Annotated in this window: 71 protein-coding genes, 1 tRNA gene and 1 pseudogene (1 of these 73 running past the window's edge); 39 read left to right on the top strand and 34 right to left on the bottom strand. The window is 57.2% G+C overall.

From position 1 onward, the window contains the following. From KKQ10_RS27170 to KKQ10_RS27145, 6 genes are all read right to left on the bottom strand, one after another. Window positions 1–155 carry the beginning of a hypothetical protein gene (locus tag KKQ10_RS27170; protein WP_215502858.1) on the bottom strand. The gene continues 316 nt to the left of window position 1, outside the view, so the window shows 155 of its 471 coding nt (coding positions 1–155); its start codon is at window positions 153–155; the stop codon falls past the left edge of the window. After that, entirely contained in the window at window positions 148–375 is a 228-nt protein-coding gene (locus KKQ10_RS27165) for a hypothetical protein (RefSeq protein WP_215502857.1), read from the bottom strand. Before KKQ10_RS27165 ends, KKQ10_RS27170 begins: the two co-directional genes overlap by 8 nt. Further along, the gene (locus KKQ10_RS27160) at window positions 372–1,169 is read right to left on the bottom strand and encodes a hypothetical protein (protein ID WP_215502856.1); all 798 of its coding nucleotides are present in this window, start codon (window positions 1,167–1,169) and stop codon (window positions 372–374) included. The genes KKQ10_RS27165 and KKQ10_RS27160 overlap by 4 nt, the downstream gene beginning before the upstream one ends. Continuing rightward, complete coding sequence (locus tag KKQ10_RS27155; protein WP_215502855.1) at window positions 1,156–2,130, bottom strand: SIR2 family protein; 975 nt, start codon at window positions 2,128–2,130, stop codon at window positions 1,156–1,158. Before KKQ10_RS27155 ends, KKQ10_RS27160 begins: the two co-directional genes overlap by 14 nt. Window position 2,131: 1 nt before the next feature. Continuing rightward, window positions 2,132–2,878 carry a phage antirepressor KilAC domain-containing protein gene (locus tag KKQ10_RS27150; RefSeq protein WP_215502854.1) on the bottom strand — a complete coding sequence of 249 codons (747 nt, stop codon included), beginning with the start codon at window positions 2,876–2,878 and terminating at the stop codon, window positions 2,132–2,134. 70 nt (window positions 2,879–2,948) lie between these two features. Next, entirely contained in the window at window positions 2,949–3,374 is a 426-nt protein-coding gene (locus KKQ10_RS27145) for a phage regulatory CII family protein (protein WP_034152712.1), read from the bottom strand. Window positions 3,375–3,455: 81 nt separating this feature from the next. Between KKQ10_RS27145 and KKQ10_RS27140 the strand changes: the two genes are divergently transcribed. Further along, window positions 3,456–3,662 carry a hypothetical protein gene (locus KKQ10_RS27140; RefSeq protein ID WP_215502853.1) on the top strand — a complete coding sequence of 69 codons (207 nt, stop codon included), beginning with the start codon at window positions 3,456–3,458 and terminating at the stop codon, window positions 3,660–3,662. Here KKQ10_RS27140 and KKQ10_RS27135 read toward each other — a convergent pair. Beyond that, window positions 3,659–3,898, bottom strand: a complete 240-nt coding sequence (locus tag KKQ10_RS27135; RefSeq protein ID WP_215502852.1) for a hypothetical protein — start codon at window positions 3,896–3,898, stop codon at window positions 3,659–3,661. The two genes, KKQ10_RS27140 and KKQ10_RS27135, sit on opposite strands and share 4 nt — an antisense overlap. An 80-nt stretch (window positions 3,899–3,978) precedes the next feature. Between KKQ10_RS27135 and KKQ10_RS27130 the strand changes: the two genes are divergently transcribed. The 22 genes from KKQ10_RS27130 (at window position 3,979) to KKQ10_RS27025 (ending at window position 18,222) form a co-directional block, all read left to right on the top strand. Continuing rightward, window positions 3,979–4,458 (top strand): hypothetical protein, encoded by a 480-nt coding sequence (locus tag KKQ10_RS27130; RefSeq protein WP_157115980.1) that lies wholly within the window; start codon window positions 3,979–3,981, stop codon window positions 4,456–4,458. Then, window positions 4,421–5,263 (top strand): HipA family kinase, encoded by an 843-nt coding sequence (locus tag KKQ10_RS27125; protein ID WP_215502851.1) that lies wholly within the window; start codon window positions 4,421–4,423, stop codon window positions 5,261–5,263. The genes KKQ10_RS27130 and KKQ10_RS27125 overlap by 38 nt, the downstream gene beginning before the upstream one ends. Beyond that, entirely contained in the window at window positions 5,209–6,129 is a 921-nt protein-coding gene (locus KKQ10_RS27120) for a hypothetical protein (protein WP_172834022.1), read from the top strand. The genes KKQ10_RS27125 and KKQ10_RS27120 overlap by 55 nt, the downstream gene beginning before the upstream one ends. A gap of 446 nt (window positions 6,130–6,575) precedes the next feature. Continuing rightward, complete coding sequence (locus KKQ10_RS27115) at window positions 6,576–6,761, top strand: hypothetical protein (protein ID WP_215502850.1); 186 nt, start codon at window positions 6,576–6,578, stop codon at window positions 6,759–6,761. Between the two features lie 81 nt (window positions 6,762–6,842). Continuing rightward, entirely contained in the window at window positions 6,843–7,106 is a 264-nt protein-coding gene (locus KKQ10_RS27110) for a hypothetical protein (RefSeq protein ID WP_215502849.1), read from the top strand. 673 nt (window positions 7,107–7,779) lie between these two features. Continuing rightward, on the top strand, window positions 7,780–8,208 hold the full coding sequence (locus KKQ10_RS27105) for a hypothetical protein (RefSeq protein WP_252191780.1): 429 nt from the start codon (window positions 7,780–7,782) through the stop codon (window positions 8,206–8,208). Between the two features lie 192 nt (window positions 8,209–8,400). Then, on the top strand, window positions 8,401–8,805 hold the full coding sequence (locus tag KKQ10_RS27100; RefSeq protein ID WP_215502848.1) for a hypothetical protein: 405 nt from the start codon (window positions 8,401–8,403) through the stop codon (window positions 8,803–8,805). Further along, the gene (locus KKQ10_RS27095; RefSeq protein ID WP_353844759.1) at window positions 8,793–8,996 is read left to right on the top strand and encodes a hypothetical protein; all 204 of its coding nucleotides are present in this window, start codon (window positions 8,793–8,795) and stop codon (window positions 8,994–8,996) included. The genes KKQ10_RS27100 and KKQ10_RS27095 overlap by 13 nt, the downstream gene beginning before the upstream one ends. Further along, complete coding sequence (locus tag KKQ10_RS27090; RefSeq protein ID WP_215502846.1) at window positions 8,993–9,187, top strand: hypothetical protein; 195 nt, start codon at window positions 8,993–8,995, stop codon at window positions 9,185–9,187. The genes KKQ10_RS27095 and KKQ10_RS27090 overlap by 4 nt, the downstream gene beginning before the upstream one ends. After that, window positions 9,184–9,549, top strand: coding sequence for a hypothetical protein (locus KKQ10_RS28525; protein ID WP_252191779.1), 366 nt, complete (start codon window positions 9,184–9,186; stop codon window positions 9,547–9,549). Before KKQ10_RS27090 ends, KKQ10_RS28525 begins: the two co-directional genes overlap by 4 nt. A gap of 284 nt (window positions 9,550–9,833) precedes the next feature. Continuing rightward, window positions 9,834–10,928 (top strand): hypothetical protein, encoded by a 1,095-nt coding sequence (locus KKQ10_RS27080; RefSeq protein ID WP_215502845.1) that lies wholly within the window; start codon window positions 9,834–9,836, stop codon window positions 10,926–10,928. After that, on the top strand, window positions 10,928–11,662 hold the full coding sequence (locus KKQ10_RS27075) for a hypothetical protein (RefSeq protein WP_215502844.1): 735 nt from the start codon (window positions 10,928–10,930) through the stop codon (window positions 11,660–11,662). The genes KKQ10_RS27080 and KKQ10_RS27075 overlap by 1 nt, the downstream gene beginning before the upstream one ends. Then, on the top strand, window positions 11,659–12,222 hold the full coding sequence (locus KKQ10_RS27070) for a siphovirus Gp157 family protein (protein ID WP_215502843.1): 564 nt from the start codon (window positions 11,659–11,661) through the stop codon (window positions 12,220–12,222). The genes KKQ10_RS27075 and KKQ10_RS27070 overlap by 4 nt, the downstream gene beginning before the upstream one ends. Before the next feature lie 7 nt (window positions 12,223–12,229). After that, window positions 12,230–12,472, top strand: a complete 243-nt coding sequence (locus KKQ10_RS27065) for a hypothetical protein (RefSeq protein ID WP_215502842.1) — start codon at window positions 12,230–12,232, stop codon at window positions 12,470–12,472. Continuing rightward, window positions 12,469–12,930 carry a hypothetical protein gene (locus KKQ10_RS27060; protein WP_215502841.1) on the top strand — a complete coding sequence of 154 codons (462 nt, stop codon included), beginning with the start codon at window positions 12,469–12,471 and terminating at the stop codon, window positions 12,928–12,930. Before KKQ10_RS27065 ends, KKQ10_RS27060 begins: the two co-directional genes overlap by 4 nt. A 75-nt stretch (window positions 12,931–13,005) precedes the next feature. Beyond that, the gene (locus KKQ10_RS27055; RefSeq protein WP_215502840.1) at window positions 13,006–13,320 is read left to right on the top strand and encodes a hypothetical protein; all 315 of its coding nucleotides are present in this window, start codon (window positions 13,006–13,008) and stop codon (window positions 13,318–13,320) included. A gap of 58 nt (window positions 13,321–13,378) precedes the next feature. After that, window positions 13,379–13,855 carry an Lcl C-terminal domain-containing protein gene (locus tag KKQ10_RS27050; protein WP_215502839.1) on the top strand — a complete coding sequence of 159 codons (477 nt, stop codon included), beginning with the start codon at window positions 13,379–13,381 and terminating at the stop codon, window positions 13,853–13,855. Window positions 13,856–13,975: 120 nt separating this feature from the next. Then, a complete protein-coding gene (locus tag KKQ10_RS27045; protein WP_215502838.1) occupies window positions 13,976–14,569 on the top strand; it encodes an Lcl C-terminal domain-containing protein in 594 nt (197 codons plus the stop codon). Between the two features lie 57 nt (window positions 14,570–14,626). Continuing rightward, on the top strand, window positions 14,627–14,980 hold the full coding sequence (locus KKQ10_RS27040) for a four helix bundle protein (protein WP_215502837.1): 354 nt from the start codon (window positions 14,627–14,629) through the stop codon (window positions 14,978–14,980). Window positions 14,981–15,191: 211 nt separating this feature from the next. Further along, window positions 15,192–16,349 (top strand): RNA-directed DNA polymerase, encoded by a 1,158-nt coding sequence (locus KKQ10_RS27035; protein WP_252191778.1) that lies wholly within the window; start codon window positions 15,192–15,194, stop codon window positions 16,347–16,349. A 43-nt stretch (window positions 16,350–16,392) separates the two neighbouring features. Continuing rightward, window positions 16,393–17,316 (top strand): DNA cytosine methyltransferase, encoded by a 924-nt coding sequence (locus KKQ10_RS27030; RefSeq protein ID WP_215502836.1) that lies wholly within the window; start codon window positions 16,393–16,395, stop codon window positions 17,314–17,316. 267 nt (window positions 17,317–17,583) lie between these two features. Then, window positions 17,584–18,222 carry a DUF4406 domain-containing protein gene (locus KKQ10_RS27025; RefSeq protein ID WP_215502835.1) on the top strand — a complete coding sequence of 213 codons (639 nt, stop codon included), beginning with the start codon at window positions 17,584–17,586 and terminating at the stop codon, window positions 18,220–18,222. 10 nt (window positions 18,223–18,232) lie between these two features. Here the strand turns inward: KKQ10_RS27025 and KKQ10_RS27020 are convergent, their stop codons facing one another. Further along, window positions 18,233–18,862, bottom strand: coding sequence for a hypothetical protein (locus KKQ10_RS27020; RefSeq protein ID WP_215502834.1), 630 nt, complete (start codon window positions 18,860–18,862; stop codon window positions 18,233–18,235). Window positions 18,863–19,005: 143 nt separating this feature from the next. Here KKQ10_RS27020 and KKQ10_RS27015 point away from each other — a divergent pair, with 143 nt between their 5' ends. From KKQ10_RS27015 to KKQ10_RS26990, 7 genes are all read left to right on the top strand, one after another. Continuing rightward, entirely contained in the window at window positions 19,006–19,428 is a 423-nt protein-coding gene (locus tag KKQ10_RS27015) for a hypothetical protein (protein ID WP_215502833.1), read from the top strand. Beyond that, complete coding sequence (locus tag KKQ10_RS27010; protein WP_215502832.1) at window positions 19,428–20,051, top strand: ASCH domain-containing protein; 624 nt, start codon at window positions 19,428–19,430, stop codon at window positions 20,049–20,051. Before KKQ10_RS27015 ends, KKQ10_RS27010 begins: the two co-directional genes overlap by 1 nt. Next, window positions 20,048–20,416 (top strand): hypothetical protein, encoded by a 369-nt coding sequence (locus KKQ10_RS27005; protein ID WP_215502831.1) that lies wholly within the window; start codon window positions 20,048–20,050, stop codon window positions 20,414–20,416. Before KKQ10_RS27010 ends, KKQ10_RS27005 begins: the two co-directional genes overlap by 4 nt. Window positions 20,417–20,477: 61 nt before the next feature. Next, on the top strand, window positions 20,478–20,933 hold the full coding sequence (locus KKQ10_RS27000; protein ID WP_215502830.1) for a hypothetical protein: 456 nt from the start codon (window positions 20,478–20,480) through the stop codon (window positions 20,931–20,933). 51 nt (window positions 20,934–20,984) lie between these two features. Continuing rightward, a complete protein-coding gene (locus KKQ10_RS26995; protein WP_215502829.1) occupies window positions 20,985–21,233 on the top strand; it encodes a hypothetical protein in 249 nt (82 codons plus the stop codon). 44 nt (window positions 21,234–21,277) lie between these two features. Next, window positions 21,278–21,694: a hypothetical protein gene (locus KKQ10_RS28520; protein WP_252191777.1), complete on the top strand. Its 417-nt coding sequence runs from the start codon at window positions 21,278–21,280 to the stop codon at window positions 21,692–21,694. Next, the gene (locus tag KKQ10_RS26990; RefSeq protein ID WP_215731552.1) at window positions 21,595–22,746 is read left to right on the top strand and encodes a tyrosine-type recombinase/integrase; all 1,152 of its coding nucleotides are present in this window, start codon (window positions 21,595–21,597) and stop codon (window positions 22,744–22,746) included. The genes KKQ10_RS28520 and KKQ10_RS26990 overlap by 100 nt, the downstream gene beginning before the upstream one ends. 82 nt (window positions 22,747–22,828) lie before the next feature. Here the strand turns inward: KKQ10_RS26990 and KKQ10_RS26985 are convergent. The 9 genes from KKQ10_RS26985 to thrS all read right to left on the bottom strand — a co-directional run bounded on the left by KKQ10_RS26985 (window position 22,829) and on the right by thrS (window position 30,284). Further along, window positions 22,829–22,905 (bottom strand) — tRNA-Pro (locus tag KKQ10_RS26985). Between the two features lie 89 nt (window positions 22,906–22,994). Then, window positions 22,995–23,351 carry a MerR family transcriptional regulator gene (locus KKQ10_RS26980; RefSeq protein ID WP_003179985.1) on the bottom strand — a complete coding sequence of 119 codons (357 nt, stop codon included), beginning with the start codon at window positions 23,349–23,351 and terminating at the stop codon, window positions 22,995–22,997. Further along, window positions 23,332–23,634, bottom strand: coding sequence for an integration host factor subunit alpha (gene ihfA / locus KKQ10_RS26975; RefSeq protein ID WP_002553164.1), 303 nt, complete (start codon window positions 23,632–23,634; stop codon window positions 23,332–23,334). Before ihfA ends, KKQ10_RS26980 begins: the two co-directional genes overlap by 20 nt. Before the next feature lie 3 nt (window positions 23,635–23,637). Then, window positions 23,638–26,016: a phenylalanine--tRNA ligase subunit beta gene (pheT, locus tag KKQ10_RS26970; RefSeq protein WP_215502828.1), complete on the bottom strand. Its 2,379-nt coding sequence runs from the start codon at window positions 26,014–26,016 to the stop codon at window positions 23,638–23,640. A 26-nt stretch (window positions 26,017–26,042) separates the two neighbouring features. Then, window positions 26,043–27,059 carry a phenylalanine--tRNA ligase subunit alpha gene (gene pheS / locus KKQ10_RS26965; RefSeq protein WP_127926600.1) on the bottom strand — a complete coding sequence of 339 codons (1,017 nt, stop codon included), beginning with the start codon at window positions 27,057–27,059 and terminating at the stop codon, window positions 26,043–26,045. 109 nt (window positions 27,060–27,168) lie between these two features. Continuing rightward, window positions 27,169–27,525, bottom strand: a complete 357-nt coding sequence (rplT, locus tag KKQ10_RS26960) for a 50S ribosomal protein L20 (protein ID WP_002553161.1) — start codon at window positions 27,523–27,525, stop codon at window positions 27,169–27,171. A gap of 30 nt (window positions 27,526–27,555) precedes the next feature. After that, window positions 27,556–27,750, bottom strand: coding sequence for a 50S ribosomal protein L35 (gene rpmI, locus KKQ10_RS26955; protein ID WP_002553160.1), 195 nt, complete (start codon window positions 27,748–27,750; stop codon window positions 27,556–27,558). 60 nt (window positions 27,751–27,810) lie between these two features. Further along, on the bottom strand, window positions 27,811–28,362 hold the full coding sequence (gene infC, locus KKQ10_RS26950) for a translation initiation factor IF-3 (RefSeq protein ID WP_170929410.1): 552 nt from the start codon (window positions 28,360–28,362) through the stop codon (window positions 27,811–27,813). Continuing rightward, window positions 28,362–30,284, bottom strand: coding sequence for a threonine--tRNA ligase (thrS, locus tag KKQ10_RS26945; RefSeq protein ID WP_007961251.1), 1,923 nt, complete (start codon window positions 30,282–30,284; stop codon window positions 28,362–28,364). The genes infC and thrS overlap by 1 nt, the downstream gene beginning before the upstream one ends. 381 nt (window positions 30,285–30,665) lie before the next feature. On the opposite strand from thrS, the gene KKQ10_RS26940 reads away from it, so the two are divergent. Together KKQ10_RS26940 and KKQ10_RS26935 are read left to right on the top strand one after the other, a co-directional pair. Further along, the gene (locus tag KKQ10_RS26940) at window positions 30,666–30,965 is read left to right on the top strand and encodes a hypothetical protein (RefSeq protein ID WP_127650466.1); all 300 of its coding nucleotides are present in this window, start codon (window positions 30,666–30,668) and stop codon (window positions 30,963–30,965) included. A 292-nt stretch (window positions 30,966–31,257) separates the two neighbouring features. Then, entirely contained in the window at window positions 31,258–31,470 is a 213-nt protein-coding gene (locus tag KKQ10_RS26935) for a cold-shock protein (RefSeq protein WP_003179963.1), read from the top strand. Window positions 31,471–31,542: 72 nt separating this feature from the next. On the opposite strand, the gene KKQ10_RS26930 is transcribed toward KKQ10_RS26935, so the two are convergent. Both KKQ10_RS26930 and KKQ10_RS26925 read right to left on the bottom strand, forming a co-directional pair. Beyond that, window positions 31,543–31,860, bottom strand: a complete 318-nt coding sequence (locus KKQ10_RS26930; protein WP_102356741.1) for an I78 family peptidase inhibitor — start codon at window positions 31,858–31,860, stop codon at window positions 31,543–31,545. A gap of 168 nt (window positions 31,861–32,028) precedes the next feature. Further along, window positions 32,029–32,334: a hypothetical protein gene (locus KKQ10_RS26925; RefSeq protein ID WP_127650464.1), complete on the bottom strand. Its 306-nt coding sequence runs from the start codon at window positions 32,332–32,334 to the stop codon at window positions 32,029–32,031. Window positions 32,335–32,466: 132 nt separating this feature from the next. On the opposite strand from KKQ10_RS26925, the gene KKQ10_RS26920 reads away from it, so the two are divergent. Continuing rightward, window positions 32,467–32,679: a hypothetical protein gene (locus KKQ10_RS26920; RefSeq protein WP_127650462.1), complete on the top strand. Its 213-nt coding sequence runs from the start codon at window positions 32,467–32,469 to the stop codon at window positions 32,677–32,679. Between the two features lie 32 nt (window positions 32,680–32,711). On the opposite strand, the gene KKQ10_RS26915 is transcribed toward KKQ10_RS26920, so the two are convergent. The 8 genes from KKQ10_RS26915 to KKQ10_RS26880 form a co-directional block, all read right to left on the bottom strand. Continuing rightward, window positions 32,712–33,740, bottom strand: coding sequence for a nucleoside hydrolase (locus KKQ10_RS26915; RefSeq protein ID WP_127650460.1), 1,029 nt, complete (start codon window positions 33,738–33,740; stop codon window positions 32,712–32,714). A gap of 45 nt (window positions 33,741–33,785) precedes the next feature. Further along, complete coding sequence (gene rbsD / locus KKQ10_RS26910; RefSeq protein ID WP_215502827.1) at window positions 33,786–34,190, bottom strand: D-ribose pyranase; 405 nt, start codon at window positions 34,188–34,190, stop codon at window positions 33,786–33,788. After that, the gene (rbsK, locus tag KKQ10_RS26905; RefSeq protein WP_215502826.1) at window positions 34,187–35,104 is read right to left on the bottom strand and encodes a ribokinase; all 918 of its coding nucleotides are present in this window, start codon (window positions 35,102–35,104) and stop codon (window positions 34,187–34,189) included. The genes rbsD and rbsK overlap by 4 nt, the downstream gene beginning before the upstream one ends. A gap of 24 nt (window positions 35,105–35,128) precedes the next feature. After that, window positions 35,129–36,148: a LacI family DNA-binding transcriptional regulator gene (locus KKQ10_RS26900; RefSeq protein WP_127650455.1), complete on the bottom strand. Its 1,020-nt coding sequence runs from the start codon at window positions 36,146–36,148 to the stop codon at window positions 35,129–35,131. 3 nt (window positions 36,149–36,151) lie between these two features. Further along, entirely contained in the window at window positions 36,152–37,129 is a 978-nt protein-coding gene (locus tag KKQ10_RS26895) for an ABC transporter permease (RefSeq protein WP_025111208.1), read from the bottom strand. Next, window positions 37,126–38,679, bottom strand: coding sequence for a sugar ABC transporter ATP-binding protein (locus tag KKQ10_RS26890; protein WP_127650453.1), 1,554 nt, complete (start codon window positions 38,677–38,679; stop codon window positions 37,126–37,128). The genes KKQ10_RS26895 and KKQ10_RS26890 overlap by 4 nt, the downstream gene beginning before the upstream one ends. Before the next feature lie 57 nt (window positions 38,680–38,736). Then, entirely contained in the window at window positions 38,737–39,693 is a 957-nt protein-coding gene (locus KKQ10_RS26885; protein ID WP_127650451.1) for a sugar ABC transporter substrate-binding protein, read from the bottom strand. A gap of 201 nt (window positions 39,694–39,894) precedes the next feature. Beyond that, window positions 39,895–40,350 carry a hypothetical protein gene (locus tag KKQ10_RS26880; RefSeq protein ID WP_215502825.1) on the bottom strand — a complete coding sequence of 152 codons (456 nt, stop codon included), beginning with the start codon at window positions 40,348–40,350 and terminating at the stop codon, window positions 39,895–39,897. Window positions 40,351–40,699: 349 nt separating this feature from the next. Between KKQ10_RS26880 and KKQ10_RS26875 the strand changes: the two genes are divergently transcribed. The 3 genes from KKQ10_RS26875 to KKQ10_RS26865 all read left to right on the top strand — a co-directional run bounded on the left by KKQ10_RS26875 (window position 40,700) and on the right by KKQ10_RS26865 (window position 42,951). Next, on the top strand, window positions 40,700–41,788 hold the full coding sequence (locus KKQ10_RS26875; protein ID WP_127650448.1) for an asparaginase: 1,089 nt from the start codon (window positions 40,700–40,702) through the stop codon (window positions 41,786–41,788). A 178-nt stretch (window positions 41,789–41,966) separates the two neighbouring features. Continuing rightward, window positions 41,967–42,257, top strand: a complete 291-nt coding sequence (locus KKQ10_RS26870; protein ID WP_215502824.1) for a DUF1654 domain-containing protein — start codon at window positions 41,967–41,969, stop codon at window positions 42,255–42,257. 4 nt (window positions 42,258–42,261) lie between these two features. After that, complete coding sequence (locus KKQ10_RS26865; protein WP_127650446.1) at window positions 42,262–42,951, top strand: endonuclease; 690 nt, start codon at window positions 42,262–42,264, stop codon at window positions 42,949–42,951. 54 nt (window positions 42,952–43,005) lie between these two features. Here the strand turns inward: KKQ10_RS26865 and KKQ10_RS26860 are convergent, their stop codons facing one another. After that, window positions 43,006–43,917 carry a siderophore-interacting protein gene (locus KKQ10_RS26860; protein ID WP_215502823.1) on the bottom strand — a complete coding sequence of 304 codons (912 nt, stop codon included), beginning with the start codon at window positions 43,915–43,917 and terminating at the stop codon, window positions 43,006–43,008. An 86-nt stretch (window positions 43,918–44,003) separates the two neighbouring features. Beyond that, window positions 44,004–44,372 (bottom strand): SPOR domain-containing protein, encoded by a 369-nt coding sequence (locus KKQ10_RS26855; RefSeq protein ID WP_215502822.1) that lies wholly within the window; start codon window positions 44,370–44,372, stop codon window positions 44,004–44,006. 250 nt (window positions 44,373–44,622) lie between these two features. Between KKQ10_RS26855 and csrA the strand changes: the two genes are divergently transcribed. Continuing rightward, a complete protein-coding gene (csrA, locus tag KKQ10_RS26850; protein ID WP_003179932.1) occupies window positions 44,623–44,817 on the top strand; it encodes a carbon storage regulator CsrA in 195 nt (64 codons plus the stop codon). Between the two features lie 224 nt (window positions 44,818–45,041). Here csrA and KKQ10_RS26845 read toward each other — a convergent pair whose 3' ends face one another. After that, window positions 45,042–45,497: a DUF2214 family protein gene (locus tag KKQ10_RS26845; RefSeq protein ID WP_215502821.1), complete on the bottom strand. Its 456-nt coding sequence runs from the start codon at window positions 45,495–45,497 to the stop codon at window positions 45,042–45,044. A gap of 803 nt (window positions 45,498–46,300) precedes the next feature. Here KKQ10_RS26845 and KKQ10_RS26840 point away from each other — a divergent pair. Next, on the top strand, window positions 46,301–46,657 hold the full coding sequence (locus KKQ10_RS26840; RefSeq protein ID WP_353844757.1) for a hypothetical protein: 357 nt from the start codon (window positions 46,301–46,303) through the stop codon (window positions 46,655–46,657). Here the strand turns inward: KKQ10_RS26840 and KKQ10_RS26835 are convergent. Beyond that, entirely contained in the window at window positions 46,629–47,153 is a 525-nt protein-coding gene (locus tag KKQ10_RS26835; RefSeq protein WP_215502820.1) for a lysis system i-spanin subunit Rz, read from the bottom strand. The genes KKQ10_RS26840 and KKQ10_RS26835 overlap by 29 nt on opposite strands. After that, on the bottom strand, window positions 47,153–47,575 hold the full coding sequence (locus tag KKQ10_RS26830) for a cell wall hydrolase (RefSeq protein ID WP_215502819.1): 423 nt from the start codon (window positions 47,573–47,575) through the stop codon (window positions 47,153–47,155). Before KKQ10_RS26830 ends, KKQ10_RS26835 begins: the two co-directional genes overlap by 1 nt. Before the next feature lie 89 nt (window positions 47,576–47,664). On the opposite strand from KKQ10_RS26830, the gene KKQ10_RS26825 reads away from it, so the two are divergent. After that, window positions 47,665–48,855 carry an acyltransferase family protein gene (locus KKQ10_RS26825; protein WP_215502818.1) on the top strand — a complete coding sequence of 397 codons (1,191 nt, stop codon included), beginning with the start codon at window positions 47,665–47,667 and terminating at the stop codon, window positions 48,853–48,855. 5 nt (window positions 48,856–48,860) lie between these two features. On the opposite strand, the gene KKQ10_RS26820 is transcribed toward KKQ10_RS26825, so the two are convergent. Both KKQ10_RS26820 and KKQ10_RS26815 read right to left on the bottom strand, forming a co-directional pair. After that, on the bottom strand, window positions 48,861–49,202 hold the full coding sequence (locus KKQ10_RS26820) for a tail fiber assembly protein (protein WP_215502817.1): 342 nt from the start codon (window positions 49,200–49,202) through the stop codon (window positions 48,861–48,863). 4 nt (window positions 49,203–49,206) lie between these two features. Continuing rightward, a pseudogene (locus KKQ10_RS26815) lies at window positions 49,207–50,051 on the bottom strand (hypothetical protein); the annotation flags it as partial.

Raw genomic sequence — 50,051 nt, 5'->3', positions numbered from 1 at the left:
TACATCGCGAACCACAGCCGGTTTTGATCCAGACTGCGATCTTTACCCGGGCGCAGAGAGACCACGACGAACTTCTTGTCGCGGTACATGGCGCTCAACTTGGTAATGGCTTCGGAGAGCCGGGCTTGGCAGTTCACGGAGATTCTGTCAGCCATGGGCGGCCACCTTGTTAGGCAATCCGTCGATCAACTCACCGAGTTGCTGCGTCAGTCGTTCGTTCTCGGCCAGCAGCTCCAGCGCCACCTCCTCTACAGTCTTCTCGCCAAGGAAGTCCTGAAGAGCCTCAGTGTTCCGTTTCCAGTTCGCGCAATCGGCGCGGTATGACGCGGCTTCAGCCCAGAGCAATTTCTGGAGTTTTTGTTTATCGATATTCATTGAGCAGCGCTCCTTGCTTTCAATTGTTCGGCCTGCTGAATAAGCAGCGCCCGGCGATCCGCCAGCTCGTTGGCTGCCAAAATTCGCAGTTCTGTTTTTTCCTCGTCCGTGGCTTTGCGCATGGCTAACATCGAGTCCTTCACCGCAGCGAGTTTCTCGCGCAGTTTTGGCGAAGGCCGTGCTACGTCGCCGGTGAGCAGCGCAACGACGGCCCGGCCGTCCTCAGTGACCGGCGCGACACTCAAGTCGGCCAGGTACTGCTGAGCGCGTTCCTGTGGGATGCGCTGCATCTGCACGGCCTTGGTGATCGCCTGTGTGCGTCGGTTAGCGTCGAAGCCGACAGAGACGTGCCAGTTCACCTCTTTGCTGTCCTCCCGAGCCTGCCCCACCAGACGCTCGTAAGCGCTGTTGAACGCCATGCGCGCACCAACCTTGTCGCCGGCATCGAGGACAGGTTTTGCGGCAGCCAGGGCTAGCTGGATTTCGTCGGTCAACACCACGGTTTCGAATTCATCGTTGGTGGTCATGGCGATCGCCCAGGCCTCGTCCTTGCCCGGGCGGCCGTCAGCGGCTTGCACTCGCTGGAGGATGTCGGCCATCGCCAGCTTGCCTTTCACCTCGAAGCGGCAGGCCTTCAGCGCGGCCTTCACGGCGGGCACCGAGTAAGCGCAGAGGTCTTCGGCCATCATCGCCGCGGTGCCTGGGTTCATTTCCTGACCCATGGCCTCGGCGGTGGCGCAGATCGCTGCAGCGAGCCCGGCAACCTGCTGGTCATTCATTTCAAAGGTACTCATTGCGCTCCCCTGCTTGGCGCTTCGCCAAGACAATTTGCGCGGCTTGCTCAGCGGCGGAGACGTTCGCCTCGGTGCGTTCCATCTGGCGGGCAGTCGTCCCATTGACGCGCTGACCGGTCACCCACTGGGTGTGGTAGCTCTCGGCGTTGGCCAATAGCTCGTTGAGGCTGTGGCATTTGCGCAGGACAGCGGCATCGCTGGTTTTCAGGTAATGCGCAGCGACGTGGTGTGCGACATCGGCGCCAAGGCGGTCGACCAGTTGGCCGAGCTGGCCACCGACCTTGGCGTTCCACACCGGCCAAGCACCGTGGTAACGCTTGCGGTAGGCCATGGCGTAGTTCGCCCAGACCTTGAAGGTTTTGCAGGATTGGTCTTTGGGGCCAGGCATATCGGCGGGGATCTCGACCCGGGGCGCTTCGGTGCGATCAACCACCAGCACCAGGTTGCGGGCCGGCTTGTCCCGGCCGCCTTGCAAGTCCTGACTGGTATCCTGATTGGTACCCTGATGATTGGTATCCTGATTTGTCGGAGATTTTTCCGACCCTTCCTCGGATTTTTCTCCGACCTTGATCGGATTTTTTTCCGAGGTAGATCGGATTTTTTTCCGACCTTCGTTCTTCGGTGGGGTCGGATATTTTTCCGACCCATCCAGCTTCTGGTTCCACTCGATAGCCTTCTCGGTCAGGCGGAACAGCGTGATATTCGAAGTGCTGGAAAGCTCAATAAGACCAGCCTCTTCCAGGGCCTTCAGCATGCGGTAAGCAGTGTCTGGTTTGTCAGTGAGCAGCGGCAGCTCCTCGATGATCTTGGCCTTGCTCAGCGCGAAGAAGAACCCGTCGTCAGTCTTGATTGGCTTGGTCCAGCTCGGGCAGCCGTAGACGAAGGCGAACAGCAGGGCCTGCTGAGAATTCAACCCCCACTCCAACGCCTTCACCTGATTGATCGTGACGGTGAATTGCATATCAGGCCTCGGCCAGCTTGAATTGAGCCCAAAGGCCGGCAATCCAGTTGACGCCCTTGGGGGTAAATTTGGATTGGTTGTAGGCATGACCGCTGTCAGTGGTGCCTGCCTTGACCTCAAAGCGGCCAGCGTCGATGTGCGGCTGGTAGGCCTGCCACTCGCCGCCCATGCGGTACATGATTTTTTTGTCGAGCAGGAACTCGCGGAAACGCGCTTCATTGGCCTTGAGCAGCTTGGCGACCTGGCGGAAGCCTTTCAGACCGGTACACTCAACATATTTTTCGACAAAGGCGATCTTCGGCGCAGCTTCAATAAGCGCCTGATTGGCAGCCTGCTGAAGCTCGAACTGCTCAGCCCAAGCGCGAGCGGCGGCGGCAGGATTGGAGAAGTCAGGAAGCGTTGCCAGGACGCGTGGGCGAACCTGCTCTTCGAGTTCGGTCCAGCGGCGAACCACCGCCCTTCTCATTTTGGCGCTGTAACCAGTCAGAAGGGTCTCGGTCAGCTCTTTATCCAGCAAATACTCGGTCTGCTCACGATTCATGCTGTCTAAATAGATGTGAGCAAAATCGCTCACATCTTCTTCGAGCTCAGACGCCATCGCTTGGATGTCGCGCTTTACATCGGGATGACGCTTCCCCGTGAGTTCAGCAATTTCGCGAGACGACATGGTGGTACGCGACACATTTTCAAAATTCGAAAAACGTGTCGCGACCTTTCCGGTATTGTCCAGTTGTGGTTGTGCGTGCATAATCGGCTCCACTTGTTTTACCGCTGTTGAAAAAGCCGACCTCGTACGTCGGCTTTTTTGTGTCTGAAATTCAGGCTGCCTTCACGGATTGCTTGAACACTTCCAGGCTGACGATCACTTCCTCAGCCTCCTTAAGCAGGCTCGTTTTCTCGACCGAGCAGACTCGCCCATCAGCCTGTGCGTCGAACGCAAGCCGGGTAACGTCGGCAAGATCGGCGTGCAGCCGCAAAAGTGCGGCATTGAGATTGATGCCTTCCGGCTTTTCCTTCGGAACCAGGTCGAAACCGAACGCCTCCGCCCATGCTTTCAGCGGACGGAAGTCCTGGGTGAACTTCATGATCCGGTGCAGCTCTTCCACGTTCATGCGGTGGGTGTCGTAGTCCGGGTTCGCCTTCTGCGAAAGAAGCGTCCGTGACTTGAAGTCCGCGCCTTCGGCGATTTTCTTGGTGCCATGGTCGTCAACCACGTCGTAGATCGCCTTCATCAACTCCTGCATGTCACACCTCGAAAACTGTTACGTGGCTTTGCGCCACCAGCGGCGCGATCATTTGCTTATCGATTGATCAAGGACGTATCCGTGACCGAATCATCAGAACTGCAAGGCGAGATGGCCGCCCTTTGTCGTTTTGCAGGTGCTCTTGCTTCCACCCTGCCCTTGTCTTCTCAGCTCAGGCTTTGGCCTGCGTTTGAATCAAAAGCTGATCAGTTTCGAAATCTGCAGAACCGCGATGCCTTGAGGGGCTTTGAACAGGCGACGATCTCGCTCAGTTCTATGCGCGGTTAGGCGGCGGACTTCTTGGGGTGCGCTTCGGCAAGCAGCCACGCAGGCTCGAATGGCTTACCGTTTGCGCTTGCTAGCGCTGCAATACTCTCTGCATAGCTCGTCTCGCCGGTGTATTCGGTACGCGGCAGAGAGCCTTTTGCTAGCCACTTATCAATTGACTGACGGCTGATGCTGCAAGCTATTGCGGCGGCAATCGGGCCGCCTGCCGATTCAATTGCGATGGAGATTGCGTTCATTGGGTAGACTCCGACATCAACTTGCGGTTGATATTACAGATCAACTGACTGTTGATGCAAGCGTGTGCGAGCATCAACCTATGGTTGCCAAAGAAAACGTCAGGAAAGAATTCTCAAAACGCCTTCATAAGGCGTGTGACGAAGCGCGCGTAAGAGAAAGGGGGCGCGCTGTTGATATCCAGTCAGCGCTTGCCAGTGCCGGCTTAAAGGCAACCACTACCGCAATTGGTAAGTGGCTCAACTCTGAGGCTATGCCAGAGTCTGAAAAGCTACGACCTGTAGCGGCCTGGCTTAAGGTCCGCGCCGAGTGGCTGGAGTACGGAATAGAGCCAATGAGGCAGGGCGAACCAAGCGCCGATTCCATTTCCGCTGATGACCTGCAGGTCCTGCAGAGCTTGTTCGCCCTCAAGGGGAAAGTTACGCCAAGATCAAAGAAGGCGCTCGACAGCATTGAGCGAGCAGCCCTAGACGGTCGCCTCACCGAGGACGATCTCGTGTTACTGGAAAGGATTGCCAAGCGCTTTGAAGACGCCCCAGAACTCAATTCAGCCCGTCCGTGAAGCTGAAGTTATTACTTTCTTAGGCCGGGAAGCTGAAGGCCGGGATAGTGAGACTTATAAAGCCCAGGTGCTGGACGATCAAGACCGGACCATCACTGCATATGTGAAGCTGACGGTCGACCCTCGAAAAATCATCGCAGAGCTTGCCGCCTCTCAGGTGGGCAGAGCTCTAGGTTTGAATATCCCGAGACCTTACCTGGTCCTCGTCAACACCGACGAAATTCCAGATCAGTTCGAATCGGCTTTTGCTAAGCGTGGTTACATGCTGTGCTTTGCGAGCAAGCAGGTGAGCGACAGAGGCTATAGCCTTGAACGGGCCTTTACGTCAGAACCTGCTATGACCAACCTGGCCATTTCCAGGCTGTTCGATATGAACTCAACTGTTGTTTTTGACGAGCTGATCGCAAATACGGACAGGAATTTGGGCAATCTCATCTATTCGCCAGAGAAGAAAGGTGTTTGGATGATTGATCACGGTCGAGCGTTGACTGGCGAGTATTGGGATCTCTGGGACCTGGTGCCTGACCAATATGTTACGAACAGTCTCGCAGACACAAATAGCCATTCATGGGATGAGGCTCGGCGTCGCGCCGTACTCAAGGAAGCCCAAAAAATGGTTGTCGCATGCGCTGAACTCTCGCTCGACGAGCTAGACAAAGAGGGGCACTATTCTCGCATTGACAAAGGGACAGATCGCTCGCAAATTGCGGCGTTTCTCAAGGAGCGAATTCAGCACACGGTGCCACTGCTATGCAAACGTCTACAGATAGAGCAACTGCATTTACAGCCGCAGCCTCGTACATAAGCGAGAGAACTAGAAAGCCGCTCATTCCTGCGAGCTGGATGCCAGTCTACGTCGAGCCTATCACTCACTCAGGCGAGCGGATAACTGTGGCCGTTGCGATAACAACTGGCATTCCAGGAGATGTGCCGAGAGTCGTGAATACGCTTGACGTCGACTCACTCAAAACTGTTTTTGGAAAATTCGGCGATCATTTATATGCCATCGCCGACAGCGTCTCTACTGATCTGCAGGCATGGCTATCTCTCGGCGGCGAGCTGGAAGGATGGCAGCCAGCATTCAGTGGCGTCTTCCCGGGCCGAATCACTGGCACTCGTAACGTTAGCATTGAAGCGATCATTGGCTCGGCCAAGACACATACGTCTCTTTTCAGTGCAAAGACCAATGACTCTTCACAAGAGGATTCATCAGAGAGGTCGCTAAACAGATTTCAGGCGGAGATACGGAAGCTAGTTGAGGCAAGCCGTGAAGGTTACTCTAAGCGATTCAACTGCCCCCTCAATCTGTATGGTTCGAAGGGCAGAGCCGTTATCAGCTATGTAGGAACCAACCTTGCAATAAATTTCAGCACCATCGACCCATCGCAAAAAAACTCAAGCTATCAGTGCGCGACCGCCCAAAGAAAGATCAACCAGTTATTGAGGTTGCGCGACATCAACATCGGCCATGATCACGACGACTTACTGCTTGGAATCTGGGTTCCTAAAAAGGACTTAAATCCAGGTCAGGAGGATCAGTTGGACTCGTACACATCGGAGCTAGAGTACGCAGCCAAGAAGGCCGAGATCGATTTTGAGGTCGTATATGGAAACGGCGACCTTCGGCAGGTAGCCCTACCCTTCGCCCAGAGAATACTGGCTGACGCATAGCCTGAATATACGTCCACCAAAAATCAAAGCCCGCCCATAGCGGGTTTTTTTTTGCCTACGATTTAAATATCAACTTTTGGTTGTTGACACGCGATCAACTTTTGGTTGATATTAGCCCCATCGCAGCGACACACAGCCACTGCGAAGGGCCTCAAGAGACCCGCCGCTCTTTAACAGTCAGGAATCTTCGCGGATCGATCCCCGGAAACGGGCATAGCGCGAAACACAAACTTCGATCTCCATGCAGGCTCTGGAACCTGCCGGACTCCCCATATGGGAGGACGCCAAACCATGCAAGCCAGCCAGCGAAGAACACCGAACACGAAATGTGTGACGCCGGCCAGGTGGGGAAACCGCGGCGCCGAGCATGGGGCGGACAGAAACACGGAATTTTTCACTGATGCACCTGGTGACGGGTGCATTGGGAAAACAACCGGAGCAAGACCATGAACAAAGTCATTCATATAACCGGGCGCGGCGAGCTGCAGGTCTTCGCCGATTACGACCTGAATGCCTTTATCCGCGAGGCAAACAGGCTCAACGCTGAGCGCGGATTCACCAGTGGCGTGCGCGTCGTTGAGTGCGAAGACGGCAGCCGAATGACGGCAGCCGACTGCAAGGCTGCTGCATGAAGATTTCACTGGCTGGCCTTGGCGACAGGGCCAGCATCAAAACCTCTTCAGTGAGGCGGATTTGATGCACAGGAGATCAACATGGCAAGAGGATTGGTTCTCGGGGTCGGCATCAACGACCTACCAAGATTTCACAACTGCCCGTTCTACAGCAGATGGAAAGGGATTCTCAGGCGCTGCTTCGGTGATCGCGATGACCGCCACTACGAAGGATGTCAGGTTGCCGAGCAATGGCTTCGGTTCAGCGCCTTCAAAGCTTGGATGGAGCAACAGCCATGGCTTGGCAATCACTTGGACAAGGACATCTTGAGCCCTGACACGATGATCTACCAACCTGAAACCTAGGTTTTCGTGCCAAGCATCCTAAACAACCTGGCAATCGACCGGCCATCACAGCGAGGCGATCTGCCTGTAGGGGTATCCCGCACGAAACGCGGCAAGCCGTTCATGGCAAGAGTTCATTGGCTTGATGGCAGCCGTACCAGTGTTGGCAGTTTTGAATGCCCAGATGAAGCGCATAAGGCCTGGGCCATCGCCAAAGCTGGTGTCATCCGACAAGCAGTCGACCAGTACCGCATGACTGACAGATTCGACGAGCGCGTCTGCATTGCTCTCTTGGATAGGGCGAACAGGCTCGCAACCATCTGAACAACCAGCGCCACGACAGCCTGTCGTTAACTGCCCGATCCTCTCTATGAGAGCGCATCGGGGTGTGATCTACAGCGGAGCAAGGCACCTGACTCGTAATCAGACCAGCCACTGAGCACCGTCGACAAAGCGCGGCGGCAGGCAAAGCCAGAGGTGACGACCTCGCGTAGATCATACCCCGATGCGGACGGAACTGCGGCCTATAACCGCCCACCTGCATCAATCCCAGAATCGGTTGTCATCGAGCGCTGGTGAACTGAACACGGCCGTGGAACTCGGCGCCGGAGACGTAACCGGCAGCTCTGGTAACTTGAGATGGTCCAGCAGGCATGGTCAAATAAGTAATGGCCTTTTGCTACGGTAATCTCAGTTGAAACAGAATCGCGGAATAATCATATTTTTCTCGGCAATGACTTTGCTCTTTATCTTGGTACAGGTATGGCATGCGAAGACTGCTCCGGAAGAGAAAATGCAGGAGCGCGAACGTCAGCTCAAAGGTCTCGCGCTAATCATGAGTGTTCAGTCCGGAAAAGCATCTGATGACTCAACTCGCATCGACTCGGTGACCTACAGCGATGAGGTCATGCGTATCTCTTACACGCTTACAAAAGTAGCGAAGGACGAAATCGATACCGATGAGTTCACCAAGGACACTAAAGCGCTTGCAGTTTCTGCATTCTGCAATGAAAAAGGTTTAGGACAGTTCGTAAAAACGGGTCTTTCCATTAACCTTCTGTACAAGGATTCAACCAGCTCACCGATAGTTGAGTTTCAGATAGGCAAGTCCGACTGCCTCTGAAGACTGCCCACTGAAGCCCGCCTCTCTCGCGGGCTTTTTTCTGCGTGTCGTACCGCAATGAGCCGCGCAGCTAGTCATCAATCTACCGACCAATCCCGAATGCACTCCCCTCCGCGCCCAACGGCAACCAGCGGAGCGGATGAGTGCATCCGAGTTTTGTTGGATCAACACCCCGCCACTCTGGAGACGACCATGTCAGCTCTACGCAAGCCCATCCCGGAAGACGACTTTCTCGACACGGAGGCAGGTCAGGAATGGTTGACCGAGTCGGTCGACGATCTGCTTTATCGGCGCCACGTCGAGGCACCAAATCCGGTAGGCCGAAGCAAGGTCCTGGTCAACGCTGACCACCTACCAGAGGTGCTGGCGGATCACATGGCTGCGAACCCAGTCCCTGACCGGTGTATCGAGAAGATCCTGATCGAGCTGATCAGGCGCGAAGACGGCGGCATTTTGCACACCTGGGCAATCGAAGCCGTCGGCGGTGATCCGCAGATCGTTCGGTCTCTCGCCGGCAACCTGGTCGCGGTGCACGCCAACGAATACCGAGATGCCAAGCTCGAAAGCGATCGTGTAGAGCGGGAGTGTGGGTTTTGAGTCCGCACATCGCCATCGATCAGGCGCTGGAAGCCCTTGAGCATCCCGGCAACCGCGATCTGGACGACACCCTAACCGAGGGTTTGATCGTCCGCCACTTCACGGCCGGCGACATCACCGCCGAAGAATTTCACCACTACAGCGCCCGCCTGCTGAAGATCAGTCGGCAGCGCAAGGAGCTGGAAGCATGACCACGCCAATCGTGCCAACGCTGGTTGATGATCAACTGGCTGAAATAGAACGCAAGATCGCCATCCTCGGATTCGGCCTCCCCTTCAATGAGGTGATCGGCCGCAAGCGCGAGGATCTGGTCGACAACCTCCCGCAGCGCCTGTCGGTGACCATGAAGGGCAGACGCATCGCTGTGAGGGCTCGGTCGTGAGCTTCTACGAAGACAACGTGGACGATGGCAGTCACTGCATGAGTTGCTGCCAGCTCATAGGCGATTCTGTCGGATACCCACGGGCTTGCAGGAACTGCGGCGGTGAAGGTAGCGAGCCAAACCCTGAAGGCCATAAAAAGCGCATGAAGGCTGAGGCTATGCAGCGCTTTGATGTCTGGCTGGCCCGTACCGGCCTCGCCCACAAGAGACACAACAACGGCTATCACGTCGTGTTGACGCTTCCGGACGGTCGCATGATCGATTGCTGGCCAAGCACGAAAAAGTGGCAGCTCCGAGGGCAGCGCATGAGCCGCGACGGCACAGCACTGCATGAACTGGTGTTACAGCAACTGAGGCCGTGACCATGAATCTCTTTTACTGGGTGCTCGTCGTAATGCTCGTCTCAGGCGCAGGCGCTTACGAAGTCATCACCAATGACTCAGGCGTGTGCCAGGTGCCGCGCTCCACCACCTACAACGTGTTCCGATGACCAGCCGGCAAATGGCCCGCCAGGTGCTCATCTGGCGCGGCTCGTTTCCAGTCCTCGCGATCTACACCTTCCTGATGCTGCTCAGCGCCCTCGCCGACCGCATCACTCAATAAAGCAACCTCACAGCGCCCCGCAAGGATGGCGCGGGAGATAGTCATGCTCGCAGCAATCGCAGACCGCATCCGTTCCAAGTCCTACGAACTACCCCTCTCCCGTGATTACGTCCGGCACTGGGGCTTGAAAGAGGCAATTCGGGAGCTTGTACAGAACGCTCTGGATAGTGAATCGCCGTTCGAATACGCCTTCGCCGACGGCCAGCTGTTTATCACCAGCCGATTTGCACGACTCGAAGCCGGCACCCTTGTGCTTGGCAGCACTTCCAAGACAGACCGCGCTGACGCGATTGGCAGCTTTGGCGAAGGCTACAAGATCGCCCTGCTAGTGCTGACCCGCAATGGTTACGACGTGAAGGTCCTCAACGGGAATAAGCAGTGGGCGCCCGAGTTCCGGCATAGCGATCAGTTCGACGCAGAGGTGCTGTGCATCAACGAAACACCGGCGCATCGCCAGAATCAGGGCGTTGAATTCATCATCTCGGGGCTTACCGAAGATGACGAGGCCGAAATTCGCAGCATGTGCCTGCGGATGCAGCCACCGATGAGTGACGTCATCGGCACAAAATACGGCCATATTCTGCCATCCCGCCCCGGGAAGCTTTACGTCGGCACGCTCTTCGTGTGTGACACCGAGCTGACCTACGGCTACGACATCCTTCCTGAATACCTGCAGCTTGAGCGTGATCGCCAAACAGTGTGCGGCTGGGACCTGAAACAGGTATCGAAGAACGCCTGGATCGACACCGAGCGGCTGGAAGAAGTGGCGACGATGATTGAGGCCGGTATTCCCGATGTCGAGTACGTCGAGTACGGCAGCACTGAGCTTGTGAGAGAAGCTTGCTACAGACTGTTCCAGCAGAAACATCCTGGCGCAATCGCCGTTCAATCCCAGGAAGAGCTGAACAACCTGGTCAAGCAGGGAATGACCAACACCGTAGTGGTGAGCCGGACCTTCCACTCTCAGGTTTCAAACTCGACTTCGTACAAGCAGCAGGTCTCCCACGTCGTGGCTATCCAGACACCCAAAGCTGCCTTGGAAGAATGGTATCGCGACAACAAAAAATACATGAGCAGGCTGCCGGCGGCGTCCCTCAAGGAGCTGGTCAAGCGCGCTGACGGCTGGAGGAGCAAGTGATGTCCACGAACATGCAGATTTGGTCCCAGGTCGAGAAGACAGACACCCGGTTCACCAAAAAAGCCAAGGTCAACGGCCAGGACATCACCAGCCTGAGCGGCACCGCGATGGTGATGAAGGCAACCGAGCTGTTCGGCCCGGTCGGCATCGGTTGGGGCTGGAAGATCATCGAAGAGCGCTTCGATGAAGGCCACGAAATTTACATCGGTGAGGGCGACAAACGCTCCTGCATCGGTCGCGAAATCGGCCACACACTCAAGATCGCTCTCTGGTTCACCCAGGAAGGTCAGCGCGGCGAGATCGAGCAATACGGCTGCACCCGGTACCAGTACAAGACAAGCTACGGCATGACCACTGATGGCGAGGCGCCGAAAAAATCGCTGACCGACGCCATCAAGAAAGCGCTTTCCATGCTCGGGTTCAGCGCGGATGTGTTCCTTGGATTGTTCGATGATCAGACCTATGTCGAGCAGCTCAAAGAAGAACAAGCCATCGAACAGGCCGCGGACAAAGACGCCGAGATCCTGCGTCAGAAGCAGGAGCGACTGGACTGGCTGAACTCTGCGGTGGAAACGATGGGCAAGGCCGTAACCGCCCACGAACTGAAGATGCTGAACGTCAAATACATCCGAGAAGCGACCCGCCGCAACGAGCCGACGTTTATTGCCCGCATCACCCGCGCCTTCGAAGAACGCAAAGAAGCCCTTAAACCCGGTAAGGAGAATGCAGCATGACCCAACTCTACGCACTGACCGGCAAGCTCGCCGAACTTCAAGGGATGGCGGACACCGACGACGAGGGCCTGAAAGAGGCCCTGCAGCACGCGATGGACGAAATCCAAGGCGAGTTCGAGGTGAAGGCTGACAACATCGTCATGCTCCGCCGCAACATTGAAAGTGACGTGACGGCCATCGACACGGAGATTGAGCGACTGACCGAGCTCAAGCGCATCAAGTCCAACAGCGTTGCGCAGATCAGCGATTACCTGCGCCGGAATATGGAATCCGCCAACCTCAAGTCGATCAAGCGCCCGCTGTTCACCATCACCTTGGCCCTGGGCAAGGAGAAGGTCATCGTCGACAACGAGGACGCGGTGCCCGACGAACTGACATCCGTGAAAACCAGCATTGCCCCGGACAAGAACGCGATCGCCGCCAAGCTCAAGGAAATTCGCGAGCACAACGAAGCCGTGCGCAAGCGCATGGCCGCCGGCGAAGACGCAGAACACGAACTGCTCGAAGAACCTGCCTACGCGCATTTGGAGCGCGGCGACAGCTCGATCCGGATCAAGTGAGGCCAGCATGATCAGCAACCACCTCAACCTCGTCGAGCAGCACCGACCGGACGCCGAGTCGATCGCTGAGCGAATCGCGCAGTACTTGGCCTCCGGCGGACGGATCGACCAACTGAAAAGCCCACCGCGCAATCCGCTGCCACCGCCCCGCTCGAAGAAGATAGACCCTGAAACGGTCCTCAAGCGGCGACCGAAGCCGATATCGGCCGCCGAACGCAAGGCGCTGCGCAAAATGGCGGACTCGCTATGAGCAAGCGCAAACCATGCAATCGGCGGGTGCAGATCGAGCGCGGCATGCGGGCCTTGGTCAACACCCACCACGCAGCTGTCATCAACATTGATCCAAGCGGCCTTCAGGTAATGATCAACTGGAAGAACGGCAAGCAGATCCTGTCGAGAGCGGTTTCCGACGCACTCTGCGATGTCGCGCACCGCTGGACGATCTATATCGCGGGCATCTGCGTTCGTCAGGACGGCGCCCAATACATCAAGTCGATCGATATCAAGCCCGACGGCGTGCACCTGGTGGAAAGGCTCTCGGATGTCCTTGAGCATTTCTACGAAGAGGTGAAGGCCGACTGCAACCCCAATCACCGGATTGGCATGGGCTGGCTGGCCGTGCCCGGTGACAGGCCGGTACCTGAAGCGCGGTTATCAGCACTGCTGGCCTCGGTCGGCGCCTGGCATCAGGTGAAGGTAGCTGCGTGAAACGCTCCAGACCCCAACAACGCAAACAACAGACCTGGCTGGACTTGCCGGCCAGTGGAATTGAAGAGGTAGGCCATGGCCAAGAGCAATGCAGATCGCTCAGCGAAAGCCGCGGCGAAGAGGAAGGAGCGCGGCGAAGAGGAGATAAGGCTTCACTGCCTGCCCGGTACTCGCCAAGCTCTTGCTGAGCTGATGGCCTGGAGCGGCATCGAGGAACAGGGCGAGGCAATCACGCTGATGATTCACCACCTGCACGGCCTTGGCCCCGGCGGCGCACTTCCCCTGCTTGAACCACCGCCGCGACACGAATACGTGATACCGGAAAACGTGTCGCGCAAACTGAAACTCGCCCACGACCGCGAAGCCATTCGCATCAATCACGACGAATAAACCCCTACCCACGCTGCGCATCCGAATCACGGAGGGCGGCGCATACCCGGAGAAAACCATGACTCAACATGCACAGCAATCCGTAGCCGCCGCCGACCTGCCAGAACGCGGCCAACCTCTTGCCGGTGGCACCTTCGTGACTCGCTACTGGCTGAACGGCGAAGAGCGCGCCCTGGTGCTGCTCGACAACGAACTGACCGGCGCCTGGGGAGAGTACGGACAGGATGTCACCGGCGCCAAGAGCTACAGCGATGGTGCAGCCAACACTCGCGCCATGGCCGAAGCCGGCAGTGATCTCGCGGCGAAGGTGCTGGAACTGGATGCACACATCCCGTCCCACCTTGAAGCCGCTCTTCTAATGTCCGCCAAGGCCGACGGCGTGATCACGCTGCGCGAAGATCGCTGGCATTGGCTGAGCACGCAGTATTCCGCCTACTACGCCTTCGACATGGACTTCGAAGGTGGCTGGGTCGACTGCTACGGCAAGGGCAACGAGCGGCTCGTCCGCCCTGTCCGCAGCCTCCCTATTCAGTAATTCACCCATTCATTCCTTTCTTTGCAGGCGATTCCCGGGAGTGTCAGGACGACGCTCAGACCAGAAGCATGTCGGGAAGCGCCGACTGCCTGCACCCTACTTCGCTCACAGGAGCATCCCATGCAAGCGAATCAACTGACGACCTACACCCGTGGCGGCCTGATGATCAGCAGTCCTGATGAATCGGTTGTGCTCAAGCTGGCCTCTCTGGCGATTGGCGTCGCGCCAGCCGTTGTCGCAGGAAACGTTCCCGCCATCGGCGAGATTTGGCCTGGTGAAGGTGGTGTGAATGGCGGTCTGTTCCCCGGCGACGGCAAGCCCTACTACCTGATCGTGCCGACCGGCGCCGATGCGGAAAGCGAGCTTGAATGGGGCGGCCGCGGAAACGAACTCAATGGCGCCAGAAGCCAATGGGATGGGCATTCCAACACTGTCGATCTTGTCGGTTCAGAAGACACCCATCCAGCTGCTCAGTTCTGCGCCGAATTCGAGCGTGACGGGCACAATGACTTTCACCTGATGTCACGGCGCGAGGCTTCGTTTCTCGAAATCACCCTCGGCGACAATGACGTGTTCAGCAAGAGCTGGCACTGGACCAGCTCGCAGTTTTCCGCCAACAGCGCCTTCTGCTTGGACTTCGGAGCTGGCTGGATCGACGACTACGGCAAGCGCACCGAGCGGCTCGTCCGCCCTGTCCGCAGAAAGTTTATTTGATCATTCAATCCTTCATTCATGGGCGCGCCAGCGCCCTCGCTTTTCAAGGAGGCCAGGATGGCCCTGCATTCGGATCTGGAAATCCACAAGGTTGCCGAGGAACTTCTCGGACTTTCGCTCGACCTGGTGCGGAACATACCCCGCGACCTGAAACAGGTTATCGGTGCAAAGATCCGCGATGAATGCCTTCAGGTCCTGGTGTTGATCGGGCGCGCCAATATGGCCCGGGAAAAGCTCCCATACCTGAACCTTCTCCTTGAAAGTGTCTGGATGCTGAATTACCTGCTGCGCGCCCTTACCAATCGAGGGTTGATCAGCAAGGGGCAGCACGCCAAAGCGATGAAGATGACGGCCTCCGTAGGTCGACAGGCGAATGCCTGGAAAAAGTCCGCAACAGCGCCCGCTACGTGAGGGTTAAGGCTCTCCCGTCTATGCGCAAAATCTGGTCGAGCCGCTGACCTCTGGTCACCGCCATGCGCACAAGAGATACCGCCGGTCTAAAGCGTCCGCGTAGGTCTTGCGTAGTTTCCACCCTGATCGGCAACGCCTTCGGGGTGGTGATGTAGATAGCTCGGCAGGTCGCAGTATTCCGCCAACAACGCCTTCAACATGGACTTCGAAGATGGCTGGATCAACAACAACGACAAGAACAACGAGCGGCTCGTCCGCCCTGTCCGCAGATTTGAATGTTGCACCCTTCCAGTTCGAGGATCTCGTCCAAGCGTATTACGACTGTCGCCGGCACAAGCGAAACACCGCGAGCGCCCGGCACTTCGAGAAGGACATGGAGATCAACTTGCTGGAGCTTCACGACGACCTGATTGCAGGCACTTACCGGCCAGGCCGCTCGATATGTTTCGTGGTCACCCGACCGAAAGCCCGCGAGGTTTGGGCGGCAGCGTTTCGGGACCGCGTCGTCCACCACCTGATGTACAACCATGTGGCGCCGCGCTTCTACGCCAGCTTCATAGCGGACAGTTGCGCATGCATCCCGGGGCGCGGCACCTTGTACGCCGCGAAGCGCCTTGAATCGAAGATCCGCAGCGCCAGCGAGAACTGGTCGAAGCCGACGTTCTACCTGAAGTGCGATCTGGCAAACTTCTTCGTTGCGATCGATAAGCAGGTGCTGCGCCAGCAGTTGGCCAAGAAGATCGCCGAACCGTGGTGGCTCGCACTGGCCGAAACGATACTGATGCACGACCCGCGCGAAGACTACGTGCTGCGCAGTCCGCCCCATCTATTCAACCGGGTACCGCAGCACAAGCGCCTGACTGCACAGCCAGCGTACCTCGGCCTGCCGATCGGCAACCTGTCGTCACAGTTCTTCGCGAATGTTTATCTCGACGCGCTGGATCAGTTCGCCAAGCACCAGCTCGGCGCCAAGCACTACATCCGATACGTCGACGACTTCGTGTTTCTTCATGAATCGCCACAGCAACTGAATCAATGGCGAGAACAAGTCGAAGCGTTCCTGCCGAGGCTCGGCGCCAAACTGAATCCTAAGAAGACAATTCTTCAACCGGTGGATCGCGGCGTCGACTTCGTCGGGCACGTCATCAAGCCGTGGCGGAGGACAACGCGGAAAAGGTCGATGGCCCAGGCGCTGAAGCGAATCGCGGCGGCGCCCGCCGAGGATCTGCGCGAAACCGCCAACAGCTACTTCGGCTTGCTCGGACAAGCCAGTCACAGCCAGAAAGATCGGGCGGCCATCGCTCGCGTGGTTCTGCTGCGAGGCAACAGCGTCAACGCATCACTGACCAAGACATTCAAAAAGCAGTAAACCACCCACTTATACGAATCACACCAGCCGGCGAGGATCCCGCATGCTCACAGCAATTGACTTATTTTCTGGTTTCGGTGGATGGACGCGCGGCGGCAAGGATGCCGGCCTGAACGTTCTCTGGGCCGCAAACCACTGGCCCGAGGCAGTCGAATGGCACACCCGGAACAATCCAGACACGATCCACGCGTGCCAAGATCTGCACCAGGCGAATTGGGCTGATGTACCGAAGCACGATGTCATGCTCGCGTCGCCCTGCTGCCAGGGTCACACCAAAGCCCGCGGCAAGGCTGCCGGTAACCCCCAGCACGATAACTCGCGATCGACAGCCTGGGCACCGATACAGAACGCCGAGGTCAACCGGCCGGAATTCGCGGTGATCGAGAACGTACCGGAGTTCATGGACTGGATTCTGTACCCGGCGTGGGCTGACGCCATGCAGCGGCTGGGCTACGCACTGGCGCCGCACATCGTGGACTGCGCAGATCTCGGCGTCCCTCAGCACCGCGTGCGCTTGTTCATGGTCTGCTCGCGCAGCAAGGCCCCGCTGCACTTGCAATTGCCCCGCTACCAGCATGTGCCGGCCCGCGAGATTATCGACTTCGACGCCGGCAAATGGTCGCCGATAAACAAGCCAGGCCGCGCCGCATCGACACTTACCCGCGTGAAGAACGGTCGCGAGCGTTTCGGTGATCGTTTCGTGATGCCCTACTACGGGTCTGGCTCTGGCCTCACCGGGCGCAGTCTTGATCGCCCGATTGGCACCATCACCACGCTGGACCGCTGGGCGGTCGTCGATGGCGACATGATGCGCATGATCAGTGCTGATGAGGCAATGGCCGCTCAGTCCTTTCCGAAGGACACACTTCGGCCGGACAACCACAAGCTGACGATGCACATGACCGGCAACGCCGTGCCGCCACGCGCCGGGCAGCGAATCATCGAGGCGCTGAAAGCTGCGGCGTAGTCAAAGCCACGGCAACGCGGCCAGCCAATCGGCCAGGCGCATCAGCATCTGGCTGAGCAGCTCGGCAAGCACTTGGTAGATCAGATCGGCAATCAGGCGTTTCACAGGATGGCACTCCAGAGCAATTGGTATGGCGCCATTGTGGAATGACCGTGGTGCTCGATCGTCTGAGGAAACTTGTGCCACGCCTTGGCACAACGAAAACTTCGAACATTTCCCCCCTTGACACCCTCCACCGCCCGGGCATGCCCCGGCATAGGACGCCCCATGCCCACAGAAAACCGTATCGACTGTCCCGCCCTGCACAAGCGCAGCAAAAGTTACCCGTTCGGCGAACGCGTTCCGTGCACCGTGCGAATGGTGAAAAGTGTCACCGCCGACCCCATGCCCGGCATTGGGCTTGCCTACATCAAAGGTGCGGTGCCGGTGGCGAATCAGGACGATATCTACCATGTGTGGACCAACAGCCATGGCGCCGTGGCAGCGGTAATGCCTGATGGACGTCACCTTGGGCTGCGGCCCGGCGAATTCGAGGTCCACACCTGGCACGAACTGTCGCGAGCGCAATCAGCATCAGGCGTGACGATCGCCGCAGACCGCGCCAACCGCCTCTACTTGGCCGGGCCCATGACTGGCTTCGAAGACTTCAACTTCCCCGCATTCAACAAGATGGCCGCCGAGCTGCGCGCTCGTGGCTACGTCGTCGAGAACCCGGCAGAGCACGGCGTCGTCGACGGGGCGGACTGGGCCGACTACATGGCCTATGACCTGACCCGACTCGGGTTGTGCGGTCAAGTCGCGGTGCTGCCCGGCTGGGAGAACTCGAAAGGCGCACGGCTCGAAGTGCACATTGCGCGCGAGCTCGGCATGAAGGTTGTGAATGCCCAAGACCTTGTGGCCACCTGAAAATTTACCCCTAGCGTAAAAGTTTCTTCATTAATACTTCAGTATCCGAATTCAAAGACTTAGTCATCCATCTTATTTTAGGTGTGAATTCACAAATTATGTCACTGATTTCGATGTAACTTCCAGCTGCCCCGGTGTTAAGCAACCTGTAAAACTCAGACTGCACCATCTGATAGATGTCTCTATTTGTAATCTTAAATGTAGACAGCTCACTCTGATCGAAATATAGACTCATTTCCTTCCAAGCCAATTCAACCTTTCGGCACTGTGCATCCCAGTCCTTTTGATGATCAGCGATGTTCTCGTGAATTTTCATTGTGTCGTAAACCTGATCAGACATATGAATCATCTTGATTTGACCCAAAAGCTTGTCCATCAGTTTTTCGGCAGCCCACCCACCATCCAAAGAAAGCTTAAAATTCCTGAGGGACTCGTATTTCCCAGAGTGCCTAAACTGACGCCGCCAACTTGTCAAAGCAGCAACTGCAACCGCTGCTGTTACGATCCCTCCAGTGAAATTCAACAGTTCGAAAGCATTGCGAACTTGCTTAGAAAGCTCTTCAGTGGAATTTAGGCCAACCCCAATCAGCACACCAAAAGCAACTAACAAAACACACCCAGCTAGAACAACTCGATCCATAGGCCACCTCATTTTTGTGTGAGGAATATTAGCCTTTGTAAAGCCGAACCGCTTCAAATAGCTTCCCCGTGCTACTGATACCAATAACAGATCTCACCCACTCCCCCTTCAAAGTCAGCCGCTATAGCGGCAAGGACGAAGTCATGTCTGAAGAAAAGAAACACACAGGGCCGGACCACTTTCGCTACGTCGACCACATCGGCCCGGAAGGCGTAACTATCGTCTGCCGAAAATACGTTGTGATCCGCGAAAGCGAACACTGTTACTGGATCGTTCCTGAAGGCTCGGAAGGCTGGGCTCGGGCGAGGCAGACGGCTACTGGTAAGACCTTCAAGGATGCAAAACGGGTTTCGAAGGATTCGTGGCGACGATTCGCGTACCCAGATAGAGAACGAGCGCTCTCCTCCTACAAGGCGCGCAAGCGGCACCAGCTTGGGCACGCCGAACTTGCCCTTGAGCGTGCGAAAGCAGTTCTCGCCGACATCAAGGAAATTGAGGCGATCAACGACGAGCATCTGTGCTCGGGCGGCGACTACATCAAACAGCTCAACTGGACGGACTGCTGATGGCTACCTCACCACAATCGAAAGAACGGCCGATCCTTTTCTCGGCGCCGATGGTGCGCGCCATTCTGGATGGGCGGAAGACGGTCACGCGGCGGCCGGTCAAGGGGCTCGGATTGCAATGGCTGGACGACTTCAAGCCAGAGTACGTTGCCGACGCAGCAAACAGCCTGTGCCCCTACGGAAAGCCCGGCGACCAGCTGTGGGTTCGAGAGACCTGGTACTGCGATCACAACGACGTCATGCGCGGCCCCTACCTCAAACCGGACGACTTGGATGTGAGCGAGGCACGCGACGACGGCACGCTGGTTTACGCCGCCGATGGGCTGACCCCATATGAAGCCGATCAGCCAGTCTGGAAACCAAGCATCCACATGCCGCGCTGGGCGTGCCGCATCCTGCTGGAGATCACCGACGTCCGCGTCGAGCGGTTGCAGGACATCAGCCGCGCCGATATCCGGGCGGAAGGCCTGCAGTGTCCGCCGGAGCTGGCAGGCGATAACGTTTCGCCGAATTACCGAGACTGGTACCCGGCGGCTTGGAAGGAACTATGGAACTCGACCGGCGGCGACTGGGACGCCAACCCGTGGGTCTGGGTCGTCGAGTTCAAGAGGGTTCAGCCATGAGCAAGTATTCAAAACTGAAACAGCTGGCCGAGGGCTGCCGCGGTGAAGTCATTCGCTCGCACGGATGGGTGGGAATGATCGAGGACGCCGGCCTGTTGCACCGTGACGAGCAGTTCCTCAAGGAGTGTTCGCCCGAGGCAGTAATAGCACTGATCGACGAGATCCAGCGCCTGAAAAGTGTCGAGCATGCATTCACTGAGTGGATCGAGAAAACCGAATGGGTGCAGGCCTCAGTGCAGCCCACCGAGCTTGGACGTCACCGCGCCGATGTGCTGCGCGCGCGGATCGACAATCTTAAGACCGAGAACGAACGCCTGCGCAAAGACCGCGACGGCCTACTTGAAGCGGGAGCGCACCTACTATGATCTTGATTCCAATAGCCGCCCCGCTCTACATGGCCTACCTCATCTACAAGGGGCCGTGGCGATGAGTGCACCGATTGAGCCGCAGGATTACCTTTACGGCGTAAAGGTCGTGCAGATCGAGGATATCCGGGTTGCCCGAGGCCTCACTCGCCGACCGTCCTCTTCATGCACGCACAGGAAGATGGTCTACGACCACAACGAGCGCCGAATCTGGTGCAGCGACTGCGAGACAGAGGTCGAAGCGTTCGACGCCTTTCTCCACCTGGTGGAGAAGTTCAGCGCCGCGGCGGGCCGGATAAATCGCCGTGCTGCCGAACTGGCTGAGGCGGAAAAATTCCAGATTCGCAGTCGCGCCGCCAAGGTGATGGACGAAGCCTGGCGCAGCACGAAGATGGCGCCGCTCTGCCCTCACTGCAATGCCGCGATCCTCCCCGAGGACGTTGCCGGCGGCGTGGCAAGCACCTCGAAAGCATTGGTTGCCGCTGCGCGCAAACGCCAGCAGCCGAACAAGCCTTAACCCCTCCCCCAACTCAACAGCCTGCCGGTGTACGGCGGGCGAGGTATTCGTATGCCTGAATTAACGTACGACCAGAAGCTGATCCACTACGCGACAGCACCGAAAGCCACCGCCGGGCCTATCCGCCAGATCGAGGGCCGCAGAATCGTCACCTACTGGTGCGGGAAGCTGCGCGGCGACTTCGTAAAATTCGGTGCTGACTGGAAAGCCGCCACCAAAGAAGAAGCCATCGAATCCGCTCGCCAGTTCCGCGAACAGTGCAAAACGGAAGCGAAAGCGAAAGGCCTGCTGTCCGCATAACCCATCACCACCTTCTGCCGCCACGCGCGGCATGGAGCACCCCTATGTCAAATCGCAGCGCGGCCCAGGTCGCGCCTATCCTCCCGCGCTTCATTCGCGCCGGCGAGGCATACGGCTACCTCGGCATGTGCCGGGACGAATTCAACAAAACGGTGCGCCCGAATGTGCGCGAATTCCCGATCGGAAAACAGGGCGTTGGTTTCGACCGGCTCGAGCTGGACGAGTGGGCCGACCGTTACATCGAGTCGATGGCAATTGAAAAGGCCGCCAATCAGGACAACAATCGCCCTCGCAGCGAGCGCCAGGGCAAGAAGAAAGGAGCAACGCCGTGGCCCAAAAAGCAATCACCGGCCTCCAGCAAATGCCGAACGGCATCTGGAAGATCGACAAAAAGTACAGAGGAGAACGAATTCAAGAGAGTACTGGCACTTGTAACCGCGCCGAAGCAGAGCAGTACCTGATTCACAAGCTGGAGCAGTTGCGCCAGCAAAAGGTGTACGGCGTTCGGCGGGTCAGGACGTGGCGGGAGGCGGCGACTCGCTTCCTCCTGGAAGTGAAGGATCAGGCTTCCATCCACATCTCGGCTACTTATATGGAGCAGCTCGACCCGTTTATTGGCGATATGCCGCTGACCCACATCGACGACGACGCCCTCGCGCCTTACATCCAGTCGAAGCTGAATCCAGCGGTAGGAAAGCCAGTGACGAACCGGACAGTGAATATCGCGCTTCAGCGGGTCATCCGCGTGTTGAACCTTTGCGCGCGAAAGTGGCGCGACGAGGAACGACGGCCGCTGCTGGACGTGGTGCCGATGATTTCCCTGCTGGACGAGAAGACGAACAGCCGGAAGCCCTACCCGCTTTCATGGGAAGAGCAGTCGATCCTGTTCGCCGAACTCCCGGCGCACCTTCAGACCATGGCTATGTTCAAGGTCAATACAGGTTGCCGGGAACAGGAAGTTTGCAAACTTCAGTGGAATTGGGAGATCGCGGTACCGGAGCTGGGAACGAGCGTGTTCCTGATACCGGCGGGATTCGGGGGGAGGAGTGCCAGGTCTGGCGTGAAGAACCGAGACGAGCGTCTGGTCGTGATGAATGACGTTGCCAAGTCAGTAATCGAGAAACAGCGCGGCAAGCATCCGCTCTACGTCTTCCCGTTTGGCAAGCCAGATGGTGATGGGAATGAAACGACGGTTCACCGCATGAATGACTCGGCCTGGAAGAAGGCGCGGATCCGAGCGGCGAAGAAGTGGCAGGAGAAATTCTTGCGGCCGGCACATGACGGCTTTGCCAGAATCCGAATTCACGATTTGAAGCACACCTTTGGGAGAAGGCTGCGTGCTGCTGGCGTGACTGAGGAAGATCGCAAAGCGCTGCTCGGCCACAAGAACGGGAGCATCACCAGCCACTACTCCGCGGCGGAATTGGATCAGCTCATTGCGGCGGCAAATAAGGTATCAGCAACCGACTCGCGCGCACCAGCGCTGACGATTCTGAAACGGAGGGAAGCATGATCGAAAATGCCAGGGTCACTCGGAAAGTCACTATGGCAGAAATAACAAAGCCGCTCGAAAGCGGCTAAGTCATTGAATTATATGGTCGGGACGGAGTGATTCGAACACTCGACCCCTAGCACCCCATGCTAGTGCGCTACCGGACTGCGCTACGCCCCGACTGGTTTGGAACCTTGCCCTTCATCTCGAAGAGCGCTCAAGAATATATCGCAAGCTTTTGAAAACTGGAAGTATTTAAAAGCCGCTTTTTATTTCTTGAGAACCACCAGTACATCTTCAAGCTCAGCGATCATCTGGCGGATCATTTGCTTGTATTGGGTGGTGTCGTCTTTGGCTTCATCGCCGGACAAACGCAGGCGCGCGCCGCCGATGGTGAACCCCTGATCGTAAAGGAGCGCGCGGATCTGCCGGATCATCAGCACGTCCTGGCGCTGATAATACCGGCGGTTTCCGCGGCGTTTGACGGGGTTGAGTTGAGGAAACTCCTGCTCCCAGTAGCGCAGCACGTGTGGTTTTACCGCACACAGCTCGCTGACTTCACCAATGGTGAAGTAGCGTTTGCCCGGGATGACGGGTAGTTCGTCGTTATGACTTGGTTCCAGCATAAGCCTCAACTCGGGCCTTCAACTTCTGCCCTGGACGAAAGGTGACCACACGGCGAGCCGTGATCGGGATTTCTTCCCCCGTTTTCGGGTTGCGGCCAGGCCGCTGGCGTTTGTCCCGAAGGTCGAAATTGCCGAAACCGGACAATTTGACCTGCTCGTTGTCTTCAAGAGCGTGCCTGATTTCCTCGAAAAACAGTTCAACCAATTCCTTGGCTTCCCGCTTGTTCAGGCCCAGCTCTTCATACAGACGTTCCGCCATCTCAGCTTTCGTCAAAGCCCCCATACGTCACTTCCTTAACGTGGCGTTCAACCTTTGTTCGAGCGAGGTGAGGATATTTTGCGTCGTCGAATTCACCTCATCGTCATTAAGAGTGCGCGATGGATGCTGCCAGGTCAAGCCAACTGCAAGGCTTTTTCTATCAGGATCAATACCTTTACCCTGATACACGTCAAACAGCCTGAGATCCGTGAGCCATTCGCCTGCATTTTCACGGATTACGTCCAGCACTGCCGAGGCCGCGACGTCTTTGTGCGCGATCAGGGCAAGGTCACGACGCACTTCAGGAAAGCGCGACAACTCGTGGAATTGCGGCATTTTTCCGGCTGCCACTTCCGCCAGAACCAGCTCAAAGACGAAGACTGGACGATCCAGACCCAAGGCTTTGGACAATTCAGGGTGGATTGCGCCGATAAAGCCGACTTCACGCCCGTCACGTTCGATGCGCGCGGTCTGACCCGGGTGCAGCGCCGGGTGTTTGCCCGGGGCGAAAGTGAAGGTATCCAGAGCACCGGCGAAACCCAGCACGGCTTCAACGTCAGCCTTGACGTCGAAGAAATCGACCGTGTCACGACCTTGCGCCCAGCCTTCCGGCAGGCGGCTGCCGCACACGACACCCGACAGCATCGGCTCTTGCTTCAGGCCTTCCAGCTGACCGACGAAGCGCAGACCGCTTTCGAACAGACGCACGCGATCCTGCTGACGGTTCAGGTTATGTTGCAACGCCTTGACCAGACCGGGCCACAGCGACGAACGCATGGCGGCCATGTCATTGGAAATCGGGTTGGCCAACAACAGCGGCTCGACGCCTGGGCTGAACAGTTCGAACTGCTTCGGATCGATGAAGCTGTAAGTGATCGCTTCCTGATAACCACGGGCTACCAACAGACGACGCAGCTCAGGCAATTCGCTGCGCGCTTCAGTCTTGGCTTGTGGCGCCAGACGCGCTTGCGGGTAACGAACCGGCAGACGGTTGTAACCGTACAGACGAGCCAGTTCTTCGATCAGATCGACTTCCAGGCTGATGTCGAAGCGGTGGCTTGGCACGTCTACGCGCCACTGCCCTGCTCCGTCAGCGGTAATTTTCAGCCCCAGGCCGCTGAGCAGACGCTCGACCTGAGCCGAATCCATTTCCATGCCCAGCATCTGGGTGATGCGTTGAGCACGCAGGGTGATCGGCGCGATCGACGGCAGGTGCTGCTCGCTGACGGTCTCGATGATCGGACCGGCTTCGCCACCAGTGATTTCCAGCAGCAGGCCAGTGGCGCGCTCCATGGCTTCACGGGCCAGTTGCCAGTCCACGCCACGCTCGTAACGGTGCGAAGCGTCGGTGTGCAGGCCGTAGGAACGTGCCTTGCCAGCCACAGCGATCTGATCGAAGAACGCCGACTCAAGGAATACGTCGCGCGTGGTCGCAGACACACCGCTGTGCTCACCACCCATCACGCCGGCAATCGCCAACGCACGAGTGTGGTCGGCGATCACCAGCGTATCGCTACGCAGACTGACTTCCTGACCGTCGAGCAAAACCAGTTTCTCGCCCTCTTCCGCCATGCGCACACGGATGCCGCCATTGATTTCGGCGAGATCGAAGGCATGCAGCGGTTGACCCAGCTCGAGCATCACATAGTTAGTGATGTCGACGGCAGCGTCGATGCTGCGTACTTCGGCGCGGCGCAGACGCTCAACCATCCACAGCGGGGTTGGCCTGGACAGGTCGACGTTGCGGATGACGCGGCCCAGGTAACGCGGACAGGCGGCTGGCGCCAGCACTTCTACCGATCGCACTTCGTCGTGCACGGCTGGAATGGCCATGACCACCGGACGGGTGACCGGAGCAGCGTACAGAGCGCCGACTTCACGGGCCAGACCGGCCAGCGACAGGCAGTCGCCACGGTTCGGGGTCAGGTCGACCTCGATGCTGGCGTCTTCCAGGTCCAGATACACGCGGAAGTCTTCGCCCACAGGCGCATCGGCCGGCAGCTCCATCAGACCGTCGTTGCCCTCACCGACCTGCAGCTCGGTTTGCGAGCAGAGCATGCCGTTGGACTCGACACCACGCAGCTTGGCCTTCTTGATCTTGAAGTCGCCCGGCAGCTCGGCGCCGATCATGGCGAACGGAATCTTCAGGCCCGGACGCACGTTTGGCGCACCGCATACGACCTGGAAGGTTTCCGCGCCATTGCTGACCTGGCACACACGCAGCTTGTCGGCGTCAGGGTGCTGCTCGGTGCTCAGCACCTCGCCCACCACCACGCCGCTGAATACACCGGCGGCCGGGGTCACGCTATCGACCTCCAGGCCCGCCATCGACAGACGAGCAACCAGCTCGTCGCGACTTACCTGCGGGCTAACCCAGCCACGCAGCCATTGTTCACTGAATTTCATCCTGCTCTCCTAAGAATTCGTTACGACTAGCGAAATTGCGCGAGGAACCGCAAGTCGTTGTCGAAGAACAGACGCAAGTCGTTCACGCCGTAACGGAGCATCGCCAGACGCTCGACGCCCATGCCGAAGGCAAAGCCGGAGAACTCTTCCGGGTCGATGCCGGACATGCGCAGCACGTTCGGGTGCACCATGCCGCAGCCCATCACTTCCAGCCAGCCGGTCTGCTTGCAGACGCGGCAGCCTTTACCGCTGCACATCACGCATTCCATGTCGACTTCAGCGGATGGCTCGGTGAACGGGAAGTACGAAGGACGGAAACGTACGGCCAGCTCTTTTTCGAAGAACACCCGCAGGAATTCTTCGATGGTGCCTTTGAGATCGGCGAAATTGATGTCGCGATCGACCAGCAGGCCTTCGACCTGGTGGAACATCGGCGAGTGGGTAATATCGGAGTCGCTGCGATACACACGGCCCGGGCAGACGATGCGGATCGGCGGTTGCTTGGACTCCATGGTGCGGACCTGTACCGGCGAGGTATGGGTGCGCAGCAACATGTTCGCATTGAAATAGAAGGTGTCATGCATCGACCGGGCCGGGTGATGACCTGGGATGTTGAGCGCTTCAAAGTTGTGGTAGTCGTCTTCGACCTCAGGGCCTTCGGCGATGCCGTAGCCAATGCGGGTGAAGAACTGTTCGACACGTTCCAGAGTCCGGGTCACCGGATGCAGACCACCGGAGGTCTGGCCACGGCCCGGCAACGTCACGTCAATGGATTCGGCAGACAGTTTGGCAGCCAGTTCGGCTTCTTCAAACACAGCCATGCGCGCATTGAGAACGCCTGTGACACGTTCCTTGGCAACGTTGATCAGGGCCCCGACTTGCGGACGCTCTTCTGCCGGCAAATTCCCCAGGGTCTTCATCACCTGAGTCAATTCACCCTTCTTGCCAAGGTATTGAACCCGGATTTGCTCCAGGGCATTGATATCTTCAGCGCTTTGCACAGCCTCTAGTGCTTGAGAGACCAGCGCATCCAGGTTTTCCATGTACAGACTCCAGATACAAAATAGGGGAAGAGCTTGAAGGCTCTTCCCCTATTTATGACGTTTAACACCTGGCCCCACAGAGGTGAGGCCGGGTGACTGTCGGGGGTACTTAAGCCAAGGTGGCTTTAGCTTTCTCGACAATCGCAGCAAACGCCGCTTTTTCGTTCACTGCCAGATCAGCCAGAACCTTACGGTCGATCTCGATGGACGCTTTTTTCAGGCCAGCGATGAAACGGCTGTAGGACAGACCGTTAACACGAGCACCAGCGTTGATACGAGCGATCCACAGAGCGCGGAACTGACGTTTTTTCTGACGACGGTCACGGTAGGCGTATTGGCCTGCCTTGATTACCGCTTGCTTGGCAACACGGAATACGCGAGAGCGTGCACCGTAGTAGCCTTTAGCAAGTTTCAGAATTTTTTTGTGACGTTTACGGGCAATGACGCCACGCTTTACACGAGCCATGAGTTACTTCCTCTATTCTTGATCCAAAAATTAACGAAGGCGCAGCATGCGCTCGACTTTTGCCACGTCAGACGGATGCAGCAAGCTGCTACCGCGCAGTTGACGCTTACGCTTGGTCGACATTTTGGTCAGGATGTGGCTCTTGAAAGCGTGCTTGTGCTTGATACCGTTAGCAGTTTTCAGAAACCGCTTAGCAGCACCACTTTTGGTTTTCATCTTTGGCATGTTCGGATACTCCGCATTCAGTTGATAAACATAATCAGAAGGCCTGCCGTGCCCTGTTGATTACTTCTTCTTTTTCGGGGCGATGACCATGATCAGCTGGCGTCCTTCCATCTTAGGATGCTGTTCGACCGAACCGTACTCGAGCAGGTCAGCTTCAACCCGCTTGAGGAGTTCCATCCCCAGCTCCTGGTGGGCCATCTCACGGCCGCGGAATCGCAAGGATACCTTGGCCCTGTCCCCGTCACTCAGGAAACGTACCAGGTTGCGCAGTTTTACCTGGTAATCCCCTTCCTCCGTCCCTGGACGAAACTTGATTTCTTTTACCTGAATCTGCTTCTGGTTTTTCTTCGCCGCTGCAATCTGCTTCTTCTTTTCGAAGATCGATTTGCCGTAGTCCATCACCCGGCAAACCGGTGGGACTGCGTCAGCAGAGATTTCTACCAGATCAAGCTTTGCTTCTTCAGCAATACGAAGCGCTTCATCAATCGAGACGATGCCAATCTGCTCGCCATCAGCGCCAATTAACCGAACCTCGCGTGCCGAGATATTCTCGTTGATCGGGGCTTTCGGTGCAGCTCGTTTATCTTGTCTCATTTCACGCTTAATAATAATTACTCCGAATCTGGGCGACCACGCCGGGAAACCGCTTGCGCGAGAAACTCAGCGAACTGGGCGACGGGCATCGAGCCCAGGTCAGCACCTTCACGAGTACGCACAGCGACAGTCTGCATCTCGACCTCCTTATCTCCGATAACCAAAAGATAGGGAACCTTGAGCAAAGTATGCTCGCGGATTTTAAAGCCGATCTTTTCATTTCTCAAGTCGGACTTGGCACGAAATCCGCTTTCGTTGAGAGTTTTTTCAACCTGGGCGACGAAATCTGCCTGTTTATCAGTGATATTCATGATCACTGCCTGGGTTGGCGCCAGCCACGCAGGGAACGCACCTTCGTAGTGCTCGATCAGAATCCCGACGAAACGCTCGAACGAACCGAGGATCGCACGGTGCAGCATCACCGGGTGTTTGCGGCTGTTGTCTTCGGAGACGTATTCGGCGCCGAGACGGACAGGCAGGTTGAAATCGAGCTGCAAGGTACCACACTGCCACACGCGGCCGAGGCAATCTTTCAGCGAGAACTCGATCTTCGGACCGTAGAACGCACCTTCACCCGGCTGCAGATCGTACGGCAGGCCCGCGGAATCAAGGGCTGCAGCCAGTGCCGCTTCGGCGCGATCCCACAATTCGTCGGAACCGACGCGCTTTTCCGGACGAGTGGACAGTTTCATCTCGACATCGGTAAAGCCGAAGTCGCGGTAAACGTCCATGGTCAGTTTGATGAACGCAGCGGATTCAGCCTGCATCTGCTCTTCGGTGCAGAAAATGTGGGCGTCGTCCTGGGTGAACGCACGTACACGCATGATGCCGTGCAGCGCACCCGACGGCTCGTTACGGTGGCAGGCACCGAACTCGGCCAGGCGCATCGGCAGCTCGCGGTAGCTCTTCAGGCCCTGATTGAACACCTGCACGTGGCACGGGCAGTTCATTGGCTTGATGGCGTAGTCGCGGCTTTCCGACTCGGTGGTGAACATGTTGTCGGCGTAGTTGGCCCAGTGCCCGGATTTCTCCCACAGGCTGCGATCGACCACTTGCGGGGTCTTGATCTCGAGGTAGCCGTTGTCACGCTGCACCTTGCGCATGTACTGCTCGAGCACCTGGTACAGGGTCCAGCCGTTCGGGTGCCAGAACACCATGCCCGGCGCTTCTTCCTGGGTGTGGAACAGGCCCAGGCGCTTGCCGATCTTGCGGTGATCGCGCTTTTCCGCTTCTTCGATGCGCTGGATGTAAGCCGCCAGCTGCTTCTTGTCAGCCCAGGCTGTGCCGTAAACGCGCTGCAATTGCTCGTTCTTGGCATCGCCACGCCAGTAGGCGCCGGACAACTTGGTCAGCTTGAAGGATTTCAGGAAGCGGGTGTTCGGCACGTGCGGACCGCGGCACATGTCGACGTATTCTTCGTGGTAGTACAGGCCCATAGCCTGTTCATTCGGCATGTCCTCGACCAGGCGTAGCTTGTAGTCTTCGCCACGGGCCTTGAACACTTCGATCACTTCGGCGCGCGGAGTGACTTTCTTGATGACGTCGTAATCTTTGTCGATCAGCTGATGCATGCGCTGTTCGATGGCGGCCATGTCGTCTGGCGTGAAAGGACGTTCGAAGGCGATGTCGTAATAGAAGCCTTCGTCGATGACCGGGCCGATGACCATTTTGGCCGTCGGGTACAGCTGCTTGACCGCATGGCCAACCAGGTGCGCGCAAGAGTGGCGAATGATCTCCAGCCCCTCTTCATCCTTTGGCGTGATGATTTGCAGCGTCGCGTCGCTGTCGATGATGTCGCAGGCGTCGACCAGCTTGCCGTTGACCTTGCCGGCCACGGTGGCCTTGGCCAGGCCTGCACCAATGGATGCGGCGACTTCGGCTACGGAAACCGGGTGATCGAATGAACGTTGACTGCCGTCGGGAAGAGTAATAGTTGGCATGGCGCCTCCTCTCCTAGTGGTGACCCCTACCAAAGGTCACGTGGGTTGGGATGAGCCAGTACAAGATCCGATCCAGGCCATTCAATGACGAACGCCTGCCTTACAGCGGCAGGAGCCTTGCGGCCAACCGGAAAACCGAACCAGAGTGACTGGGATTCAAATCAGAATGTTCGCACGCTGACCGCTGCCGGGGCTGAAGGCCGTCCGGAGCCTGAGAGCGCTTGAGCCCGGCATGCTAGCACAGATGAGCGGTCATCGACTCGAACGATTTGCAGCGCTGAAGATTTGTGCATTTTTGCGGCGCGAAGTGAACTTGGGATATACGCTTTGCCTCAAATAGGCTGAGAATCGTCGCCGATATCACACCAAGGAGTTTCAGACATGCGCCTTATCCGACTTTTTGCTTTCGCGGCCCCGCTGGCCCTGCTGCTGCCGCTGAGCGCCAACGCTGCGTGGCCTGCTGGCGTCAAAGACAAATACATGAACGACTGCACCAGCGCAGCCAGTAAAAGCGTCAACCCGGCCGAAGCGAACAAGCACTGCGCATGCGGCGCAGATGTTTTAGAGAAGAAATTCACCACGCAGGAAATCTCGCAACTCATGGATCCAAAAACGCCGCCAACTGCAGAACTGGGTCAGCGCGCACTGAAAGAAATCTCGGTTTGCCGAGTGCAGAAATAAGCGCTGACGATTGCTTTTTCGGGTCTGCGACAGCCTTAAAACCGCCAAAAAGACCCTGATTTCGATAATTTACGCAGGTTTTATAGCTTTTTTTACGCCCTTGAATCTCGGCTGAAAGCCTCTGAAACCGGGGCCTGCAGACATTTTAGAGACTGAAATGAATGCAATATGAAAGCAAACAGCACGTCCAGGGGGCTACCAAAGCGAACATTTCGACTATGATACCCGGGTGTGCCCAGTTGGCCTGAGCAGCACAGTACTACTGAAAATATATGTTTCTTGGAGATACACCATGTCTAATCGCCAAACCGGCACCGTTAAATGGTTCAACGATGAAAAAGGCTTCGGCTTCATCACTCCTCAAGGTGGCGGTGACGACCTGTTCGTACACTTCAAAGCTATCGAATCCGACGGTTTCAAAAGCCTGAAAGAAGGCCAGACCGTCTCCTTCGTGGCTGAGAAAGGCCAAAAGGGTATGCAAGCTGCACAAGTTCGCCCAGAGTAATTTCCCGGCGCACTAAAAAAACCCCGTCCATGTGACGGGGTTTTTTATGCCTGCAACAAAAGCTTTCTGTGATCAGCCGCAGTTGACGCGGGTGACCACCAGATTGGCGTCTGTGTTCAGGTTCAGGCGATCGGAACGATACTCCAGGGTGATCATGTCGGTCGGCTTGAGAAAGCGGGCATTTTGCGCGCCAGCCTTGGCGCGAGCTTGATCCAGCAGCTCAGGCGAAGCCTTTTTACCAATGGCAAATTCCGCTGCCTTTGCTTCACAGCGGCTATGACCGGCATCGGTCGCCACAGGATCCTTTGCCGACTCGCTGGAGGTTGTGCTGCAACCGGCCAACATGGCAACGGCCATAAGTGCACCCAGAGACGCGAACTTCAAAGGCATGAAGCCTCCTTCTTTCAAATGGTTAAGCTGAGATCGTGCGACCGCCAATCCGGCGTTTGGTTTCACAGCGAGTGCCATCACCCTGCCCCACGATCCGGAAAAACGCTGAGTCTGCCTGAACAGCGGGCAATGCATCCTCAGACAATCGTCACCGAATATTAACCAAGCTCAGTAGATGTCGATGTAGTCGAGCGGTGGATTCGGCCAGTTGTCCTTGAGCGCATTGAAAATCTGCATGACCCAGACTTCATCACTGGCCGCGACGTTGCCTACATAACCCGAACCCTTGGCCCAGGTCTCCAGCCGAAACAATAGGCCGTCAATGTCCTGGCCACCCGTCACGCCCGAAGAAATATAGGCAATCCCGCCCTTGGTCACGCGCAGCTGCGTGTGCACATCATCGCTGGCCGAGGCCAGCAACTGGCGCACCGCCTCGAGTGTCAGGCCGTCGGGGGCGTTCAAATCAATCTGCACAGCGCATTCCTTGGATCAGCCGGAAAAGACCAAGTGTCGCATAGCGGCGCGCTCATGCCTAAGTCGCAGTGCCAAACGCCCGCCAAAGTGGTTAACTCAACTCCAAGATCTTCCGATTTTTCGAGCGCCCTCATGACCACCATCAGCATCGACGCCGACATCAAAGCCAAATGGGCAGACGGACACAGCTCTTACAGCCCGGGAAACACCGAAGAACTGGCGCTGATTGGTATCGATCTATTGGTCAAAGAGTTGGGCACTGAAGCGGCCAAGCAATTCATAAAGCAGATTTTCGAGCGTTACCCGACCGAACAGGTCGACCATGAACACGCAAAGAAGGGATAAAACCCGCAGGCTGGCACCTGCGGGCGAATGATTTACTTCAGGCGTTTCAGACGCTCGGTCAGCAAGTCAAAGAAACCCTGCGCATCGCCATTTTCAACCCAAAAGGCGTTCTTGGGTGCCTTCAGGCCGTCGTACCAATCGACAATGGTCTGGCCGAAAGTCGGCCCTTCACGGCTATCGACAACGACATTCACCGAACGGCCGGTGAACAATTCTGGCTTGAGCAGGTAGGCGATGACGGTAGCGTCATGCACCGGGCCACCCGGAATACCGTAGTGTTCCATATCACCCTTGATGTACTCATTGAGAATGTCGCCCACAATCTTGCTCGCATTATTGTTGAGCGCAGCAATCTGCTTCAGGCGGGCGTCGCTGGTGAGGATCTTGTGGGTCACGTCCAGCGGCAAGTAGGTCAGTTTCACGCCGCTCTTGAGTACCACTTCTGCCGCTTGCGGGTCGGCAAACAGGTTGAACTCGGCCACCGGGGTGATGTTGCCGCCATTGAAGTGCGCACCGCCCATGATCACCACTTCCTTGATGCCCTGAACGATCTCCGGTTCCTGGATCAGCGCCAGCGCCAGGTTGGTCTGCGGGCCGAGCATGGCGATGGTGATGCTGTGCGGCTTAGCCTTTTTCAGGGTGTCGATCAGGTAGTTGACCGCATTGCCTTCGGCCAGGCCTTTTTTCGGCTCATGCACCGTAACACCCGACAGGCCTTCCTTGCCGTGGATGTTCTCGGCATAGATCGGCGTGCGCATCAGCGGCTTTGGCGCGCCGGCGTAGACCGGGACGTCCTCGCGCCCTGCCCACTCGCGAGCCAGGCGCGCGTTGCGCGAGGTCTTGTCGAGCCGCACGTTGCCGGCCACGGTGGTCAATGCGCGAATGTTCAGTTCCTCCGGCGATGCCAGGGCAAACAGCAAGGCGACCACGTCGTCAGCACCCGGATCGGTGTCGATGATCAGATCGATCTTTTCAGCGGCCTGAGCGCCGGTGGCGGAGATAAAAGACAAAAGCAGCAGACTCCGAAGCAATTGGTGCAGTTTTTGAGCGTAGCGGTGCATGGCGCATTCCTTGTGCTTATGAAAATTTAAGGGGCGAAACCCCGATTAGAAGGTAACTCCCGCCACGAGCACGATGTTGCAGTACGGCTGACATTCGCCTGTACGAACAATCGCCCGTGCCTGTCGGCTGAGTACCTTGAATTGCTCATGAGTCAGCAGATCACGCCGACCGAGGACGCCCTCTTCTTGCAACTCATCCAGCGAGCTCAACGCCGTCGGCTGCTTGTCGAGAATTTCGTTGGCCAGCACATGGCTTTCCACCTGCATCTCGCTGAGCACGACTTTCAGGGTGCTGATGAAATCCGGAACGCCGTGAGTCAGCGCCAGATCGATCAATTCAACACCCGGCGGCACCGGCAGCCCGGCGTCACCGATGACCACCATGTCGCCATGCCCCAGGGAGGCGATCAGCCGCGACAAGGCGACATTGAGCAAAGGAGTCTTTTTCATGCGGTTTTGAACGCCTGTACGTCGGACATGGTTGGAATGGAAGGTTGCGCACCGGCCCGGGTCACAGACAGCGCCGCAGCAATCTGCCCGTAACGGATGGCTTCGGCCTCGGACTTGCCACTGGCGAGCGCCGCCGCAAACCCGCCAACGAAGGTGTCCCCCGCTGCCGTGGTATCGACCGCTTTCACTTTGAGTGCCGAAAAATGCTCGAACCCCTGTCCATTGGCGAACAGCAAGCCTTGCGCACCGAGGGTGATGATGACTTTGCCTGCGCCCATGGCAATCAGGTGGCTGGCCGCGCTTTCAGCGGTTTCCAGCGAATCCACTGGCAACCCGCTCAACGCAGCGGCTTCGCTTTCGTTGGGAATCAGGTAGTCGATCGCCGCAAACCAGTCTGCCGGCAGCGGACGACTGGCCGGTGCCGGGTTGAGGATCACTGTCTTGCCCAGCTCACGCGCACGCTTGAGCGCATGGCCCACCGTTGCATCCGGAATCTCGAGCTGACAGATCACCACATCGGCGGCCTGTAGCACGGCATCAAAGCGGTCAATCACCCCAGGCGTCATCGCACCGTTGGCGCCGGCGACAATCACAATGGCGTTCTGACTGTTGTCGTCCACGACGATCAGCGCCACCCCACTGGAATCCTCCACCGTGCTCACCGCCCGGCAATCGATCTGCTCGGCCAGCAATGCGTCGCGCAATTGCACCCCGTAATCATCGTTGCCAACACAGCCGACCATCGCGACCTGTGCACCCAGGCGCGCAGAGGCCACCGCCTGATTGGCGCCCTTGCCGCCGGACACCGTGGCAAAGGAATGACCGATCAGCGTTTCACCGCCCTTGGGCAGCCGCGGTGCCCGGGTCACCAGATCCATGTTCAGGCTGCCTATTACCACTACATTTGCTGGCATACATCGCTACTCGTCAATTCGGTTTCAGCGGTACTCGGTGAATACGCCGGACAGCGGCGCAGTCGATTCGCGCAAGACAATACTCGGGGTCACGATCCGTTGATCGGTGACCAGGCTCGGGGTGGCAATTCTTCGCAGCAACACTTCGGCAGCCATCTCCCCCAATTGCAAGATCGACTGGCCGACTGTGGTCAGCGCCGGGTACACATAACGGCTCATCTGGATATCGTCGAAGCCGATCACCGACAGCTCGCTCGGCACCCGCACATTGCGCTCGGCCGCCGCACGGAGCACGCCGATACCGATCATGTCGTTACCGGCGAAAATCGCGCTCGGTGGGCGGCTTTCGAGCAGGATCGCTGCTGCGTTGTAGCCGCCGGTGCTGGTGAAATCGCTTTCCAGCATGCGCTCCGGGCGCACCTTGATGCCCGCCTCCTTCAATGCCCGGCAAAAACCGGCCTGACGCATTTGCGCCACGCTGGTACTCGACGGACCGCCGATGGTGGCGATGTCGCGATGCCCCAGCTCCAGCAGGTGCCGGGTCGCCAGATACGCGCCATATTCATGGTCGATGCGCACCAGATCCGCATCCACGCCTTCCAGCCCCCGGTCGACAATGACCATCGGCGTTTTCACGCCAGCCAACCCTTGCGCCAGGCCGATGTCGCCACCGGCGGAAGCGACGATCAGACCGTCGATGCGTTTCTCCAGCAGCACTCGTAAATAGCTGCGCTGTTTTTCCGGGTTGTCGTCAGAGTTGCAGAGGATCACGCAGTAGCCGTTACGCTCGCAGTAATCCTCGATACCCCGAGCCAACTCGGCAAAATACGGGTTTAGGCTGTTGGGCACCAATAAGCCAATGGTCGCAGTGGTCTTGGCTTTCAGCGAGCGCGCCACGGCACTGGGCACGTAGTCGAGGCTTTTGATGGCCGCCTCGACCTTCAGCCGCACTTCCTGGCTGACCGGGCGCGTCTTGTTCACCACATGCGAGACGGTCGTGTAGGAAATCCCTGCGAGCGCCGCCACATCCTTGATCGTTGCCATGACTTAGCCCCGTCGACTGGCGCGTTGACTGCGATAGGTATCAAGCACGACCGCGATGACAATCACCGCGCCGGTGATGATGCGTTTGGTGGGCTCAGTCGCACCGATTTGCGCCAGGCCGGCAGCCAGTACCGAGATGATCAACACACCAAAGAAAGTACTGATCACCGAGCCGCGCCCGCCCATCAGACTGGTCCCGCCGATGACCACGGCAGCGATCACTTGCAGCTCCAGGCCGGAGCCGGCATTCGGATCTGCCGCTTCCAGACGGGAAATCTGGAACAGTGCGGCGATGCCGGCCAGCAACCCCATCAGGCTGAACACCAGAATCTTGTACGGTTTGGGGTTGATCCCGGCCAGACGCACGGCCTCTTCGTTGGTGCCGATACCGATCAGGTAGCGCCCGAACACCGTGCGAGTCAGAACGGCCTGCGCAATGAAGATCACCAGCAAGGCAATGATGAACGACGGCGAAATACCGAAGGCGATCGGGTTCGACAGCCAGGCAAACGAGTCACCGATGTAGGCGGTGCGCGAACCGGTCATCTGGTACGCCAGGCCCCGCGCCATTTCCAGCACACCCAGCGAAACGATGAACGACGGAATCCGCCACGCCACGGTGATCGACCCGGTGACCGTACCGGCCAGTGCCGCCACCGCCATGCCGAGCAACGCGGCCGGCAACACGCTCCAGCCCCAACCGAGAATCGCCACGCTGACCGTCGAGGCGGCAAGCGCCAGCACCGAACCCACCGACAGATCGATGCCGCCAATGATCAACACGAAGGTCATGCCCACCGCCAGCACCATCAGATCGGGGATCTGGTTGGCCAGGGTGCTGAAGGTGTTATAGGACAGAAAGTGGCTGCTCATCACCGAGAACAGCGCCACCATCGCCAACAAGGCACCGGCCAGGCCCAGATAGGTGCCCAGACCGTAGAAATTGCCACTACGTTTGCCGGCAGAAGATGCAGTTTTCATGGGAGTTCCCTAGGCGCCGCTTCATTGAGCAACGCATCACGTTTTTGGTAGCCGGCGAACGCGGCGGCAAGCAAATCATCCTGAGTCCAGCTGTCGCGCTCGAAGGTATCGATCAAACGCCCTGCCGACAGCACACCGATCCGGTCGCAGATCAGCATCAGCTCGCGCAGGTCACTGGAGACCACCACCAGCGCCTTGCCCTGACGCGTCAACTCGCCAAGCAAGGCATAGATGTCGAACTTGGCACCCACGTCGATGCCACGGGTCGGCTCGTCAAACAACAGCACCGAACAATCGCGCTCCAGCCAGCGACCGATCACCACTTTCTGCTGATTGCCGCCGGACAGTTCCGACACCAGCTGGGTGGGGCTCGAACTGCGGATGCGCATGGCATCGATCTGGCGCTGCGCCAGGGAGGTTTCGTCGCTGTTATTGACGATCCCGGCCCTGGAAATTTCCGGCATGTTGCCCAAGGCGATGTTGGCGCTGATCGACTGACTGAGCAGCAGGCCTTCGCCCTTGCGGTCTTCGGTAATCAAGGCAATGCCATGGTTCACCGCATCAACCGGGGAACGCACACTGACCACCTGCGCCGGCGAACCCAAAGCGATCGTGCCGCTGTCGGCCAGATCGGCGCCGAAAATCAGCCGCAGCAATTCCGTGCGTCCGGCCCCGATCAGCCCGGAAATCCCGAAGATCTCGCCGGCACGCACTTCGAAGGAAACATCGCGCACCTTGTCGGAGCGGGTCAGCCCCTTGACCGTCAGGGCCGGCGCACCAATCTTGCGTGGACCCATGTCGATGTGTTCGCCCAGTTCGCGACCGACCATCAAGGTGACCAGTTGCTCACTGTTGTAGTTGGCCATCGGCTCGACGCAGACCAGATTGCCATCACGCAGCACGGCAATGCGTTGCGCGACTCGCGCCAGCTCTTCAAGACGATGGGAGATATAGATGATCGAGACACCGCGCGCCTGCAAGCGAGTGATCTGCTCGAAGAGCATTTCCACTTCACGGGCGGTGAGCATCGCCGTTGGCTCATCAAGAATCAGCACATGGCAATCGCCGATCAGGTTGCGCGCGATCTCGACCATCTGCTGATGCCCGATACCCAGCTCGCCGACCAGAGTGTCTGGATCGATGGCATCGAGGCCGACCTGAGCCATGGCTTCGATAGCAGCTTTGCGCAATTGCTTGCGGCTGATCCAGCCACCGTTGCTCGGCAGATTGTCGAGAAACAGGTTTTCCGCCACCGACAGGGTCGGCAACAGATTGAGTTCTTGCATGACCATGCGCACGCCCAGCTCTTCAGCCTGGGTACGGCTGCCCGGGCGGTAGTCCTTGCCCTGAAACTGCATCTGGCCCGTGGTTGGCGTGACCAGACCACCGATGATCTTGGACAGCGTGCTTTTACCGGCACCATTTTCGCCGGTCAGCGCCAGCACTTCACCGCGCATCAGCGTCAAGTCGATGCCTGTGAGCACCGGTTGCGCATAGGTCTTACCGATACCGCTGACCGAGAGGACAGCGTTCGGGGCGGAAACTGACATAAAAAACTCTCCATGCGCTCGCCCGGACGGACGAGCGCCGTTGTGTCGCCAGAAGACTTACTGGGTGACCAGCTCGACCGGCGTTTCGATCACGCCATTGACACCGCTGTCGACTTTCTCGCCCTTGAGGATTTTCAGTGCGGTCTGGATACCGAACACCGCCTGCTTGGCGGCGAACTGATCGGCAGTCGCCAGTACACGGCCATCCTTGAGCATCGGTTTGATGGCGTTGATGTTGTCGTAGCCGACCACTTGCACCTGCCCCGCCTTGCCGGCAGCACGCACCGCAGAAACGGCGCCGACGGCCATGCTGTCGTTACCCGCCAGCAGTGCTTTTACATCCGGGTATTCGCTGAGAATCGACGCGGCAACCTTGTTGCCCTTGTCGATCTCCCAGTCACCGGATTGCAAAGAGACCACCTTGATCTGCGCCGCCTCCATTGCATCCTTGAAGCCTGCGGTGCGCTGCTGGGCGTTGGTGGTGGTGGACACGCCTTCGATAATGCCGACTTCGTCACCGGCCTTCAGTTTCTTGGCCAGGTACTCACCGACCAGACGCGCACCCTTGCGGTTGTCCGGGCCTACGAATGGCACGCTGATGTTCTTGCTTTTGACGATCTGCGGGTCGAGCTGGTTGTCGATGTTGATCACGGTGATACCGGCATCGACGGCTTTCTTGATCACCGGCACCATGGCCTTGGAATCGGACGGTGCGATGACCAGCGCATTGACTTTCGCCAGAATCATTTGCTCGACGATACGGGTCTGGCCAGCGGTATCGGTCTCGTCCTTGATGCCGTTGGAGATCAGGTCGAAATCGGCGGAGTGTTCTTTCTGGTAGGCCTTGGCGCCATCTTCCATGGTCAGGAAGAATTCGTTGGCCAGGGATTTCATGACCAGCGCGACTTTGGGTTTTTCCGGGGACTCGGCGAAGGCCGAAGAGACAGGTAGTGCGGCGGCTGCAGCAGCCAGCATAGCGACAGCAAGAAGACGTCCAGCAAATGGCAGCTTCATGGGTTCACTCCGATCTTATGATTATTGTGAGCAACGCTCGCGCTGGCGTAAGCTTGATCGCTTTCTTCCGGGCAATACTGCATCGGGAAAGCCGCGCAAACGTTTGCGTAGACCGAACTATGCGAATCCAGCCGACGTTTGTCAACAATCAGAAATCGGTATTGATTACGGGGCGTATCCGCCGATTCGCCCCTTCGATGCTCACGCCGTGGTGTTGACCATGCTGCCGCTGGTGGAACCCTTGGACATTTCCTTGAGCAGCGCAGCCGAGACCTCCATCAGCGCCCCGCTGGTTTGCGCGATCTGCCCCTGAATGGACATGACTGCCTGCGACTTGGCCTCCGGTGTCGGATAGCTCGCAGCCTGAGCCGCCGCCAGTTGCTGTTGTTGCTCCTGCAGTTGCTTTTGCAGCTCCTTCATCCGCTTGAGCAACATTTTGACGGTGACGTTCAGGCTATCGCCGCTGTCAGCGCTATCAGCCTTGTTGGCTTCTTGCGCAGGACCACCGGTTCTGACCTCTTTGCTCGGTTCCTTTTCGACGCCCAGCGCTTCGGCAGAAGCATCCGCTTCCGCCTGATTCATCGCCTTGATCGTCGCGGCGGTTTTACCGCCAATGGTGACTGCGCCGGGATTTGAAAGACCGATCGTCAGTGACATGTGAACTCCCTAAATTAGCGTTTCCTTGAACACCCATCGGCCTGCAGACGGGTTTCTTTAGCAGAAAAACTGAAACCGGCAAGCTGTTTCGTTCGCCAGGAGCTGTAGTCCCTTTCGGTAAGCCGAACGCGAAAGCTTCCAATGTTCGGAAACCCGGATGAGCGATGCGTCCCTTGGTTTGCCAGCTTATAAAAACTTGATATAAATCATGAGGTTAAACATTTCTCTGAAGCAAAGTACGGCTGGTACAGATCCTGCTCCCTAGCCTGCACCCCGAGCATTCAGATGGGCTCGGGGCGCATCTAGATGAACCTGCATCAGCACCGTCTCACTACTAGAGAGAAAAATAATGAAATCTGCTTTCAACACCTTGGTACCGGGCGCTTTGGCCCTCCTCCTGCTCCTGCCGACCGCTCTTCAGGCTAAAGAAGTCGAAACCCAGACCAAACTCGCCAACGTCGTGGTACTCGCCACGGGTGGCACCATTGCCGGCGCTGGCGCCAGCGCGGCCAACAGTGCCACTTATCAAGCAGCCAAGGTCGGCGTTGAACAACTGATCGCCGGCATCCCGGAACTGAGCAAACTGGCAAATGTGCGTGGCGAACAAGTCATGCAGATCGCCTCCGAAAGCATCACCAATGACAATCTGCTGCAACTGGGCCGTCGCGTGTCCGAACTGGCCGATAGCAAGGACGTCGATGGCATTGTCATTACCCACGGCACCGACACCCTGGAAGAAACCGCCTACTTCCTGAACCTGGTCGAGAAGACCGACAAACCGATCATCGTGGTCGGCTCGATGCGTCCGGGCACCGCCATGTCGGCGGACGGCATGCTCAACCTGTATAACGCCGTTGCCGTCGCCAGCAGCAAAGAAGCGCGCGGCAAAGGCGTGCTGGTGACCATGAACGATGAAATCCAGTCCGGTCGCGACGTCAGCAAGATGATCAATATCAAGACCGAGGCGTTCAAAAGCCCTTGGGGTCCGCTGGGCATGGTGGTTGAAGGCAAATCCTACTGGTTCCGCCTGCCAGCCAAGCGTCACACCATGGATTCGGAATTCGACATCAAAAACATCAAGAGCCTGCCTGACGTAGAAATCGCCTATTCCTACGGCAACGTCGACGACACTGCCTACAAGGCTCTGGCCCAGGCCGGCGCCAAAGCCATCATCCATGCCGGTACCGGCAATGGTTCGGTATCTTCGCGCGTAGTGCCAGCCCTGCAGGCCCTGCGTAAAGATGGCGTGCAGATCATCCGCTCGTCCCACGTCAACGCCGGGGGTTTCGTCCTGCGTAACGCCGAACAGCCTGACGACAAGTACGACTGGGTTGTCGCTCACGATCTGAACCCGCAAAAAGCCCGCATCCTGGCCATGGTCGCCCTGACCAAAACCAACGACAGCAAAGAGCTGCAACGGATGTTCTGGGAATATTGATTGACCCTCGCCTGACCCTTTCCGGGTCGGGCAGCTTGCTCACCACTCGCCCGCGCGGCGGGTGGTACTGCCACCTACGCTGAGCGCGACTTTTTCGCACAAAATAATCGACCCGACTTACACCAAAACCGGAAAAGCGCTGTCAGAGGATTTTCTTGAATTTTAAGCAGTTGCGAAAATGCTTACAGTTAAATACTGTATGCACGTACAGCTTAATAAGGATAACCTCGTGGCCACCACTCCTGATGCTCCTGACGCTTACGAACGCATGGGCATGCGCGTTCAGAAAATCATCAATTCTCCCACCGCACAAAAAGCCAAAGCCGCACTGATCTTCCGTCTGCCGGACGAGCCGATGGATGCCTGGGAGCAACTGCTCGAGGAAATCGACGAGAACGACAACGTCACACTCGCCTATCGCGACGATGGCGGCGTGCAGATTTTTTGGGTTGTGCCGAAGGAAGATTGATTCAATGAGTGTCCGCTGTTTTGCTTTGCTGTTGCTGTTCATCGCGTGTGGTGCCCAGGCCGGTGCGCCTCGCACCTTTACCGAAGCCAAGAAGGTCGCCTGGAAACTGTATGCGCCACAATCCACCGAGTTTTACTGCGGGTGCAAGTACACCGGCAACAAGGTGGACTTGAAGGCTTGCGGCTACGTGCCGCGCAAAAATGCCAAGCGCGCTTCGCGCATTGAATGGGAACACATTGTGCCGGCGTGGGAGTTCGGCCATCAGCGCCAATGCTGGCAGTCGGGCGGGCGCAAGAACTGCACGCGCTATGACCCGGGCTATCAGAAAGCCGAAGCCGACCTGCATAACCTGGTGCCGAGCATCGGCGAGGTCAACGGTGACCGCAGCAACTTCAGCTATGGTTGGCTACCGGTGCAATCCGGCCAATACGGTTCCTGCCTGACCCAGGTCGACTTCAAGGCCAAAAAGGTCATGCCCCGCCCGTCGATTCGCGGCATGATCGCTCGCACCTACTTCTACATGAGCAAGCAGTACGGTTTGCGCCTGTCGAAACAGGATCGGCAGCTATATGAGGCATGGGACAAGACTTACCCGGTGCAAGACTGGGAACGCCAGCGCAACCAGAGCGTGGCGTGCGTGATGGGACGCGGCAATGAGTTTGTCGGCCCCGTGAATCTGAAAGCCTGCGGTTGATTGTCCCACTAAAAGAAAAGGCCTCGAACGTGGTGTTCGAGGCCTTTTTTGTGCCTAGCTGCCTGGCTTGTTGTGGCGCCAATACCCCATCAGGTTGAGCGAGTCGCGCGGGATCCCGCACACCTTGATCAGGTACTTGCGCAGTTGCATGACCGCCGCGCTTTCTCCGGCAATCCAGCCATAGAATCCTTCAGGGGCGGTATTGGCGATCTCCCAGAGAATGTCTTTGTCGATATCGACCTCAGCCAGTTCGGCAGCCTGACCGACTGATGGATCATCGGCCGGCAGGAAGGCTTGCTGCACCGCCTGCACCATCAGCGCTCCAGCGAAGGTTGCCGGCGCCTGATCACGAACCAGCCACTGCACCGACAGCCCAGGCCAGTCTGGCACCGGGAGCATGTCTGGCACGCTGTCCACTTCAAAGTACGCCTGAGTCCGGGGCGGTTCGGCCATGGCGGCCAACTCTTCGAGAATGCCCATGGCTGCCGGCAATGCCGTGGCATCGGCCACCAGCAACACCTGCCTGAGCACCTGCGGTGGCTTCCATTCGAACCCGCCAGCGTCCTGTGCCGAGAAACCGCTGTCGGGAGCGAGAATCTGCATCGACGCGCCCGGCTGCGCATGCAGCGCCCAGCGCGAAGCGGGACCGGTCTCGCCATGCAGGACAAAATCGATGTCGACTTCGCCTTGTTCGGCGCGCAAATGACGGAGGGTGTAAGTTCGCATTGCCGGTCGACGGCTCGCGAGCATCGAACGAAAACGCGCGTACCAACCCTCCTCCTGCGCGAGCCTTGCAGGCGATCCGTCTTCGGCAGGGAAGAACAATTTGACACGCTGGTCCGGCGCCCAGGTGGCCATGCCGCTGATCGAAGGGTCGGCGAGCGTGATCCGCATCATGTGCGGACTTACCAGCGTCTTGCGGTGCAGAACCGCATTGAAGAGCTTGTAGGGAGCGATGGAAGCCATGCGGAGCTCCTGCAAAAAATCGTGATTGACTCGTATAAGACGAGTCGCCTGCGATCTCCTTTAGGCCGCTCCGCCGAATGTGCTGCTTACGGTGCGAGCGGATGCTCCACGATCACCGACTCGACGTTCTGTTTCTTGGCCTTCACCAACGCTGCATCCACTTGCACCTTGCGCGCTTCAGCCTCGGCCTGGGAGCTGAACGGGCCAATCAGGATCCGCGTCTTGCCGCTGCTGTCCTTGATCACGGTCGGCACGAAAGCGTGCTCGATCAACCAGCCACTCAGGTCGCTGACAGCCTGAGGCGTTTCGCCGCGTACTTCGAGGTCCCACTGCGGAGCGGACGCAGCCGCAGGTGCGGCCGCAACGGCCGTTTTCGGCTTCTGCACGTCTACACTCTTGCCTTCACCACATCCTGCCAATGCCAGTGCCGCGACCATCCAGACCAATTTGCGCACAACGCTTTCCTCGAAAATCTCAAAGCGGCGATCTTAACATTCATAAATACTTCGCGAGGCCCGCAAAATGGGCACAAAACAACGAGATTGATGATTGCAGCCTCTGTATAGTTACGCCCTGGGAATTAATGCCGCATCTGCACGTCAGAAAGAGGCACCCAAACCGTGAGACTTCGCACTAATCTATACGTACCACCGACCTCTGCACTGTCTGAATCAGGTGCCCTACAAAGCAATCAAGGAGAAGACCATGCTGATACTCACCCGCAAAGTCGGTGAAAGCATAAACATTGGTGATGACATTACGATCACCATCCTCGGCGTAAGCGGTCAGCAAGTCCGCATCGGCATCAACGCCCCGAAAAACGTTGCCGTACACCGTGAAGAGATTTATCAGCGCATTCAGGCTGGCCTGACCGCCCCGGACAAGCCACAAACTCCCTGAGCCGCATCGCAGTCAGTAGCCAGTTCGTTTGCTCTGCGTAATGACTGGCTAAAGATTCACGCGCCGTACTTGCCATACGCGCCCCAGTCCACTGGGCACGGCGCCTGATACACCCTCCCCTGCGCTTCATTCGCCTCCCTCCCCCTCTTGCAGCGCGATACTACCTGCGGCTGCCCAGCCTGGCTGTCAGACATTTCCGAGAGAACACAGAGAATTGCTCCCTGTTAGCCGAACGTCACGCCTCGCGCCATGCCGGTGGCTGCAATCACCATCAGCACCAACAGCAGCGCCTCGACGTGACTGATCCGCGCATACAGCTTTGCACGTCCGGTATCGAGCGCCTTGCCTCGCGATAATGCGATCCGCCATTTGACCAGCGTGATCATCGGCGCCAGCTCTATCAGCAGAATCAGCACGAACAGCGTCATCTTCAAATGAAACAGCGGTTGATGCAGATAGTAGTCAGCGCCCTTTTCAAAGCCGCCGAAAGCGCGCATGCCACCGGTTACCAGCAACACCAGCGCGGCAATCCCCCATAGATTATCGGCAAGCAAAACCTGCCTCGCTTCGCCGACACCAGCAGCCAGACGACTGAACGCCGTGCCACGGGTCAACACAGCCCAGAAGCCCAAGGCAAAAGCCAGTAGATGGACAGCAGCAAGAAACCAGTGAACCAGCATCGACGAACTCCTTTGAGAAAGCCCTGGAAAACGCCAGTCAGTAGTAGTCGAAAAAACTCGGTTACGCCTGCACACAATGGTGGGGCTGGAAGGCCTCGCGCAGGAAGCAGGGAAACAGAAAGCGCGATTCGCCAAATCGCAGGCAAAAAAAATCCCAAGCAGCTGATGGAAGCTTGGGATTTAAAAATGCATAAACCGTGGTGGTGAACGCGGGGCGAATGTTACTGAAGTTCACGATAAGCAACAACATTTTTTTGATAACCGACCGGTTAAAAATACCGGTAACCCCTTAAATATCCACACTTTTTTAACGGATCAAAAAAAGGAAAGAAAATTATATGAGCAGGCCGTGTTATTTCGAAACACGCTAAGCGCTCAGGGTAACGACAGATGCGAAGGCGTCGATGAAAGCGACTGGAGCAAGGCCTTGGGTAAATCGCAGACAACAAAAAAGGGCCCACCTCTCGGTGAGCCCTTCTAGACCGCCCAGCAGAGCGGATTTTGTTTGGTAGGCGCGATTGGACTCGAACCAACGACCCCCACCATGTCAAGGTGACTTCTGAATGCACGTAAGTCTCTGATACTAAAGGGAAACAGCCATAAATTCACAGGGTAAAAAATCGCCCTTACCACCTATAATAATCAACAACTTAGCGCTGTATTTTCCTACAGTGTTTCACCCTTCCCCGGCGTCCTGCCGACGAAAACCAATCCAGAATCCTACAGCTCGTCGCCTCACCCTCGCCCACCTTCTGCGCCTCGATTACTGTATATCCAAACAGTACACAGCAAAGGCGCCATCCGTGGATCCCCTCTATATAGAAGAAACCGACGACTGGCTCGGATGCCCGACGCCGCTCGAAACTTGCCGGCACCAGCTCGCCCTCTACGAAAATGAGTTCGAGGAACTGAACCTGCAGCTGCGCCAAGCCAGGGAGCGGATATTCAAACTCGTCGAGATGAACGATGAATTGTCTGCTGGCAAAGCCAAAGCAGAAGCCGCACTCAAGAAATCTGCAGCTGATGCTGCGCGACTCCAAAGCGAACGAGGCGAACTACTTGGACAGGTGAACAGCCTTATGCGCGTGTCCGATCAGCGTGACTACCTCTTCCTTGAGAATCAGCGCCTGCTCATGGAGGCGCGTGAGCGGGAGAGCTGACAGCCTTCACATATGCTTGGCACGCCTGCAGCGCGATCAATCCCCGGTCGCCGATGTCGGTGATGGCGATAATTCGTTGAGCATGCGCTGGGTCAAGTCGGGCGCGTACGGCTGCATGATCCACGCCGCCGGCACCGGCGGTGGCTGGCACCCCACAGCCTTTGGCAGCGTCGGTTGTGTCGAGGAGGACTGACAACCGCAAATCAGAAGTGGCAAGACGATCGCGCAGGCGATCTTGGTCACGTTGGGCATCGGTCATTTTCCTGAAGTGGGTTTGCTCACTGGCCGCCAGCCGCTGCTCGAGCGCCAGCCGTTTGTCCTGCTCGGTCTGCTGCGCGGTGGCGGCGGCCTGGGTTAGTTGATTGAGGGCTTCGGCGTGCTGCTGGGCTTGCTGGGCCAATTGCTTCCCGTAGCGCCAGTCCTGAAACTGCCAGGCGCTGCCGGCACCGATCAGCACCAGCACCACTGCGCCCACCGTCTTCCACGGAACGACCATCACGGCACATCCTTGAAGAAGACGTGCCCGCCCAGCTTGAGGGTCTGCTTCGCCTTCGCCGCCCAAGCTGGCGCCTCGATGCTGGTGGCGTAGTAATGCGTGGCGCCGCCGGTGGGATCTGGCACCTTGCCGTCGATCACCTGGTCAGCAGCGATCCGACATTGCGCCAGCTCGCGAAACGGGATTTCCTTCACGCCAATCAGGAACTGATAGTTCGGGTCGGTCTTGTTCCAGCAGCTGAACTGATACGGCTTCTGGCAAACGCCGGCATAGCCCTCGCCCCACCAAGACTTTTCCTTTCCATCAAACACACGGTTGTGGATCGTCCAGGCCACGGCCACTTGGCCGGCCGTCCCTTCGCCGCGAGCCTCGCCCCAGATTGTGCGAGCGAGGATGTCGCGGTCTTTTTCGGTTACAGGCATCACTATTCTCCAGGTAAAAAAATACCCGCTCAGTGGCGGGCAGCTATTGGGTATGTATTCAAGTCCATTTCGGATAAAGCGCGTTTTGAGTGGAATATCAGGACATTCACCGATACAATCCCGCGCTTATTTTTTACTTTTTTAACGCTGTTTATTTTGCGGGGCCCGAAATGAAAAAAAATAACGAATTAGAAGTATTAAGGGCGATAGGGATAATTTTCGTAATCATCGCCCATCTACCTTTTCTGCTTCCAGCAATGCCAAACTCATTAAAAGTTTTGAATACCTATGTGAGCTTCTGGCCGGGCGTTGATATATTTTTCGCCGTTTCCGGATTCGTGATAACAAAAAGCATCAGAGACCAGCTATCAACATCCAACACCAATGAATACTGGTCAGGAATTAAAGCCTTTTGGGTAAGAAGATTTTTCAGACTAATACCAGCTTCATGGTTCTGGCTTTTCACCAGTATATTTCTCGCTGCCACACTTTACCAATTTGGTTATTTCAAAACAGTTTCCGCAAACACTAAAGAGACCATCGCACAAATATTCTACGTGCAAAATTGGTTCGCCTATTATTGCTCTCATGGGTTTTCAGAATGCGGAATAAATGGAAAATATTGGTCTCTATCTCTTGAAGAGCAATTCTACATTGCGCTACCGATTGTTTTTTTCTTTATAAAACGCCACCGCATTGCCTTCTGCTTGGCTGCCATCGCCCTACAGTTTCCGCTACAGCGCGAGATTGGCTCAGCTCTTTGGTACGTCAGGACTGACGCAATTCTTTGGGGGGTCATCGTTGCATTGGCCTACGACGCCCCAATTATGAAAAAGCTCACACCAACTTTCATGAAATTTGCTCCCGTTAGAATAATCATCGCCTCCGCGCTGGTCGCATCAATACCGGCGATGGGGCTTGGTACAATTGCTTCATTCCACACCGGCCTCATCGCAGCCGCCTGCGGAGTAATCGTCTGGCTAGCGTCCTACGACCAGGGATTTTTTTCCTCATCTATTAAGAATAATCCAGTTGTTCTTTGGATTGCCTCACGCTCTTATTCCCTTTACCTCATTCATGGAATAGGTTTCAGGCTCGTTTCGCACTCGCTACAGTCGATCTACGACCGAGAGCTTAATGGAGGCGATATCATTATGGTTGCCGTTCTATCATCGATCCTTTGCGCGATCCTAGCGGATCTCTCCTACAGACTGCTTGAAAAACGCTTTATTGCTCGCGGCCGGACAGCATCCGATAAAATTATCGGAGCAACCGCATAACTTTATTAATCCACCGGAGCTAATGGCCAGTCTGGCTGTTCTGGCCAGCCCATTCGCTCCGGAGTTTTACCAAGTGCACTGCGGTACTTCTTCCAGGCTTTCAGCCTAGCCAAGTTCTCCTCCGATATCTCTTCGATATCAAAATCGTCCTGCAGAGGCTGAATGATACTGCCGGCGGCTTCCATGCGGGCAGAGAGTTCACTTCTGTTTTCTCGTTCTCTTTCGATCCTCGCCAGGTTATCAATCAACCATTGAGGAATCTGCTCAACGAATGTTTCACCGTCTAGCACTCCACGATCTTCTGTGTAAGGCGCCCACGAAACTTCTGTGATCACAAATCCATTCATATGCTTACCGCTCCGCACTGTAACCGACAATGTCAAAGTTCGCGCTTCCACCAGACGAGGAAAGGAAAAACACAAAACTAAGGTTTACTAGAGGAAGTCTGAGCACTTGCCGGGTTGAGCTATCGATTCCTCTGATAGGCAGGTACTGAAACTCATAATCGGTAATCCAGATAACCGGCCCCCCACTGCCAGCCGTAGCGTTATGACAGCTAACCAATGCACTTTTGGCGATGGGCGGCACAATCGTTATCAGATAGACGGTGTAAGGGTTTGTCGACGAATTACCAGCAACGACGCGATATGGTGACGCATTCAAGGTGTTACGGTATTCCAAAAGGTCGCCGTTTTGTACCGTTTTCAGAAAGTTACCTCCGCTACCAGTTCGAACCGAAAAAAGGAATCGCCTGCTCGGATCTCCGGATTTTTGCCGGGCTGTGCCCCCGTTGTAGGTGTCGGCAATTGTTGAACTCAGTTCGAGAGTAGGAGTGCCGGCATTGCTGTAGAGGTACAGGTAGTAGAAGGTGTCAGCTGCCAGGCTCCCGCTGGCGATGCTGATAGTGAGCGTGTTTGCGACTTCAAGTGGCCGGCTAAGCCCCGGGATGTACGCCGCGCCGGGGGAAATGCTGAGTTGTGTGCCGGACACCCATGTGAAGTTGAGCCCCTCGATGTAGCCTTTCGATACCCCGCCCTGCGCAACGGTGAGAGCCTTGGTTACGGCATTAAGTTCGGTGATGTCGCTGTTGGCACCACTCTTCGCGGCAGCCAGACCAGCTCGTGCTGTTGGCTGGTCATTGCCACCGGTGCCGCCTTTTTCGACGGGTAAAATCTCATAATTGCCGGTAGTGCCCA

The sequence above is a fragment of the Pseudomonas sp. MG-9 genome (assembly GCF_018729515.1).
In the GTDB taxonomy this organism is placed as follows: Bacteria; Pseudomonadota; Gammaproteobacteria; order Pseudomonadales; family Pseudomonadaceae; genus Aquipseudomonas; species Aquipseudomonas serboccidentalis.
The sequence above is the reverse complement of the archived record's forward strand: the minus strand, read 5'-3'. Positions and strand labels throughout refer to the sequence as shown.

What these genes read in the sequence shown, in the direction of transcription:
- KKQ10_RS27165 (WP_215502857.1), bottom strand. Translation starts at nt 375, where the DNA reads ATGAATATCGATAAACAAAAACTCCAGAAATTGCTCTGGGCTGAAGCC.
- KKQ10_RS27160 (WP_215502856.1), bottom strand. Translation starts at nt 1,169, where the DNA reads ATGAGTACCTTTGAAATGAATGACCAGCAGGTTGCCGGGCTCGCTGCA.
- KKQ10_RS27155 (WP_215502855.1), bottom strand. Translation starts at nt 2,130, where the DNA reads ATGCAATTCACCGTCACGATCAATCAGGTGAAGGCGTTGGAGTGGGGG.
- KKQ10_RS27150 (WP_215502854.1), bottom strand. Translation starts at nt 2,878, where the DNA reads ATGCACGCACAACCACAACTGGACAATACCGGAAAGGTCGCGACACGT.
- KKQ10_RS27145 (WP_034152712.1), bottom strand. Translation starts at nt 3,374, where the DNA reads ATGCAGGAGTTGATGAAGGCGATCTACGACGTGGTTGACGACCATGGC.
- KKQ10_RS27135 (WP_215502852.1), bottom strand. Translation starts at nt 3,898, where the DNA reads ATGAACGCAATCTCCATCGCAATTGAATCGGCAGGCGGCCCGATTGCC.
- KKQ10_RS27130 (WP_157115980.1), top strand. Translation starts at nt 3,979, where the DNA reads ATGGTTGCCAAAGAAAACGTCAGGAAAGAATTCTCAAAACGCCTTCAT.
- KKQ10_RS27120 (WP_172834022.1), top strand. Translation starts at nt 5,209, where the DNA reads ATGCAAACGTCTACAGATAGAGCAACTGCATTTACAGCCGCAGCCTCG.
- KKQ10_RS27115 (WP_215502850.1), top strand. Translation starts at nt 6,576, where the DNA reads ATGAACAAAGTCATTCATATAACCGGGCGCGGCGAGCTGCAGGTCTTC.
- KKQ10_RS27110 (WP_215502849.1), top strand. Translation starts at nt 6,843, where the DNA reads ATGGCAAGAGGATTGGTTCTCGGGGTCGGCATCAACGACCTACCAAGA.
- KKQ10_RS27100 (WP_215502848.1), top strand. Translation starts at nt 8,401, where the DNA reads ATGTCAGCTCTACGCAAGCCCATCCCGGAAGACGACTTTCTCGACACG.
- KKQ10_RS27090 (WP_215502846.1), top strand. Translation starts at nt 8,993, where the DNA reads ATGACCACGCCAATCGTGCCAACGCTGGTTGATGATCAACTGGCTGAA.
- KKQ10_RS27080 (WP_215502845.1), top strand. Translation starts at nt 9,834, where the DNA reads ATGCTCGCAGCAATCGCAGACCGCATCCGTTCCAAGTCCTACGAACTA.
- KKQ10_RS27075 (WP_215502844.1), top strand. Translation starts at nt 10,928, where the DNA reads ATGTCCACGAACATGCAGATTTGGTCCCAGGTCGAGAAGACAGACACC.
- KKQ10_RS27070 (WP_215502843.1), top strand. Translation starts at nt 11,659, where the DNA reads ATGACCCAACTCTACGCACTGACCGGCAAGCTCGCCGAACTTCAAGGG.
- KKQ10_RS27065 (WP_215502842.1), top strand. Translation starts at nt 12,230, where the DNA reads ATGATCAGCAACCACCTCAACCTCGTCGAGCAGCACCGACCGGACGCC.
- KKQ10_RS27060 (WP_215502841.1), top strand. Translation starts at nt 12,469, where the DNA reads ATGAGCAAGCGCAAACCATGCAATCGGCGGGTGCAGATCGAGCGCGGC.
- KKQ10_RS27055 (WP_215502840.1), top strand. Translation starts at nt 13,006, where the DNA reads ATGGCCAAGAGCAATGCAGATCGCTCAGCGAAAGCCGCGGCGAAGAGG.
- KKQ10_RS27050 (WP_215502839.1), top strand. Translation starts at nt 13,379, where the DNA reads ATGACTCAACATGCACAGCAATCCGTAGCCGCCGCCGACCTGCCAGAA.
- KKQ10_RS27045 (WP_215502838.1), top strand. Translation starts at nt 13,976, where the DNA reads ATGCAAGCGAATCAACTGACGACCTACACCCGTGGCGGCCTGATGATC.
- KKQ10_RS27040 (WP_215502837.1), top strand. Translation starts at nt 14,627, where the DNA reads ATGGCCCTGCATTCGGATCTGGAAATCCACAAGGTTGCCGAGGAACTT.
- KKQ10_RS27035 (WP_252191778.1), top strand. Translation starts at nt 15,192, where the DNA reads ATGGCTGGATCAACAACAACGACAAGAACAACGAGCGGCTCGTCCGCC.
- KKQ10_RS27030 (WP_215502836.1), top strand. Translation starts at nt 16,393, where the DNA reads ATGCTCACAGCAATTGACTTATTTTCTGGTTTCGGTGGATGGACGCGC.
- KKQ10_RS27025 (WP_215502835.1), top strand. Translation starts at nt 17,584, where the DNA reads ATGCCCACAGAAAACCGTATCGACTGTCCCGCCCTGCACAAGCGCAGC.
- KKQ10_RS27020 (WP_215502834.1), bottom strand. Translation starts at nt 18,862, where the DNA reads ATGGATCGAGTTGTTCTAGCTGGGTGTGTTTTGTTAGTTGCTTTTGGT.
- KKQ10_RS27015 (WP_215502833.1), top strand. Translation starts at nt 19,006, where the DNA reads ATGTCTGAAGAAAAGAAACACACAGGGCCGGACCACTTTCGCTACGTC.
- KKQ10_RS27010 (WP_215502832.1), top strand. Translation starts at nt 19,428, where the DNA reads ATGGCTACCTCACCACAATCGAAAGAACGGCCGATCCTTTTCTCGGCG.
- KKQ10_RS27005 (WP_215502831.1), top strand. Translation starts at nt 20,048, where the DNA reads ATGAGCAAGTATTCAAAACTGAAACAGCTGGCCGAGGGCTGCCGCGGT.
- KKQ10_RS27000 (WP_215502830.1), top strand. Translation starts at nt 20,478, where the DNA reads ATGAGTGCACCGATTGAGCCGCAGGATTACCTTTACGGCGTAAAGGTC.
- KKQ10_RS26995 (WP_215502829.1), top strand. Translation starts at nt 20,985, where the DNA reads ATGCCTGAATTAACGTACGACCAGAAGCTGATCCACTACGCGACAGCA.
- KKQ10_RS28520 (WP_252191777.1), top strand. Translation starts at nt 21,278, where the DNA reads ATGTCAAATCGCAGCGCGGCCCAGGTCGCGCCTATCCTCCCGCGCTTC.
- KKQ10_RS26990 (WP_215731552.1), top strand. Translation starts at nt 21,595, where the DNA reads ATGCCGAACGGCATCTGGAAGATCGACAAAAAGTACAGAGGAGAACGA.
- KKQ10_RS26980 (WP_003179985.1), bottom strand. Translation starts at nt 23,351, where the DNA reads ATGCTGGAACCAAGTCATAACGACGAACTACCCGTCATCCCGGGCAAA.
- ihfA (WP_002553164.1), bottom strand. Translation starts at nt 23,634, where the DNA reads ATGGGGGCTTTGACGAAAGCTGAGATGGCGGAACGTCTGTATGAAGAG.
- pheT (WP_215502828.1), bottom strand. Translation starts at nt 26,016, where the DNA reads ATGAAATTCAGTGAACAATGGCTGCGTGGCTGGGTTAGCCCGCAGGTA.
- pheS (WP_127926600.1), bottom strand. Translation starts at nt 27,059, where the DNA reads ATGGAAAACCTGGATGCGCTGGTCTCTCAAGCACTAGAGGCTGTGCAA.
- rplT (WP_002553161.1), bottom strand. Translation starts at nt 27,525, where the DNA reads ATGGCTCGTGTAAAGCGTGGCGTCATTGCCCGTAAACGTCACAAAAAA.
- rpmI (WP_002553160.1), bottom strand. Translation starts at nt 27,750, where the DNA reads ATGCCAAAGATGAAAACCAAAAGTGGTGCTGCTAAGCGGTTTCTGAAA.
- thrS (WP_007961251.1), bottom strand. Translation starts at nt 30,284, where the DNA reads ATGCCAACTATTACTCTTCCCGACGGCAGTCAACGTTCATTCGATCAC.
- KKQ10_RS26940 (WP_127650466.1), top strand. Translation starts at nt 30,666, where the DNA reads ATGCGCCTTATCCGACTTTTTGCTTTCGCGGCCCCGCTGGCCCTGCTG.
- KKQ10_RS26935 (WP_003179963.1), top strand. Translation starts at nt 31,258, where the DNA reads ATGTCTAATCGCCAAACCGGCACCGTTAAATGGTTCAACGATGAAAAA.
- KKQ10_RS26930 (WP_102356741.1), bottom strand. Translation starts at nt 31,860, where the DNA reads ATGCCTTTGAAGTTCGCGTCTCTGGGTGCACTTATGGCCGTTGCCATG.
- KKQ10_RS26920 (WP_127650462.1), top strand. Translation starts at nt 32,467, where the DNA reads ATGACCACCATCAGCATCGACGCCGACATCAAAGCCAAATGGGCAGAC.
- KKQ10_RS26915 (WP_127650460.1), bottom strand. Translation starts at nt 33,740, where the DNA reads ATGCACCGCTACGCTCAAAAACTGCACCAATTGCTTCGGAGTCTGCTG.
- rbsD (WP_215502827.1), bottom strand. Translation starts at nt 34,190, where the DNA reads ATGAAAAAGACTCCTTTGCTCAATGTCGCCTTGTCGCGGCTGATCGCC.
- rbsK (WP_215502826.1), bottom strand. Translation starts at nt 35,104, where the DNA reads ATGCCAGCAAATGTAGTGGTAATAGGCAGCCTGAACATGGATCTGGTG.
- KKQ10_RS26900 (WP_127650455.1), bottom strand. Translation starts at nt 36,148, where the DNA reads ATGGCAACGATCAAGGATGTGGCGGCGCTCGCAGGGATTTCCTACACG.
- KKQ10_RS26895 (WP_025111208.1), bottom strand. Translation starts at nt 37,129, where the DNA reads ATGAAAACTGCATCTTCTGCCGGCAAACGTAGTGGCAATTTCTACGGT.
- KKQ10_RS26890 (WP_127650453.1), bottom strand. Translation starts at nt 38,679, where the DNA reads ATGTCAGTTTCCGCCCCGAACGCTGTCCTCTCGGTCAGCGGTATCGGT.
- KKQ10_RS26885 (WP_127650451.1), bottom strand. Translation starts at nt 39,693, where the DNA reads ATGAAGCTGCCATTTGCTGGACGTCTTCTTGCTGTCGCTATGCTGGCT.
- KKQ10_RS26880 (WP_215502825.1), bottom strand. Translation starts at nt 40,350, where the DNA reads ATGTCACTGACGATCGGTCTTTCAAATCCCGGCGCAGTCACCATTGGC.
- KKQ10_RS26875 (WP_127650448.1), top strand. Translation starts at nt 40,700, where the DNA reads ATGAAATCTGCTTTCAACACCTTGGTACCGGGCGCTTTGGCCCTCCTC.
- KKQ10_RS26870 (WP_215502824.1), top strand. Translation starts at nt 41,967, where the DNA reads ATGCTTACAGTTAAATACTGTATGCACGTACAGCTTAATAAGGATAAC.
- KKQ10_RS26865 (WP_127650446.1), top strand. Translation starts at nt 42,262, where the DNA reads ATGAGTGTCCGCTGTTTTGCTTTGCTGTTGCTGTTCATCGCGTGTGGT.
- KKQ10_RS26860 (WP_215502823.1), bottom strand. Translation starts at nt 43,917, where the DNA reads ATGGCTTCCATCGCTCCCTACAAGCTCTTCAATGCGGTTCTGCACCGC.
- csrA (WP_003179932.1), top strand. Translation starts at nt 44,623, where the DNA reads ATGCTGATACTCACCCGCAAAGTCGGTGAAAGCATAAACATTGGTGAT.
- KKQ10_RS26845 (WP_215502821.1), bottom strand. Translation starts at nt 45,497, where the DNA reads ATGCTGGTTCACTGGTTTCTTGCTGCTGTCCATCTACTGGCTTTTGCC.
- KKQ10_RS26835 (WP_215502820.1), bottom strand. Translation starts at nt 47,153, where the DNA reads ATGGTCGTTCCGTGGAAGACGGTGGGCGCAGTGGTGCTGGTGCTGATC.
- KKQ10_RS26830 (WP_215502819.1), bottom strand. Translation starts at nt 47,575, where the DNA reads ATGCCTGTAACCGAAAAAGACCGCGACATCCTCGCTCGCACAATCTGG.
- KKQ10_RS26820 (WP_215502817.1), bottom strand. Translation starts at nt 49,202, where the DNA reads ATGAATGGATTTGTGATCACAGAAGTTTCGTGGGCGCCTTACACAGAA.